The sequence below is a fragment of the Thermoflavimicrobium daqui genome, from assembly GCF_003313465.1.
In the GTDB taxonomy this organism is placed as follows: Bacteria; Bacillota; Bacilli; order Thermoactinomycetales; family Thermoactinomycetaceae; genus Thermoflavimicrobium; species Thermoflavimicrobium daqui.
The window spans coordinates 57,672-115,342 of the sequence record NZ_KZ845671.1 but is presented as its reverse complement, the minus strand read 5'-3'; the positions used below and the strand labels follow the sequence as shown (position 1 = coordinate 115,342).

The 57,671-nt window shown below is 37.0% G+C and carries 63 protein-coding genes (1 of these 63 only partly in view); 18 read left to right on the top strand and 45 right to left on the bottom strand.

What is annotated here, in order from left to right; all coding sequences use genetic code 11:
• Positions 1–108 precede the first annotated feature (108 nt).
• Positions 109–804 (bottom strand): thermonuclease family protein, encoded by a 696-nt coding sequence (locus DL897_RS14365; RefSeq protein WP_113659834.1) that lies wholly within the window; start codon positions 802–804, stop codon positions 109–111.
• 251 nt (positions 805–1,055) lie between these two features.
• Here DL897_RS14365 and hemE point away from each other — a divergent pair, with 251 nt between their 5' ends.
• The 4 genes from hemE to DL897_RS14345 all read left to right on the top strand — a co-directional run bounded on the left by hemE (position 1,056) and on the right by DL897_RS14345 (position 5,128).
• Entirely contained in the window at positions 1,056–2,105 is a 1,050-nt protein-coding gene (gene hemE, locus DL897_RS14360; RefSeq protein WP_113659833.1) for a uroporphyrinogen decarboxylase, read from the top strand.
• A complete protein-coding gene (gene hemH, locus DL897_RS14355) occupies positions 2,102–3,052 on the top strand; it encodes a ferrochelatase (RefSeq protein WP_240627458.1) in 951 nt (316 codons plus the stop codon). The genes hemE and hemH overlap by 4 nt, the downstream gene beginning before the upstream one ends.
• A 23-nt stretch (positions 3,053–3,075) precedes the next feature.
• Positions 3,076–4,500, top strand: a complete 1,425-nt coding sequence (gene hemY, locus DL897_RS14350; protein ID WP_113659832.1) for a protoporphyrinogen oxidase — start codon at positions 3,076–3,078, stop codon at positions 4,498–4,500.
• A gap of 160 nt (positions 4,501–4,660) precedes the next feature.
• The gene (locus DL897_RS14345; protein ID WP_113659831.1) at positions 4,661–5,128 is read left to right on the top strand and encodes a GNAT family N-acetyltransferase; all 468 of its coding nucleotides are present in this window, start codon (positions 4,661–4,663) and stop codon (positions 5,126–5,128) included.
• 231 nt (positions 5,129–5,359) lie between these two features.
• Here DL897_RS14345 and DL897_RS14340 read toward each other — a convergent pair whose 3' ends face one another.
• From DL897_RS14340 to DL897_RS14320, 5 genes are all read right to left on the bottom strand, one after another.
• Complete coding sequence (locus DL897_RS14340; RefSeq protein WP_113659830.1) at positions 5,360–6,322, bottom strand: trypsin-like serine peptidase; 963 nt, start codon at positions 6,320–6,322, stop codon at positions 5,360–5,362.
• Between the two features lie 204 nt (positions 6,323–6,526).
• Positions 6,527–6,895 carry a c-type cytochrome gene (locus DL897_RS14335; RefSeq protein WP_113659829.1) on the bottom strand — a complete coding sequence of 123 codons (369 nt, stop codon included), beginning with the start codon at positions 6,893–6,895 and terminating at the stop codon, positions 6,527–6,529.
• Between the two features lie 6 nt (positions 6,896–6,901).
• Positions 6,902–7,756 (bottom strand): cytochrome c oxidase assembly protein, encoded by an 855-nt coding sequence (locus tag DL897_RS14330; protein ID WP_113659828.1) that lies wholly within the window; start codon positions 7,754–7,756, stop codon positions 6,902–6,904.
• Positions 7,757–7,916: 160 nt separating this feature from the next.
• Entirely contained in the window at positions 7,917–8,135 is a 219-nt protein-coding gene (locus DL897_RS14325; RefSeq protein WP_113659827.1) for a hypothetical protein, read from the bottom strand.
• 107 nt (positions 8,136–8,242) lie between these two features.
• The gene (locus tag DL897_RS14320) at positions 8,243–8,935 is read right to left on the bottom strand and encodes an aspartate/glutamate racemase family protein (RefSeq protein ID WP_113659826.1); all 693 of its coding nucleotides are present in this window, start codon (positions 8,933–8,935) and stop codon (positions 8,243–8,245) included.
• Positions 8,936–9,048: 113 nt separating this feature from the next.
• Between DL897_RS14320 and pdxR the strand changes: the two genes are divergently transcribed.
• Both pdxR and coaA read left to right on the top strand, forming a co-directional pair.
• Complete coding sequence (gene pdxR, locus DL897_RS14315) at positions 9,049–10,449, top strand: MocR-like pyridoxine biosynthesis transcription factor PdxR (protein WP_113659825.1); 1,401 nt, start codon at positions 9,049–9,051, stop codon at positions 10,447–10,449.
• Positions 10,450–10,683: 234 nt separating this feature from the next.
• Positions 10,684–11,631: a type I pantothenate kinase gene (gene coaA, locus DL897_RS14310; RefSeq protein WP_113659824.1), complete on the top strand. Its 948-nt coding sequence runs from the start codon at positions 10,684–10,686 to the stop codon at positions 11,629–11,631.
• Between the two features lie 58 nt (positions 11,632–11,689).
• Here coaA and DL897_RS14305 read toward each other — a convergent pair whose 3' ends face one another.
• Positions 11,690–12,316, bottom strand: a complete 627-nt coding sequence (locus DL897_RS14305) for an FMN-dependent NADH-azoreductase (protein ID WP_113659823.1) — start codon at positions 12,314–12,316, stop codon at positions 11,690–11,692.
• A 165-nt stretch (positions 12,317–12,481) separates the two neighbouring features.
• Positions 12,482–12,940, bottom strand: coding sequence for a MarR family winged helix-turn-helix transcriptional regulator (locus DL897_RS14300; protein ID WP_113659822.1), 459 nt, complete (start codon positions 12,938–12,940; stop codon positions 12,482–12,484).
• A gap of 728 nt (positions 12,941–13,668) precedes the next feature.
• Between DL897_RS14300 and DL897_RS14295 the strand changes: the two genes are divergently transcribed.
• Positions 13,669–14,331 (top strand): thermonuclease family protein, encoded by a 663-nt coding sequence (locus DL897_RS14295; protein ID WP_113659821.1) that lies wholly within the window; start codon positions 13,669–13,671, stop codon positions 14,329–14,331.
• 236 nt (positions 14,332–14,567) lie between these two features.
• On the opposite strand, the gene DL897_RS14290 is transcribed toward DL897_RS14295, so the two are convergent.
• The 5 genes from DL897_RS14290 to DL897_RS14270 all read right to left on the bottom strand — a co-directional run bounded on the left by DL897_RS14290 (position 14,568) and on the right by DL897_RS14270 (position 18,888).
• The gene (locus DL897_RS14290; protein WP_113659820.1) at positions 14,568–15,425 is read right to left on the bottom strand and encodes an AraC family transcriptional regulator; all 858 of its coding nucleotides are present in this window, start codon (positions 15,423–15,425) and stop codon (positions 14,568–14,570) included.
• 674 nt (positions 15,426–16,099) lie between these two features.
• Positions 16,100–16,684: a DinB family protein gene (locus DL897_RS14285; protein ID WP_113659819.1), complete on the bottom strand. Its 585-nt coding sequence runs from the start codon at positions 16,682–16,684 to the stop codon at positions 16,100–16,102.
• Between the two features lie 181 nt (positions 16,685–16,865).
• Positions 16,866–17,057 (bottom strand): hypothetical protein, encoded by a 192-nt coding sequence (locus tag DL897_RS19085; protein ID WP_420824141.1) that lies wholly within the window; start codon positions 17,055–17,057, stop codon positions 16,866–16,868.
• A 146-nt stretch (positions 17,058–17,203) separates the two neighbouring features.
• Positions 17,204–17,848, bottom strand: coding sequence for an SDR family oxidoreductase (locus DL897_RS14275; RefSeq protein WP_113659817.1), 645 nt, complete (start codon positions 17,846–17,848; stop codon positions 17,204–17,206).
• 476 nt (positions 17,849–18,324) lie between these two features.
• Positions 18,325–18,888 carry a LysR family transcriptional regulator substrate-binding protein gene (locus DL897_RS14270; protein WP_240627456.1) on the bottom strand — a complete coding sequence of 188 codons (564 nt, stop codon included), beginning with the start codon at positions 18,886–18,888 and terminating at the stop codon, positions 18,325–18,327.
• Positions 18,889–18,960: 72 nt separating this feature from the next.
• Between DL897_RS14270 and DL897_RS14265 the strand changes: the two genes are divergently transcribed.
• Both DL897_RS14265 and DL897_RS14260 read left to right on the top strand, forming a co-directional pair.
• Positions 18,961–19,299, top strand: a complete 339-nt coding sequence (locus DL897_RS14265) for an alpha/beta fold hydrolase (protein WP_113659816.1) — start codon at positions 18,961–18,963, stop codon at positions 19,297–19,299.
• Positions 19,300–19,440: 141 nt separating this feature from the next.
• Entirely contained in the window at positions 19,441–19,971 is a 531-nt protein-coding gene (locus DL897_RS14260) for a DUF4269 domain-containing protein (RefSeq protein ID WP_113659815.1), read from the top strand.
• Positions 19,972–20,148: 177 nt separating this feature from the next.
• Here DL897_RS14260 and DL897_RS14255 read toward each other — a convergent pair whose 3' ends face one another.
• The gene (locus DL897_RS14255) at positions 20,149–20,487 is read right to left on the bottom strand and encodes a beta/gamma crystallin-related protein (RefSeq protein WP_113659814.1); all 339 of its coding nucleotides are present in this window, start codon (positions 20,485–20,487) and stop codon (positions 20,149–20,151) included.
• 269 nt (positions 20,488–20,756) lie between these two features.
• On the opposite strand from DL897_RS14255, the gene DL897_RS14250 reads away from it, so the two are divergent.
• From DL897_RS14250 to DL897_RS14240, 3 genes are all read left to right on the top strand, one after another.
• Positions 20,757–21,338 carry a TetR/AcrR family transcriptional regulator gene (locus DL897_RS14250; RefSeq protein WP_113659813.1) on the top strand — a complete coding sequence of 194 codons (582 nt, stop codon included), beginning with the start codon at positions 20,757–20,759 and terminating at the stop codon, positions 21,336–21,338.
• Between the two features lie 25 nt (positions 21,339–21,363).
• Positions 21,364–22,566, top strand: coding sequence for an MFS transporter (locus DL897_RS14245; protein ID WP_113659812.1), 1,203 nt, complete (start codon positions 21,364–21,366; stop codon positions 22,564–22,566).
• A gap of 830 nt (positions 22,567–23,396) precedes the next feature.
• Complete coding sequence (locus DL897_RS14240) at positions 23,397–23,840, top strand: Mur ligase family protein (protein ID WP_113659811.1); 444 nt, start codon at positions 23,397–23,399, stop codon at positions 23,838–23,840.
• 1,050 nt (positions 23,841–24,890) lie between these two features.
• On the opposite strand, the gene DL897_RS14235 is transcribed toward DL897_RS14240, so the two are convergent.
• From DL897_RS14235 to DL897_RS14225, 3 genes are read right to left on the bottom strand one after another with little or no spacing between them, the layout of a single operon-like run.
• On the bottom strand, positions 24,891–25,217 hold the full coding sequence (locus DL897_RS14235) for an MFS transporter (RefSeq protein ID WP_113659810.1): 327 nt from the start codon (positions 25,215–25,217) through the stop codon (positions 24,891–24,893).
• 30 nt (positions 25,218–25,247) lie between these two features.
• Positions 25,248–25,583 (bottom strand): lanthionine synthetase LanC family protein, encoded by a 336-nt coding sequence (locus DL897_RS14230; protein WP_240627462.1) that lies wholly within the window; start codon positions 25,581–25,583, stop codon positions 25,248–25,250.
• A gap of 19 nt (positions 25,584–25,602) precedes the next feature.
• Positions 25,603–25,971: a lanthionine synthetase LanC family protein gene (locus tag DL897_RS14225; RefSeq protein ID WP_276308593.1), complete on the bottom strand. Its 369-nt coding sequence runs from the start codon at positions 25,969–25,971 to the stop codon at positions 25,603–25,605.
• A gap of 16 nt (positions 25,972–25,987) precedes the next feature.
• Here DL897_RS14225 and DL897_RS14220 point away from each other — a divergent pair, with 16 nt between their 5' ends.
• Positions 25,988–26,464, top strand: a complete 477-nt coding sequence (locus DL897_RS14220) for a hypothetical protein (RefSeq protein ID WP_113659807.1) — start codon at positions 25,988–25,990, stop codon at positions 26,462–26,464.
• A gap of 199 nt (positions 26,465–26,663) precedes the next feature.
• On the opposite strand, the gene DL897_RS14215 is transcribed toward DL897_RS14220, so the two are convergent.
• The 4 genes from DL897_RS14215 to DL897_RS18915 form a co-directional block, all read right to left on the bottom strand.
• Positions 26,664–26,978: a hypothetical protein gene (locus DL897_RS14215; protein ID WP_113659806.1), complete on the bottom strand. Its 315-nt coding sequence runs from the start codon at positions 26,976–26,978 to the stop codon at positions 26,664–26,666.
• Positions 26,979–27,381: 403 nt separating this feature from the next.
• Positions 27,382–27,879 (bottom strand): hypothetical protein, encoded by a 498-nt coding sequence (locus DL897_RS14210; protein ID WP_113659805.1) that lies wholly within the window; start codon positions 27,877–27,879, stop codon positions 27,382–27,384.
• A 219-nt stretch (positions 27,880–28,098) separates the two neighbouring features.
• Positions 28,099–28,482 carry a hypothetical protein gene (locus tag DL897_RS14205; RefSeq protein ID WP_113659804.1) on the bottom strand — a complete coding sequence of 128 codons (384 nt, stop codon included), beginning with the start codon at positions 28,480–28,482 and terminating at the stop codon, positions 28,099–28,101.
• Between the two features lie 74 nt (positions 28,483–28,556).
• On the bottom strand, positions 28,557–28,685 hold the full coding sequence (locus DL897_RS18915; RefSeq protein ID WP_276308591.1) for a hypothetical protein: 129 nt from the start codon (positions 28,683–28,685) through the stop codon (positions 28,557–28,559).
• 144 nt (positions 28,686–28,829) lie between these two features.
• Here DL897_RS18915 and DL897_RS18300 point away from each other — a divergent pair, with 144 nt between their 5' ends.
• Positions 28,830–28,991: a hypothetical protein gene (locus tag DL897_RS18300; protein ID WP_168188803.1), complete on the top strand. Its 162-nt coding sequence runs from the start codon at positions 28,830–28,832 to the stop codon at positions 28,989–28,991.
• Between the two features lie 102 nt (positions 28,992–29,093).
• On the opposite strand, the gene DL897_RS14200 is transcribed toward DL897_RS18300, so the two are convergent.
• The 3 genes from DL897_RS14200 to DL897_RS14195 all read right to left on the bottom strand — a co-directional run bounded on the left by DL897_RS14200 (position 29,094) and on the right by DL897_RS14195 (position 30,930).
• Positions 29,094–29,678 carry a hypothetical protein gene (locus DL897_RS14200; RefSeq protein WP_113659803.1) on the bottom strand — a complete coding sequence of 195 codons (585 nt, stop codon included), beginning with the start codon at positions 29,676–29,678 and terminating at the stop codon, positions 29,094–29,096.
• Positions 29,679–29,757: 79 nt separating this feature from the next.
• Positions 29,758–29,889: a hypothetical protein gene (locus tag DL897_RS18910; RefSeq protein ID WP_276308590.1), complete on the bottom strand. Its 132-nt coding sequence runs from the start codon at positions 29,887–29,889 to the stop codon at positions 29,758–29,760.
• Positions 29,890–30,384: 495 nt separating this feature from the next.
• A complete protein-coding gene (locus DL897_RS14195; RefSeq protein ID WP_113659802.1) occupies positions 30,385–30,930 on the bottom strand; it encodes a hypothetical protein in 546 nt (181 codons plus the stop codon).
• Positions 30,931–31,233: 303 nt separating this feature from the next.
• Between DL897_RS14195 and DL897_RS14190 the strand changes: the two genes are divergently transcribed.
• Positions 31,234–32,769 (top strand): recombinase family protein, encoded by a 1,536-nt coding sequence (locus DL897_RS14190; RefSeq protein WP_113659801.1) that lies wholly within the window; start codon positions 31,234–31,236, stop codon positions 32,767–32,769.
• 46 nt (positions 32,770–32,815) lie between these two features.
• Positions 32,816–33,781: a UDP-N-acetylmuramoyl-tripeptide--D-alanyl-D-alanine ligase gene (locus DL897_RS14185; RefSeq protein ID WP_276308592.1), complete on the top strand. Its 966-nt coding sequence runs from the start codon at positions 32,816–32,818 to the stop codon at positions 33,779–33,781.
• A 375-nt stretch (positions 33,782–34,156) separates the two neighbouring features.
• Here DL897_RS14185 and DL897_RS14180 read toward each other — a convergent pair whose 3' ends face one another.
• From DL897_RS14180 to asnS, 14 genes are all read right to left on the bottom strand, one after another.
• A complete protein-coding gene (locus DL897_RS14180; RefSeq protein WP_240627454.1) occupies positions 34,157–35,041 on the bottom strand; it encodes a cupin domain-containing protein in 885 nt (294 codons plus the stop codon).
• A gap of 292 nt (positions 35,042–35,333) precedes the next feature.
• Positions 35,334–35,888, bottom strand: coding sequence for an HAD-IA family hydrolase (locus DL897_RS14175; RefSeq protein WP_113659799.1), 555 nt, complete (start codon positions 35,886–35,888; stop codon positions 35,334–35,336).
• Positions 35,864–36,004, bottom strand: a complete 141-nt coding sequence (locus tag DL897_RS18295; protein WP_168188802.1) for a hypothetical protein — start codon at positions 36,002–36,004, stop codon at positions 35,864–35,866. Before DL897_RS18295 ends, DL897_RS14175 begins: the two co-directional genes overlap by 25 nt.
• A 148-nt stretch (positions 36,005–36,152) precedes the next feature.
• Positions 36,153–37,202 (bottom strand): SAM-dependent methyltransferase, encoded by a 1,050-nt coding sequence (locus DL897_RS14170; RefSeq protein WP_113659798.1) that lies wholly within the window; start codon positions 37,200–37,202, stop codon positions 36,153–36,155.
• Positions 37,203–37,294: 92 nt separating this feature from the next.
• Positions 37,295–37,549 carry a hypothetical protein gene (locus DL897_RS14165; protein WP_113659797.1) on the bottom strand — a complete coding sequence of 85 codons (255 nt, stop codon included), beginning with the start codon at positions 37,547–37,549 and terminating at the stop codon, positions 37,295–37,297.
• 545 nt (positions 37,550–38,094) lie between these two features.
• A complete protein-coding gene (locus DL897_RS14160; protein WP_113659796.1) occupies positions 38,095–39,168 on the bottom strand; it encodes a sensor histidine kinase in 1,074 nt (357 codons plus the stop codon).
• Positions 39,165–39,857 carry a response regulator transcription factor gene (locus DL897_RS14155; protein ID WP_113659795.1) on the bottom strand — a complete coding sequence of 231 codons (693 nt, stop codon included), beginning with the start codon at positions 39,855–39,857 and terminating at the stop codon, positions 39,165–39,167. Before DL897_RS14155 ends, DL897_RS14160 begins: the two co-directional genes overlap by 4 nt.
• A gap of 196 nt (positions 39,858–40,053) precedes the next feature.
• Complete coding sequence (clpP, locus tag DL897_RS14150; RefSeq protein WP_113659794.1) at positions 40,054–40,629, bottom strand: ATP-dependent Clp endopeptidase proteolytic subunit ClpP; 576 nt, start codon at positions 40,627–40,629, stop codon at positions 40,054–40,056.
• Between the two features lie 28 nt (positions 40,630–40,657).
• Positions 40,658–40,867, bottom strand: a complete 210-nt coding sequence (locus tag DL897_RS14145; RefSeq protein ID WP_113659793.1) for a hypothetical protein — start codon at positions 40,865–40,867, stop codon at positions 40,658–40,660.
• The gene (locus tag DL897_RS14140) at positions 40,854–41,453 is read right to left on the bottom strand and encodes a winged helix-turn-helix domain-containing protein (protein ID WP_113659792.1); all 600 of its coding nucleotides are present in this window, start codon (positions 41,451–41,453) and stop codon (positions 40,854–40,856) included. Before DL897_RS14140 ends, DL897_RS14145 begins: the two co-directional genes overlap by 14 nt.
• 259 nt (positions 41,454–41,712) lie before the next feature.
• Positions 41,713–43,887 carry a DNA helicase RecQ gene (recQ, locus tag DL897_RS14135; RefSeq protein WP_206186531.1) on the bottom strand — a complete coding sequence of 725 codons (2,175 nt, stop codon included), beginning with the start codon at positions 43,885–43,887 and terminating at the stop codon, positions 41,713–41,715.
• A 148-nt stretch (positions 43,888–44,035) separates the two neighbouring features.
• Positions 44,036–44,233 (bottom strand): hypothetical protein, encoded by a 198-nt coding sequence (locus DL897_RS14130; RefSeq protein WP_113659790.1) that lies wholly within the window; start codon positions 44,231–44,233, stop codon positions 44,036–44,038.
• Between the two features lie 123 nt (positions 44,234–44,356).
• Positions 44,357–45,082: a DnaD domain-containing protein gene (locus DL897_RS14125; RefSeq protein ID WP_168188801.1), complete on the bottom strand. Its 726-nt coding sequence runs from the start codon at positions 45,080–45,082 to the stop codon at positions 44,357–44,359.
• A gap of 214 nt (positions 45,083–45,296) precedes the next feature.
• Entirely contained in the window at positions 45,297–46,604 is a 1,308-nt protein-coding gene (asnS, locus tag DL897_RS14120) for an asparagine--tRNA ligase (RefSeq protein WP_113659788.1), read from the bottom strand.
• 311 nt (positions 46,605–46,915) lie between these two features.
• On the opposite strand from asnS, the gene DL897_RS14115 reads away from it, so the two are divergent.
• Complete coding sequence (locus tag DL897_RS14115; protein WP_113659787.1) at positions 46,916–48,040, top strand: CapA family protein; 1,125 nt, start codon at positions 46,916–46,918, stop codon at positions 48,038–48,040.
• Positions 48,041–48,199: 159 nt separating this feature from the next.
• Here DL897_RS14115 and DL897_RS14110 read toward each other — a convergent pair whose 3' ends face one another.
• The 7 genes from DL897_RS14110 to spoVK form a co-directional block, all read right to left on the bottom strand.
• Positions 48,200–50,551, bottom strand: coding sequence for a DUF2339 domain-containing protein (locus DL897_RS14110; protein ID WP_113659786.1), 2,352 nt, complete (start codon positions 50,549–50,551; stop codon positions 48,200–48,202).
• A gap of 149 nt (positions 50,552–50,700) precedes the next feature.
• On the bottom strand, positions 50,701–52,038 hold the full coding sequence (gene glnA, locus DL897_RS14105; protein WP_113659785.1) for a type I glutamate--ammonia ligase: 1,338 nt from the start codon (positions 52,036–52,038) through the stop codon (positions 50,701–50,703).
• Positions 52,039–52,070: 32 nt separating this feature from the next.
• Entirely contained in the window at positions 52,071–52,469 is a 399-nt protein-coding gene (locus DL897_RS14100) for a MerR family transcriptional regulator (protein WP_113659784.1), read from the bottom strand.
• Between the two features lie 179 nt (positions 52,470–52,648).
• On the bottom strand, positions 52,649–53,125 hold the full coding sequence (locus DL897_RS14095) for a DUF456 domain-containing protein (protein WP_113659783.1): 477 nt from the start codon (positions 53,123–53,125) through the stop codon (positions 52,649–52,651).
• A gap of 289 nt (positions 53,126–53,414) precedes the next feature.
• Entirely contained in the window at positions 53,415–54,692 is a 1,278-nt protein-coding gene (locus tag DL897_RS14090) for a methionine gamma-lyase family protein (RefSeq protein ID WP_113659782.1), read from the bottom strand.
• A gap of 80 nt (positions 54,693–54,772) precedes the next feature.
• Positions 54,773–56,035, bottom strand: a complete 1,263-nt coding sequence (gene hflX / locus DL897_RS14085) for a GTPase HflX (RefSeq protein WP_113659781.1) — start codon at positions 56,033–56,035, stop codon at positions 54,773–54,775.
• Between the two features lie 36 nt (positions 56,036–56,071).
• A complete protein-coding gene (gene spoVK, locus DL897_RS14080; RefSeq protein ID WP_113659780.1) occupies positions 56,072–57,037 on the bottom strand; it encodes a stage V sporulation protein K in 966 nt (321 codons plus the stop codon).
• 413 nt (positions 57,038–57,450) lie between these two features.
• On the opposite strand from spoVK, the gene DL897_RS14075 reads away from it, so the two are divergent.
• A protein-coding gene (locus DL897_RS14075; RefSeq protein WP_113659779.1) for a hypothetical protein crosses the window boundary here: on the top strand, positions 57,451–57,671 show its 5' portion. 1,675 nt of this gene lie beyond the right edge of the window; the window shows 221 of its 1,896 coding nt (coding positions 1–221); it begins with the start codon at positions 57,451–57,453; its stop codon lies off the right edge, out of view.

Here is a 57,671-nt window from a genome sequence, read left to right as displayed (position 1 = left end):
GTAAATGTCACATCTCTAACTTGGAAGTTATCCGAAGCAGAAATGGACCTTAGAGCGTTAACTAAGAATCCCCGTCTTTAGCTATGAGGAGTGGTCAATCAACCTTCCTTATTTATTTCTTTTTTGATACCCGGCCTGGATAGCATCCTCTTCATTTAAAAAAAAGACTCGCTTTTCAACTTGTATTTGTTTATATTTTTCTGGGGATACATACTGCTTTTGCTCAAAGTCACCAACATATTTATCTTGGCTTTGTCCTGATACACGATCTCGAAACTCAAAGGGGAGCTCTGGAATAGGGTTAGTAGAATCCCACATTCCCTTTCCTTTTTCCTTCGCATCTAAATACGCAGCTTGATAGGATTTAAAATGCTTTAAATTGGGATAAATATAATAGGTTACAGCATGACCTTTTCTAAGCATTTCTTTATTAATATCGATTTTTCCTTTTCGGATATGTGCTAAAAGACGACCATAAGCATCCTTCGCATCTTGATCAGTTTGCAATTGTATTTGGGTTCCTGGTGGTATGAGATTTTCCAAAAAGTCTTTCGCTTGCTTAGCCCAAGGGTTTTGTGCTTGATTTTGATAATGTAATTCTGGAGCATCTATCGAAAGCAATCGAACTTTACGTGTACCTAATACATCTTGTTTTAGCCTGATGGTATCCCCATCGACTACACGATCAACTGTTGCGTTATATGATGGTGCTTGGGACTGTGTCTTTGGTTCACAACCAAGTAATAATAATATTCCTAAGGAACTTACCCAAAGATACTTAAGCCAACCACTTTTCACCAGCATAAACTAACCCCCATTGATTCATTTAAAAAAGACATTTTATTCTATGCATTTGCCAACAAAAAAGCAACTTGCGTTCATTCTTGTTATCTTTTATCGCTTTCTATATGAGAGAAAGAAAGAAAATTTGATGACATTTTATTAGAACCTCTATCTCCATTAGTTATAAAAGGATATGGTAATAATATAAAAAGAAAATGAAATATTTTTCGTGGATACAATGCCATGACAATGAGATTGAAAGGTGTGTCATAATGACCCAACAACCCATCAATGATACATTCCTCAAAGCTTGCCGACAGGAGCCGACAGACTACATACCTGTTTGGTATATGCGACAAGCTGGTCGTTATCAACCAGAATATCGTCAGATTCGTAAACAGTATTCTTTCTTTGAAATGAGTGAAACACCTGAAGTATGTGTAGAAGTAACCAGCTTACCTGTTACCCAACTAGGGGTAGATGCTGCTATTTTATTTGCTGATATCATGACACCTCTAAAACCAATTGGGGTAGATGTAGAAATTCGTTCAGGGGTTGGACCTGTCATTTCCAATCCGATTCGTACAAAACAAGATGTTAAGCGTCTAGGTGAACTTGATCCTGAGTCGGGTGTACCTTTTATTTTAAAAGCTATTCAAATGCTTACGCAAAGGCTGTCTGTTCCTTTGATCGGCTTTGCGGGTGCACCATTTACATTAGCTAGTTATATGATTGAAGGTGGCCCTTCCAAAAACTATCATAAAACAAAAGGACTCATGTATGCTGACCCGACATTATGGCATGCTTTGATGGAGAAACTCGGAGCCATGACCATTACATACCTCCAAGCACAAGTTCGTGCCGGTGCCCACGCCCTACAAGTATTTGACTCGTGGGTGGGTGCTTTAAGTGCAGAAGATTATCAGACATATGTCGCACCCATTATGCAGAAAATCTTTAACACGCTTAAACAAACTACAGATGTACCACTGATTTATTTTGGTATAGGTACAGGTCATTTATTAACCGAATGGGACAAACTACCCATTGATGTGATCGGGCTTGACTGGCGTACTTCAATCTCCTCAGCACGAAAGCTTGGTATTACCAAAACCCTACAAGGGAACTTAGATCCGTCTCTATTACTCGCACCATGGGAAGTCATTGAAAAGAAAGCCAAAGAAATCCTAGATCAAGGCATTTCCCAGCCTGGATACATTTTTAACCTAGGCCATGGTATCTTCCCTGATGTTCAAGTAGAGACCCTTCAACGTTTGACTGAATTTGTTCATCATTACACAAAAAAGGGAGGGAACAAATGATTATGTCGGAAAAGAAAAGAATGGGCTTATTGCTGATGGCTTACGGAACACCTCGTAAGCCGGAAGATCTGATTCCTTACTATACTCATATTCGTCATGGGAGAAAACCTTCCGATGAGCTAATCCAAGATTTACGAGAGCGGTATGAAGCTATCGGAGGAATCTCTCCACTTGCTCATATTACTGAAGAGCAAGTAGCAGCAATTGAAAAACGGCTCAATGAAGTACAATCTGAGATCGAGTTTAAAGCTTATCTGGGGCTAAAGCATATTCATCCCTTTATCGAAGAGGCTGTCGAACAGATGCATCTGGATGGAATAACAGAAGCAATCAGCCTTGTACTCGCTCCTCATTACTCTACCTTTAGTGTCAAATCATACAATGGACGAGCGAAGCAAAAAGCCGATGGATTAGGGAATCTAGTCATTCACTCCATTGATAGTTGGTATAAAGAGCCGAAATTTATCGGATATTGGGCGGATCAGCTTAAGCATACTACGCAACAGATTCCAGATGAAAAACGAGCCAAAACCGTTGTCATTTTTTCTGCACATAGTTTGCCAGAAAAAATTCTACAAATGAATGATCCTTATCCAGAACAGTTACAAGAAACAGCAGAACTCATCGCTAAGGAAGCCGATATTCAGCATTATGAGATTGGTTGGCAAAGCGCGGGAAATACTCCTGATCCATGGCTGGGGCCAGATGTACAGGATCTAACACGACAGCTTCATGACGAAAAGGGGTATACTTCTTTTATCTATTGTCCAGTTGGTTTTGTCGCTGATCACTTGGAAGTTTTATATGATAATGACATTGAATGTAAAGTGGTTTGTGATGAATTGGGAGCTGACTATTACCGTCCAGACATGCCCAATACGAAACCGATGTTTATTGATTCTCTAGTCACTGTCATTCGTAATCAATTAGCTCAACAAAAACATTGAATGTTAAAGGTACGTGTGTAAATATGAGTATGGAAAATACACAACATATTGTTATCATTGGTGGTGGAATTACTGGTTTATCCACTGCCTTCTATCTTTTTAAATCAGCTGAAGAACAACAATTACCTATTCGTATTACCCTTCTCGAAGCCAAATCGCGTATTGGTGGTAAAATTCGCACTGAACTCTTTCAAGGGTTTGTGATGGAAAAAGGGCCTGATTCTTTTTTAGAGCGAAAAATCAGTGCTAAACAATTAGCAATCGACTTGGGCATCGAAGATCAACTGGTACGAAATCAGACAGGACAAGCTTATATATTGCATCAAAGCCGACTCCACCCAATTCCTGAGGGATCGGTCATGGGAGTACCTACTCGGCTTTCTCCCTTTATTTCAACACGTCTCTTTTCACCCGTTGGAAAAATGCGTGCTGCACTTGATTTACTATTACCTAGACAAACCTTAGACAAAGACGTCTCTGTAGGTAGCTTTTTCCGTCATCGCCTAGGTAATGATGTTGTCGATCACTTGATTGAACCTTTATTATCTGGTATTTATGGTGGAAATCTAGATCAGCTAAGTCTAAAAGCCACCTTCCCTCAGTTTGCACAAATGGAGGAAAAGTACCGTAGCTTAATCTTAGCGATGAAGAAAAGTCGCTCAACCAATTTACCCGGAAAACCGAAAGGTCAATTTTTAACGCTCAAAAACGGGCTTTATGCTTTCGTCGAAGCCATCGAAAAAAAACTACCATCGAATACGATTCATCGAAATAGTGTAGTGAAAGCAATCGAAAAAACAGACAAAAACTACCAAATTCAATTGGAAAATGGAAAGCCGTTAACTGCTGATGCAGTCATCGTAACAACACCGTATCCAACATTAACCCAAATGTTACCTTCCATTGACCTGCCAAAGCCCCCCAACCATACTCCGGCAACAACCGTAGCCACCGTGATCTTGGGCTTTGATGATCAAACAGAGGTAGAAACACCTTATGAAGGAACAGGGTTCGTAGTTCCACGTACAGAAAATACCACAATTACTGCTTGTACATGGACACATAAAAAATGGCCACACACTACACCAGATGGAAAAGTCCTCCTACGCTTTTATATAGGACGACCAGGAAATGCAGCGATCGTCGCTGAGTCCGACTCATCTATTTTAGAGCATGTCCAAAAAGATATGGCCAAAGTGATGAACATTCGTAAACAACCGTCCTTCTATCGAATCACTCGTTGGCGTGAAGCCAATCCACAATATACCGTTGGACATACTGAATGGGTTAAACAGCTGGAAGTACACCTAAATAGTAATCTCCCTGGTCTTTTCCTTGCTGGTGCCCCCTATCGTGGAGTAGGTATCCCTGATTGCATCGATCAAGGTAAACGCGCTGTACAGGAAGTACTTCAATTTCTAAATCTCAAATCAACTATCCACACTTAAATAGTATAAAAGAAGTCCGTTACCTTTTATGAGTAACGGACTTAAAGGCCATATTACTGAAAAATACCCAATATTACTTATTATCGATCAGGGTTTTTGATTTTCCTCATATAGAAAAAAGAAAGCATGTTTTCATTTATCGCTAAAGGAGTCAAACGTGATGATAATTAAACTACAAGTAACCGATCCCCAAATCGCTAAGCAAATTTTAGCAGTTCAAATTCCTGCCTACCAAATCGAAGCAAAACTAATTGGATTTGATCAAATACCTCAATTACGTGAAACAGTAGATTCTCTAGTCAAAAGCCCTCTTACCTTTTATGGATATATCAAGGAAGAAAAAATAGTTGGTGTCATCGGCTATGAAGTATTAAATGGGATCCTTGAATTTGATCGTTTAGTGGTTCATCCAGACTATTTTCGACAAGGCATCGGACAAAGTCTTATGCAACATGTATTTGATGTTGAAACGAATGTGCATAAATATTTGCTAAGTACAGGTGCAGATAACACTCCTGCTCTTAGACTGTACAAAAAACTTGGTTTTATCGAAGTTAAACAGAAAGAAGTCGCTCCTTGTTTCTTTTTAACTTTTTTGGAAAAAGAGGTTAAATCTACTACAATTTAATAAGCGTGTTGTATCATTTGAGCTAAATCCTTTGTCAGACCAAGAACTATAGCTGATCGTTTTGTATAGGTGCAAATTCAAAAACGATCAGCGGCTTTTTAAAGGGTAGCCTCCCTCATATCTAAAAACTACTATTTTCAGTTAGGAAATGTTACTCTACTTATTTTTCAAGATTTCCTAATAGATATTCGCATAAATCAAACCCAATAAATAATTATCTCCTACAATTTCCTATTCAACAGTTTTATTTACCCACTCTTTAAATTTATTGAAACGCTCTTGATTTATACGGGTACCACCATTCATCTGCTGACTTCCATAACCATAGGCATGAACGCCAATTCCACACTCTCCACAATCTGAACGTGTTTGCCAAATAGGTGAACCACTTTGACCACCAAAGGTATCAATATCATAAAATAAGCGAGTATTGGTATCACTTAGAATTTTGCTGGTATGTTGCCACATTGTCTTTAAATACAGAGGCGTACCTTGATATTTATCTCCTGGATAACCTGCAATGGTTGCTTCTTGACCTTTGTAGGTTTCATCTTGCCAACGGAATCCAAACCAACCTGCATCATATCCGATATTCTCTTTCAAATGAATAACTCCATAGTCATATGCAGGATCTCCATCATTCACCCAACCTGATACACTCTCTAATTCAACCCCTTCTACTGATCCAAATGGAGCAGAACTACCATTTCGTCCTGGGTAAACACGAACGGATTTCATCCACGTATCAGTACTCGTATCATATATACAATGCCCCGCGGTTGCGACTGTATGTGGGCCGATTAACCAACCCGTACATCCACTTTTTCTACCATCGGCTAATGTGATTTCAAGAGAGGTAATAGCTGAATATGGGAAAATAGTTGTATCTGTTACTTGTTTGCGATCATCAGGGCCAATTACAATCGAAGGAGTAATATTTTTGGTTTTTGTGCCACTAAAACTGGCAAAATAAGATGCTTTTCCATCTTTTGAACGTACTTCTTTCGGAGCAGGTAAGCCTTTTTGTAAGCTAGGAGTATTCCCAATCTTCTTACTAATTGTTTTAGTGGGTGCCAATTTTTTAGCAGGCATCTTAGCTTTAACTTCTTCTTTTGCTAGAGATGGTAAAGCAGGTGTTAGAGCCAATGCTAATCCTGTACACACGGCTGTTATAACACTCAAATACTTCCTCATATTTTACCTCCTCAGAATATAAACTTAATTAAAATATAACACTATTCTATTTAATCTGTAAAGATATTATAAAATAAAATATATTATAAAACGTATTAAAATTAAATACATTATTTCTACTAAATGGGAGTATATAGAAAGCCCTAGTTTTAGCCCAAAAAAATACCGCCCATAGGACGGTACGTATTGTGAAGTAATCTAATACTATTTTCGTTTTACCAGCCATTTAGCCAACTGTTGCTGTTCAGATTTCGGAATATAATTCTGAGCTGGCATTTTTCCAATTCCTTTTTCCATTATGTTTATGATCTCTTCAGCTGTGTATTTTTGCCCGATTCTTCGTAAACTGGGACCATATTCTCCTTCTAACTTATCACCATGGCAGTTTAGACAGTAATTTTGATATAGCTTTTCTTCAGCAGATACCTGATCTACAGTAGCGTCAAGATTATTCTCTGGTAAAGAGTTGGAACCACAGCCTGACAATATCATCATACTCCATACAGATCCCCAGATCAAAAAATACTTTCTTTTTTGCTTTCCTTTGTTATATGCTTGAAGAATTCGTTTCATTTCAGCTCACTCTTGAGGTGAAGGTACACGATTTTGTTGAAACAGTTCTTCCATTTCCTTTTTATCTTGCGCTCTTTGTATACGGAGCCACTGTACAAATACAAAACCGATTGCTGTAATATAAACTACCTCTTGAATGATTTTCATGATGATACCACCAAGTTGCTCATCATCACGTAAACTTATCACAGATACATACTTTGACGCTGAAGCATAATAGTCAAACAACACCGTATCAGCGAACATAATAAGTGCACAAGCGGGAGTCAAGAGCACACCATTGGCAACAAGAAACCCAAGTTTTAAGAGAGGCTTCATCCGATCCAATTCAGGAACAGGGCAAACGACTGGCCACCACATACAAAGCGCAGTAAAAAGTAATATAGTATGTGAAACAATGTGCAATACCTGACTACTCATTATCAGATCAAAGATATAGGGAAAGTGATATAGGGAAAGCAGACCATTAAAGACAAATAGAATAACCAATGGTCGAGTGAAAAATTTACCAATCGCCCGAATCCAGTGAATCTTAATCAATGGACGTAACATCCAAGCTGGGATTCCAAGTAATAGCAACGGTGGAAGTACAATATACTGCAACGACATCTGTAACATGTGCATGCTAAATAATTCATGCGCTAACAAGTTCAAAGGACTTCCTGCCGAAAAGTAGTATACGATTAGCCCGGTCAGGAAAAAAAACTTGGTCTTCCCCGATACCGGTTCGGTTTCAGGAAAACGATGACGCAGTGGTCCTGTAACGAGTAAATACATGATAGCTACTGCAATAAATACAAGATTTAGGGTTAAGTCCCAGTTGCTTGTATAAGTAAATAAGTCAAAAAGTTCAGCTGACATGGAATATCCCTCCAGTCCATAATCCACTTTACATCCCCTATCATACCACAAGTGGGGAGCGCTTCCGCAAAGGGTAAATTAAAGGCTTGTGAAATATTTTTCAAATAAAAAACTGACATCTGAAGTAAAATACTCCTTGAATGTCAGTTTTTCACTGTCTTTAAAGCTCATAGTCACGTAGGGTGCGGATTTGCTTTGGTTGTTCTTCATCAATAACCCAACCGATTTTTTGTAAAGCACCTTCAATATTCTCTAACTGCTCTAGAGACTGTTCACTTTTGGCAAGAAAATAAGATTTTTTCAAAGCAGAAACGATTTGACCTAGTTCACGATCTGTAAATATCTGATCGAGTGTATCTTGAATTTGACCATGATCCATCTGATTTCCCTCCGAAAATCTCCTTACTCATTGTGAGCTAATCTTTGACCTATTTATTTTCGAGATCTATTTTCAGTATGGACATATGACCGTTATTTCATCCATTCTTATTTTAGAGAATATTCTACTGCATATGAAGCGTGAAGATCTGTCGTATCTAAAATCGGAACTTTTATATCCTCTTGTTTAATTAGCATGGGAATTTCTGTACATCCTAGGATGATTCCTTCTGCACCTTCATCAAGCAACTGTTGGATTACTTTTTTATACTTTTCTTTAGAAGCTATACTTATAATTCCAGCACATAATTCTTGATAAATTACTTGATGAACAATCTGGCGTCCTTCCTCATTAGGAATTACCGTCTGTATTCCATATTGATTTTGTAAGCGATTTGTATAAAAAGCTTGCTCCATCGTAAATTTTGTTCCAAGTAAACCCACTTTATTAAGACCTAGCTGTTGAATACGTTTAGCTGTAGCATCAACAATATGTAGTAAAGGCGAATTTATCTGAACTTGTATCTCATCTGCCATTTTATGCATGGTATTCGTACAAATTAGGATACATTCTGCTCCACTTGCTTCTAAATTTCTCGCAGCATGGATCATCATATCAGTTAGTTGATCCCATTTCCCAACATGTTGTAAATTCGTTATTTCTTGGAAATTAAATGAATGTAAAATACATTTTGCTGCATGCAGCTTACCCAACCGTTCGCGAATTTTCTCATTGATCAATCGATAATAAATCGCTGAAGATTCCCAACTAAGTCCACCAATTAAACCAATAGTTTTCATCTTATCTCTCCCTTCCAAATCCAACATATCATGAGTATATTGGTATGATGTAGATCCAACTTTCTGTTATATTTATAGTACCAGCAATAAAAAAAGGAAATGGAGAATTAAAAATGATCTGGATAACCATAGACCGTTCCTCTCATAAGCCTATGACACAGCAAATCTATGAACAAATTCGTGAAAGCATTCTCCATAACGAGCTTCAACCAGGTGAACGTATTCCCTCTACACGTGAATTAGCTAACAATATAGGAGTCTCACGAAATATCGTCTTAGAAGCTTATGACCAGCTCATCGCTGAAGGATTTATCTACAGTCAGCCTCGCTTGGGAACATTTGTAGCTGATGGATCGTCACTACGCTTAGGGCGTAGTTGGACTCCTGCATCAATGATAGAAACTTGCCCTAACCAAGACGACACATCCTATATCGACTTTCGTGCTGCAAATCCTGCCATTGACTACTTTCCTCGTAAAGTGTGGGGACAACTAGCAAAGCAAGTTTGTAACCAAGCTTCCGATATCATTTTTAGCTATAGCCATCCTCTCGGACTAACGGAACTTCGACAGACACTCTCCAAATATTTACATCGCTATCGCGGGGTTAAGTGCCACCCTGATCAAATACTGATCACATCAGGTGCTACGCAAGCATTCCATCTGATTTCTCAGTGCTTTAAAGAACAAAATGCTGAAATCATCATGGAAGATCCAATTACATATGAAATTCGCAATCTTTTTATCTCCGCTGGTTATTCGATTTATCCAATACCTGTTGATCAAAAAGGGATGCAAACCCATCTTCTCCCCCCAACCACTTCCTGTAAACTAATTTTTGTCATGCCTTCACATCAATTTCCGATGGGCGGAGTGCTCCCTATTCAGCGTCGAACCCAATTGATTCAATATGCTCGGGATACGCATTCGTTTATTATTGAGGACGACTATGATAGTGAGTTTACCTATGAAGGAAGCCCTGTACCCTCTTTGCAAGGGTTAGATCCAGAGAGAGTCATATATATAGGAACATTTAGTAAAATCCTTTCGCCTGGTCTACGGATTGGTTATGCTGTACTCCCTCCCATTCTCACTCATCATTTTCAGCGTCAAAAGTGGCTGATGGATCGCCATACATCTTCCTTAGAACAGAGAATCTTAGCTCGTTTTCTCGAAGAAGGTCACATGGAAAGACATATTCGTAAAATGAAAAAAATCTACCGTAAACGTCGGCAGACATTGATTTCTTCCTTGAAACAAGAATTTCCTTATATTTCTATTTTAGGTCAAGCAACAGGAATTCACCTAGTTGCAGATTTTGCTAATGTTGTCTTTACATCTCTACTTACGAAACAAATTTTACAGGAAGGAGTAAAGATCTATCCTGTTGAAGATTTTGCCTTACAAAAAGGAGGACATCTGAAACAAATTGTGATGGGATATGGTAGTTTATCCCCAGAAATCATCAAAGAAGGTGTATATCGACTAAAGCGAGCAATCCAGTCAGTAAGTTAGATAGAATTCGAATTGACAATCGTATTGATTTCTTTAGTTAATCGACACTACTGATAAACTTATGTATGATTAAAAACTATATTAGGTATTTTATCCGGATTAAGTTAAAATAAGAAGGATATAGACACATTCATATGAAACGATCATGATCGATCTAAGGTAACGGGAGTATATGCAAAAAAACGGCAAGCGACCGATTCGAGAGTTACAGTTAAATAATGAGGAAGGGATTTTATGACAGATAACGAACTTCTTTCACCTTATATCACTTTTACACATCCTGATTGGAAACAGTTACGTGCTTCAGTTTCACTTCCTTTAACCGAAGCAGAACTAGAAAAACTAAGGGGGATCAATGAAAAAATATCACTTGATGAAGTTAGTGACATTTATCTCCCTTTGACACGACTCCTAAATATTCATGTAGCAAATAATCAAGATACATATAAGGCAGTCAATCTTTTTTTAGGACATTTAACCCCTAAAGTCCCATATATCATCGGGATCGCAGGTAGTGTAGCTGTTGGAAAAAGCACCACAGCACGTATCTTACAAGCACTTTTAACCCGTTGGCCTAACCACCCTAAAGTAGACCTAGTTACTACTGATGGCTTTTTATATCCCAATCGAATTCTAGAACAAAGAGGGATCATGAAGCGAAAAGGCTTTCCAGAAAGCTATGACCTACAAAAACTAATTAAGTTTTTAATTGATGTAAAATCAGGTAAAGCGGAAGTAACCGCTCCTGTCTATTCCCATTTAGAGTATGATATTATACCTAATCAGTTTCAAACCATACGCCAGCCAGATATCTTGATTATAGAAGGTCTGAATATCTTGCAAACACCACGACATCAAAAAGCAAGTCGTCCCAGATTAACTGTTTCTGACTTTATCGACTTTTCGATTTATGTAGATGCAGATGAACAAGATATTATGCAGTGGTATATTGATCGCTTCCATGTTTTATGCCGAACAGCGTTTCAAAACCCTCACTCTTATTTCCATCGTTATGCTGATCTATCTGAAGATGAAGCGACAAAAATTGCTACACAAATATGGAACGATATTAATGGAATTAATTTAGAAAAAAATATTATACCTACACGTTATCGTTCTAGTCTCATCCTTAAAAAAGGTGCCTGTCATCGTATTAAAGAAATCAAGCTGCGAAAATTATAGGAAAACAATGATATTCATATAAAAAGCTGGACTCCCTACTGGAATCCAGCTTTTATCATTAGAATTTCTCTGCTGCTTTTCTTACATTGGCTAATCCATCTTCAATGATGGACTGGCTACGATCTGGGAATGCGTTATGACCTTCAATCACTTCTGTGTGTAAATCAGTAACTCCGAAGAAGCCCATAATTGTACTTACGTAGTTTAAAGCCATTTCTTTTGCAGCCATTGGACCTTCGGAATAGATACCACCTCTTGCGCACAGCAACATCACTTTTTTATCTGTTACCAGACCAACTGGTCCTTCTTGTGTGTACTTAAATGTTTTACCTGCTTGGCTTAAGTAATCGAGATACGTATGCAGTACTGCTGGTACTGTAAAATTCCATAGTGGGAATGCAAATACAACTTTGTCAGCACCTAGGAATTGGTCAAGATATTGATTGACAGTCGCAGTCGCCTTTTGTTCTTCAGAAGTTAACTCAAATCCTTGTGCGAGCTTATACATACCATTAATCATATCTATACTGTAATAAGGGAGATTCTCCGCAAATAAATCTAACTCAACTACTTGATCCTCAGGGTGAGCAGCTTTGTATGCTTCTAAAAAAGCATTGTACATTTGGACACTTACTGCTTGTTCCGCTGGACGTGAATTTGCTTTGACAAATAAAACTTTGTTCATAAAAAGATCCTCCTTTTAGTTATAAATCTTAAAGTTGTATATCTCAAATTCAAGATATACAATAAATAAAAAGAACATACATGATGGATGATATTTAAGAAAGCTTACAAATTAAACATCTCGATATTAAGATAATAGATTGTGAAAAAATTGTCAAGAACTATTTTATACATATGCTGAATAGCTTTTTTGTGCTTGATATCCTAACTTTTTAATCAGCTGAATAGCAACCTGCTTTTCATCTACATCCAGCCCCTTTAAAGCTTGATGAATCACTTCTTGGTGCTGTGAAAAAATCTCTGCAAAAAATTGCTCCCCCTGCTCTGTTAATTCCGCATAAGTAACACGACGATCCTTCGGACAAGGTTTGCGGATCAAGAGGTTTTTCTTCTCTAGTTTATCGATGACATAGGTAATATTTCCACTCGAAATAAGGATCTTTTCTCCAATCTGCTGAAGGGGTTGTGGGCCTTTATGGTATAACAAGTCAAGCACACCAAATTCAGTAGGATTTAAACCATATCGCCGAATATCACGATGAGCATGTGCGCTAATCCAATTATAAGCCCGTACTAAAACGACAAAGAGTTCAAGCGACTGATCCCTTCCATTCTCGACTGACATTTGGCTTCCTCCTTTCTTACTTTTAAAAGGTAATTATCTTAAATTTAAAATAATAATACTTAAGATAGCCAAGGTTGTCAACAATCGCTTCAAGATGATTCTTAATCTTGATCTATTCAATCTTTAAAGGATTGAATGTTGTTATTATCTAATTAAATCATAAAATGAAACAATAAAAATATAAACATATCATCAATAATTTAACTATAAAAAATAACTAACCATTCCCTTTCCATTTGTCCAAATAAAAATGATGTTCAAATTAAGCCCTATACCCCTTCATTTAATTTATCCATTTCTTTTTTGCGACATTCAAGATCAGCTAGATCCCTTTTCTGTTTCCCTTCAAACTTTTTCTAGCTCTTTCCAATTTCCTAAAATCTCCTTCCACATCTGTCAATCCCACCATTTGAACTAGTAACAGGCTATTATTGATATCGAAAGAAAACCCACCACCTAATGGTTGTGGGTATCTTGTAATCCTGATAGATATCAAATTGAGAGTATCTCTTGCTTTGCTTTGATAAGAACAGACGCATTATCCAATGAAGTTTCAATTCCTCATTATTGATCTACTTCTATTCTAGGTGAATACCCCATTTTACCTATTTAAAACTATTCTTATTAGATATAAAATGAATTATAAATATAATATTTATATTAATTTAATAAATGTAATAACGAAAAAGGGTATATAAGTTTTGAATCTCAAAAAGGGGGATATTTGAATGAAAAAACTCTTTGTTTCTCTTATCTTAGGGGCGTGTTTGGTTTTTCCTTTTTCTTCCCAGTCTTATGCTGCTAGCTATACGTCTTATGTAGATCGCGTTGTAGACGGTGATACCGTCTACTTAAAAAATGCAGTCCTTGGTACTACAAAGGTTCGCATGCTTTCCATCGATGCACCTGAAACGAATTATAATGGTCAATCACAAAGCCCTTGGGGAACTAACGCAAAAAATTATCTATCTCAACTTCTTCCCTCAGGTACCAAAGTAACCATCGAAACGGATACAGAGGCGAAAGATGCATATGGCCGTCTGTTGGCTCATGTTAAAAAAGGAACATTAAATGTAAACAAAGAAATGGTTCGTCAGGGTCATGCGGTTACATATTATATCTGGCCCAATATGAAATATTTCACTGACTACCAGTCTGCTTATTTAGAAGCAAAAAATAGTGGGAAAGGTATGTGGAGTCCATCCAATCCCATCAAAGAATTACCTTTTGAGTTCCGTGACCGAATCTCTGGTCAAGAGCCTGATAAGTACGTAGGAAATTACTATACCAAAAAATATGTAATTCCTTCTTTATACAAGCAAATTCCGATCGAAAAACGTGTTTTCTTCTTTAATGAACAGGATGCCCAAGAGGCTGGATATACCAAATAAAAACAAGCAAAATCACAGTAAGATGCTAATCGTTTCATATAAGATAGAAAAATATGATAGATATTGATTAGCTGTAATAAAAATCCCTATCAATAGTTGATAGGGATTTTTGGCCATCGTACATAACAACGGGCAGTCACCTTTATATTAGGGTTTGGGAAATAGACGATATGACCTAAAAGTGTTCATGAATTGTACCCTATTTCTGATCAAACATTAAAATTTCTATTATCCTTTTACTTTACCGGAATCCAAATTTCAGAGTATAAATCAGGACTTGATGGATCTTCATCACTATATACTTCTAAATCTGGTACAGCTGCATGCTGATAACCGCTTGATGGAAACCACTCTGAGAAAATCTGTTTCCACGCCTTTTGCATCGCATGGGGCATTGGACCATGCACTTCAAATACTGCCCATTTGGCTGCAGGTATTTCGAGTGTCGATAACCCATCTGGTGGATCACCATGATATTCCGTAGCTACCCAATAATCCATACTTTTATCGGAAACACTATAATCCACACACACACCTAATACTCCTTTAATTTCCCCATTATTCAATTGAAATAATAAATCGCTTGTTCCATCCTGATTCACTTTATCCCATAGTTTTGGAATTCCCTCATAATTCTCTCCATTATTCAGGGAGAATTTTCGCTTAATCCCTACCACTTGAAAACGATCTCTTTCTACAATTTTATAATGCATCGGTTCTGCTCCTTTCAGTTTCACCTGTATTACAAGGCGATTATAAGATTTTAGCTTTCCCATGTACTTTCGTACTTCACTTGGTGGAACTCCATGTTGTCTACGAAAAGCTTTGGAAAAAGCCTCAGGAGTTTCGTAACCATATTTATAGGCGATATCAACTACTTTACAATTTGTTCTCGATAATTCTTGAGCAGCTAATGTTAAGCGGCGGCGACGCAGATATTCACCGACTGACATATTCGTCAGTATCATGAATATACGTTGAAAATAAAATGGGGACACATTTGCCTGTTTCGCTATACTTTCAATCGTTATATTTTCTAGTAAATGCTCTTCCATATAATTGATAGCCTTTTGTAATGATTCGACCCATATCATGATCCTCACTCCTTAATTTGATATTAAAGATTTTTGTGATTAAAATCCTGTCCGTTTCTGCTTTGTTGTGACAGCCTTTGTAAATCACGTTATTTCTTACAACAAAAAAGCTTGTCGATCTATTATAAAATAGGCTTTATCGACAAGCTGAAGCCATCTAGCAAAGGTATCTTTTTCGATTTATTAGCTCAAATTGGAATCAAGTAGTTAGTTTCTTATCTTGCAGGATTTGCAAGGTATGATAAACCTTCACTTTTTTCACTTGAAAATCGCCTCATCATGTTAGATTTAAACACCAATCATATTTCATATATATAAAATTCTATATTGAGGTTGCTGCATTAATCAGCCGCTTAGCGCTTTCCCGCTCATTCCCGTACCCTTGATCGGTCCATAGACCTTCTTAGAGCTTTGCTCTTAAAAGCTCTTGTCCCTTTGGGGAAAAGTCGATCCTACACAAAGCGATTCGATCTAATTTATATAAAAAAATCCGCTACCCAATGATAGCAGATGAGAGCTATTCCTTATAGAATAAAAATATTCGTCATCATCGGAATTTTCAAATCCCGATTGATCTTATTGATTAAATCCTAATAAATGTGCTTTATTTTTGAAGCAGCTGGCTCAACTTCATATTTAGTTGGTTCGAAGTCGTTTTAATTCCTTATAGGAATTTACCAAGGGATTTCTACCCATGAGCCTTGTTTCTTTCGAATTAATACAATTTGCCCCGTATGATATGCATTATGTGTAAATACGTCGAAAAGCGCCTTCCACCAATAAATCTCTTTATCAAAAAATTGAATATGCTCATGAAGTCTTGATTCCGAGCAATCAACAAGAACACTATGCCACTTGTTTAAGATATCATCCAAGCGAATTAATGTCTCATGCCATTCCTTTTCAGAAAAATCTTGGATATCGAATGTCTCTTCATTCTTAAGACCCGTATCAGTAATGGAATTTTCCTTAAACCGCTGAAGCGAGATAGTATTCCAAAACACAAGGTGATTCACAATTTGCCAAATCGAATTCATGTTTGTATGATCACACCACTTAGCCTGCTCAGCGGTAAGCCCATCCAAAGCCCTACTTAGAGGTGGAAACCAGCTAATTTCTTTGTGTGTCGTTTTTAACAAGTCAAGAAGTAATTCTTTTTTACCTTCATTCGTCTGCTTGATATTTTTAAATGCATTTTGCTGACGATGATCCAGGTCAATACTCATTGACTTTCCCTTTTCGCTTGGTTTATTTTCCATTTTTACCCCCTGTATATCAATAATGAAGAATGGATATAGATTGGTCACTTTCTTTTCCAAATCTATTTATTAGTATTGATTCATATTTCATTATATATTAATAATTATAAATTAACAATATATAACAATAACATACTAGCTATCTATTCTGCTTTCTTCAAAGCATATAAAAGGAAGCTCTTTATGGAATCACTATTCTCTCATTCACTAATCTATACAAAAAGAAAATCCACCACCTAATGGTAGTAGATACTATAACATTGGAATTATTCAGAGCGGTGTCATGGTTAATACTGAACACGATCCCATGATAGATGACACCCCGGAACACGATTTCTTCAACAATCGGGGCAATAACAGCCACCATCAAAATTAAAAAAGAAAGAGACCCATGTTTTTTATTGTGTCAGCCTTAGAAGATTCTCCAGACCAGATAATAGATTATACTAACTAACCTACTTAAACTGTTGGACGAATAATCCAAGGAAGGCATCCCATTTCCTCGGGTGGAGTAGCATTTTATAATGTTTTTAGTGCATCTTCAATCGGCGTTTCTCCGCCAACCATATCAAAAGCTTTACCAATCGTATGGTTGTTTTCCAGTGAAGCAACAATTACCGACGCGACATCTTCACGAGGGATTTGCCCACGTTCAAGATCAACCGCTACTTTTATCTTCCCGGTTCTAGGATCGTTGGTCAGTCTCCCTGGACGGATAATTGTATAATCAAGACCACTCTTCTCTAACCAAACATCTGCGTAATGCTTGGCCGCACTATAGTACGGTGCACTTTTCATCCATTTGTCACGATGATGAACACCAATTGCACTAACAATGATGAAACGTTTAACCCCGGCTTGCTTTGCCGCTTCCATTGATTTGATAGCTCCGTCCAAATCAATCATCATTGTTTTATCGGCACCCGTATGACCACCTGAACCAGCTGTAAATACAATCGCATCCGCCTCCTTTGCCACACTGGCGATATCTTCAATGCTCCCTTCCAGATCAACAAGTGCTGTTTTGACTCCTTGTTCTTCAAATTTCGCTTTTTGCTCTTCCCTTCGAACCATAGCGATAGCGTTATGCTTACTTGATTCTTTTATTTGTCTCACAAGAATTTGACCTATTTGACCATTTGCCCCTATGATCAGTACATTCATGATTTCTCTTCCTTTCTTCTTCATTTTCCGTAGCGCTGATATATTTAAGAGAAATGAAAATGGATTGCATCCTTAACTTTCTTTAACATGCCATTATTTGTTTCTTCATTAGGATAACCAATGCTTCCAAAAAGTACGTGTTCTTCAAGTTTAATACCCTACAAAGTCAAAAATCCCAGTGTCAGATGTGATTTTTCAGGAATTGTTTCTTCATCCACGATTTTCAGGGTCATTAACTGGATAAACAATATGACCAGCAACGGAATCAGTTGCAATCAATGTCTATATTGTTGTTTTTAATGATTGAACTTCTGATCTTTTCGGCTTTTCTAGTATACAACTCCATTTTGACCAAAATGGAGTTTTTCAATTTGCTATCAAGAAGGGTTATACTTTGTACATTTCGTAGTTATCTTTAAAGTAAGAAATAATAAAGTCTCGAAAATTTCTTACTGCAGGAGATAACACTTTATCTTTTACCCAAGATAAGCCGACTGTAAAGATAGGATCAATATAGCATCTACGATTTTTATGTAATTCAAATAGTATTTTCTACATATAGAAATAGGAAGTAATGCCACTCCTTGATCGAGGTTTATTATTTCTGCCAGTAAATTCGAATCCACCTCAAAAATATTCTTAGGAGTGAATCCTGCTTTTTCACAGAGCTCGGTTGTAAAACTGCTATATTCTTTATGATTGGCAAGGGAAATAAACGATTCATTGGCAACTTTGCTTAATGAAATCTCAGATTTGGCTGCAAACTTGTGATTGGAAGGTAAAACCAGTACGATATCTACATTTATCAGCACACAGCTCTCTATCTCTTCATCAGTTATAGGTGGACCTGCTATTCCTAAATCAATTTCCCCCTTTTTCAAGCTTGTCAGTATTCCACTTTTCACTCCGATTCCCGGTTGTATTTTTGTATCAGGATACTGTTTAATAAATTTACTGATAAGTCCTGTGAGGAATCTTGGACTAGAAATCGATATTTTGACGGTACGAGCATTTTCTTGATCCTGCGACTGAATTTCCACCTTCTTCGAGGTTGGCTTGGTAGATCTCCATATTATATAAAATCGGTTGGAAAACCTGGGGAGCTGGCAGTGATGGCCAGCTTAGAAGCACAAAAAACCATAGAGAACATGATTAGTGAACATTGGCGAAATGAAGTCGCTCCTCGGGTATTTTTAGAAATGATGAAGTATAAGCCTAGTGAAAAGGCTTCCCAGATAAAGATGCCGTTGCTTGTATGTATCGGAGAATATGATCGTGAAACTGTTGGAGAATTGGCGAAGGAGATTGTAGAAGCTGCCCCAAATGCACAACTGCAAACCTATCCAGTTGGTCACTTCGATTTCTACTGCCCAGAAATACGTGAACAGGTGTCTTCTGATCAAGTCGATTTTTTGAGTAGACATCTTTTGGAGACTAAGAATGATACCTAAAGCAGTACCTTTCATCACTTATGGAAAATAATTTGAGACATATGTATTGATCTTCATGTACTTTTACCACTTCTATATTTTATTTCCGCTAAAAACGTGTACAATTTAAACTCATAAAATCAATCTTTTGGAGAATCATTCATGTTCAATACTATTGATTACTTACAATTTGGGAATGAAAAACAAAAGCTTGCTTATAAAGCAATTAGGAATTTAGGAATAATGGATAACTTATCTGAGTATAATCCCACACTGTGTGGTACATTTCCCATAGGAATTGATATAGTGGGTTCTGACTTAGATATGATTATGGAAGTTGATGATTTTCATCAATTTGAGGAAAAGGTAGAAACCTTGTACGGTGATAAAAAAGATTTCAAACTAAAAAGACTCTTGATTAGAGAAGTCCCAGTAGTTAAAGCGAATTTTATTTTTGATGGGTTCGAATTTGAGTTATTTGGTCAATCACAGCCTGTAAAAGAACAATATGCTTATCTTCATATGATCATTGAATATGCTTTAATGAAGCAGTTTCCTTCCTTAAGAGAAGAAGTAATAAAACTCAAAAAACAAGGACTTAAAACGGAGCCTGCTTTTTGCCGAGTTTTGGGATTAGAAGGAGACCCCTATGAGAAGCTTTTAGAATTCGGGGAATATATGGGAATTATTTAGCTCTTGTTCTTTATCAATTTAACTTAAAAATAGACTTCTACACTAGAATAGAGAGCATCTGATTGATTTCGGAATCACCAAGGAACTAAATGGAAATTTACCAACAAAAAAGAGCGGCGTTCAATGATGCCGCTCAACCCATTCTCACAACGAGTAATTCAATAGAAGGGATCTTTATCAATCAACATATATAGAAGAAATCTGATCATTGAAACCATATTTGCTTAAGTCATCAATATCTTGACAAACTCGAAGGGATTTCCCTTTAAAATTCTCATGTTCAAATACTCTTACACAATGACCTCTAACTTTAATCGAAGAAGTTTTATCATTCATCGAACCTAGACTACTTACACCCGGATTTGCAGCTACTCTCTTCTCCTCTCCTTGATAATAACCATGTTCATATAAAAAAACCACTGCTGCTGGTGATGCACTAGCTACTAAACTAAAGCTTAGCGAGGACATCAAAGCACTAATGAAGCAAACAGACACCCATTTACTGATCTGTTTCATGATAACTCCTCCTAATATGTAATTGGTGTTCCCTAGTTCATTATCTCATATAGATACACTATTTTGTACTATTGTAATATTTTAATATTTATGTATATTAAAGCAAAGGGGTAGAGGAGCTATCGCCTTTTGGACAATATTCATTTATTACTAAAACATTTTAGTTTATAAATTATTAGTTTATGCATATAAATATATTTTCTTCTTGCTTATATTTATTTAATTTGATAATATAACTGACGAACGTTCGTTAAATTGAGGTGATTTTATTGAAAAGCAATGAAATTAAGGAGGCAGCTCTAAAATATTTTACAATTCATGGTTATGAAGGAGCTTCCCTTTCTCTAATAGCTGAAGCGGTCGGCATGAAAAAGCAGTCCATTTACGCCCATTTTAAAGGAAAGGATGATCTTTTTCTGCAAGTTTTACGTGATGCGAAAGAGACGGAGCTATCTTCAAAACTCCAATATTTTAGTAAAATTGATTCGCAAAATCCCGAAAAAGACTTATACGGCTTTCTACAATTGGTAATCGATCTTTTCCAAAAAAATGAACAATTAAAGTTTTGGCTACGTGTGTCATTTTTTCCGCCAGCACATCTGGCGAAAGCAATCGACAAGGAAGTAATTGATATCGAAGAGAAGGTACAAGCGATACTGGAAAGTAAATTTCAGGGTTGGATCGATGCAAAAGCAATCGTCGGAGATGTAGCAAAAACACCGACCTTCGCCTTCTTAGGAGTAGTCGATTCCATTATGTTAGAGCTGGTATATGGCAATGATGAGAAACGACTAAAGGATAAATTAGAAGCCTCTTGGACCGTATTTTGGAGAGGTATTTCACATCGATGATTCTTACAGAAAGGGGTGTTGATACATGAAGAAAACAATAAAAGAACAAAAGTCGGTATTAATGATTCTTCTAAGCAATATATTCATTGCATTTCTAGGAATTGGTCTTGTCATCCCTGTTATGCCGTCTTTTATGAATATCATGCATTTATCAGGAAAAACAATGGGCTATCTTGTCGCCGTATTTGCAGTGGCACAACTACTTATATCACCCCTCGCAGGACGTTGGGTTGACCTTTATGGTAGAAAGAAGATCATCATAATCGGCTTATTCCTTTTTGGAGTTTCAGAACTTATCTTTGGTTTAGGCACGAGTGTATCCATACTTTATATATCAAGGATTCTAGGAGGAATTAGTGCCGCCTTTGTTATGCCAGGTGTTACTGCATATGTTGCAGATATTACATCCATTCAGGAACGACCAAAAGCGATGGGCTATATATCTGCCGCTATTAGTACGGGCTTTATTATAGGACCTGGGATCGGTGGATTTATTGCAGAATACGGTATACGCATGCCCTTCTTCTTTGCGGCAGGCATTGCCTTTTTAGCATGTATTTCTTCAATATTTATTTTAAAAGAGCCGCTAACAAAAGAGCAGCTTGCGGAAATTTCTGCTAATACACAGAAAACTAGCTTTATAAGCGATTTAAAAAAATCACTTAATCCGCTTTACTTTATTGCATTTATCATTGTATTTGTACTCGCTTTTGGTTTGTCAACATATGAAACTGTTTTTAGCCTATTTTCTGATCATAAATTCGGCTTCACGCCGAAGGATATTGCGGTCATTATTACAATAAGTTCAATATTTGGTGTTGTTGTGCAAGTATTTATGTTTGGGAAAATGGTAGATATACTTGGTGAAAAGAAACTGATCCAATTATGTTTAATTACAGGTGCCATATTGGCGGTAGTGTCCACCGTGATCTCTAGCTTTTTGGCAGTACTGGTGGTAACTTGCTTCATCTTCCTCGCATTTGACTTGCTTCGTCCCGCATTGACGACATTTTTATCAAAAGCTGCCGGGAAAGAGCAAGGATTTGTTGCTGGAATGAACTCAACCTATACGAGTTTAGGTAATATCGTCGGGCCAGCGACGGGTGGAATACTATTTGACGTAAACATTCACTATCCTTATCTTTTCGCATGTATCATTTTAATCATTGGCTTTAGTATTACAGTCATGTGGAAAGAAAAACAATTGGCCGAAAGCTTAGTGGAATAATTAGAAAACCATTGGAGCCCTTAGGAACAACCTAAGGCACAGATTGTTTCTACGATGATCAATAGCTTTTTTGTAGAGCTTGACAATTCTCTAACTCGAAAAGCTATACTTTCATCTTTGAGCAAAACGAGAATGCCCTTAAAGGGTAAATTCCTCTTTTAGAGAAAGCAATTTTTCAACAGAAAAAAGGAGAAAAAATCCCTACGATAGCTGGTCACGCTTCTAAAAAACCCTAGATTTTAAGCTACATTCTACCGCCTGTATTCTACAGGCGGTAATTAATTTAGTCTTTATTGAATACGCTTATAATCGATTTACAACTTTCGGAATTACCACTCATTTTCATATAAATGAATTCTCATACCAAACTTTCGTTGTACATGATAATAAATCATTTCGCATGGCAAATCTATCCCGCAAAAAGTCCAGTAAAATAAATTCTGGTTCCATTGTAATAATAAAACTACTATTCCAGATAAACAGCATTTCAATCCTCTTCAAGAGGTGTTTTCTATTTATATCTTGAGCAAAGATTAAAACTTTAGGAGTAATGAATCCTATTTTAAAGAAATTCCTTTCTATTTCTCTTCAATCCAGTATGTTTCTTTTGCTTTACCTATCAGATCAAACAAATTCCGAACCGCCAACTCGGATCGGGATATTGAGATGAAATCATATCCACCATTTTTCTCTCACAACAACCTACTCTCCACTTCCCACCTTAAAAATAGGCCTTCATCCAATCCCAAACAAGTGACTTGTGAATATGATAACAGAGACATTAACCTACACTTACCATTTGTTGATCCAGCTGTTGGGGAGGTTTATGCATGAAAACCATCACCCTTGGAAAACTAGCACATTTGATCGAGGGGCAAGTCCTCTCTGGACATCGTGCATTACCGATTCATTCTGTTAATTATGGCAGACCGAAAAGACTGAGTCGGCGTCAAGTCTATTTTTACTCGCAAAAGACCAATTGGACCAAACAGTTGAGAGCTATTCGTCGTGTTAAGCCACTTGCTGTTGTTCTCCCCCTTCAGGCTTCATCAGTAAGCATCCCGCGAAGCGTAGGAATTATTAAGGTCAGAGATCCATTTTCTGCTTATTGGAAACTAGCACGCTGGAATTGGAGACAGCACGCTACGAAAGTGATTGGGATTACAGGAAGTGCTGGAAAATCGACGACAACCGCCATGGTTGCTTCCATACTAAAATCCAGATGGCCAATGGTCAAAACAGAGGGGAACCTAAACACATTTATATTTAGATGATACCAGTAAAACCTCCGCTGATTATTTGGGCTTCAGTAGGCTTAATTAGATACAAGTTAAAACCCTAATGATTCATTTAGTAGGGATTCCTGTTTATAAAAAAGCTGCCGATTAGAAGGCAGCTTTAATTTTGACTAAAAGATATTTTTTGTTGTTATTAAGGCTTACTAGAAAAACAGCTCGGATATCTAAAGTTTCAATCCTCTTAATGAGGTGTTTTCTATTGATACTGGAGCAACGAACCTTTACCGCCACCACTCATGCGTTTCAATCCTCTTAATGAGGTGTTTTCTATTGATACAGCAGATGTTCGGAGACCTTGGTACTATTGGCTTTGTAGACCAGTTTCCGAACACCACGCCTTTTTCAGCTTTTTAAGGTGATTTTTCATTGCTAAGAGCTGTCTGACAATTCCCTTATCCCTTATATGTCAAGGGCTTTTGCATTTCCGAACACCCCTTGGGATTTTTCAGAAGCTCATGGTGTTCGCAAAGCAACATAATTTCTTACTAAAAGATTATACTATTGCTAATTAAATATCAAGGGTTGATAGTACTAAGAAGTACATTTACCGATCCCATTGCTTACCAATCAAATCAAACGTACATTCGGTTAATAATTTTACTGGGTGAATATATGGAAACATGCTCTTACAGATAAAGAGGCATTTTATTATGAAGAAAAATACCCTGATAAATACAGGATTGCAGTTTAGTATATATAAGAAAAAACCATCTAATTGATTTGATATGGTAGATGGTTTTGAATCTATCCAAACTTAATTACTATTACAATGCTGAATCAATTGACCTTTTACTTTAGATAATCTTTAAGATGTATACAAATCTGTTCCAAGAGAACCTTCGGATTCTCTAAACTGTTCAGTTTGATAAAACCTTCTTTTTCGGACATATTGGAATATTGTTCTGCCAATAACGCATGGTATTTCTTAAAAGCTTCATGAACTGGGTCATCACTCCAAATATCAATCCCAGAATTATACCCAAAAAAAGTCTTAGTTAATAAATCTAGAAGAATCTGTAAATGATATTAGCTTTCGGTTACTTGATTAATTAATGCCATCACACCTAACAAGGAAAACAAAATCCAGACATTTAAGTCTTCATAAAATGCAAACAAAAGAACAATCATAAGAAATCCTTGTAAAAGATCTGCAACCAACATAATTTTTTTTCGATCAAAACGATCTACCCAAACTCCTGCGATTGGGGATATAACAAATCGAGGTATCAATGTAATCAAACTCAAAACGGTTAGTAAAAAAATCAAATCTTTTTTTGGTGCTGTCTGGGTTAACCAAAATACTATCGTGAAATAGCTTATAGCATTTCCTAAAGCAGATAATCCCTGAGTCATCCATATAATCAGAAATGTTCTAAAATTTTTTCAAAACCCTTCCCCTTTTCTTTCGCTTTCAAAAAACTCTAAACCCAAAACGGAAGGAATATCTGGATAAGCAAATCGAAGGAGGTTGTATCCAATTCCCGAAAGACCTGTCATTAAACCTGGTATTTCGATATTAGATGGTGTTCCGCAAATCCAGCCGTGTTCCTTAATACTTTTAAAAACATTTGAGACAAAGTAATTGAAATCTTTTTGAAAACCATCCACAACTTCCATTGCTTTCAATAAGAAATCAAGGTTCCTTAAGTATCCATGACAAAGTGAATGATTATCGCTAAAAAGTTCTTGCTTTAGAGTAGTTTGAACAGCGGTTCGAATTTCTTCCTTTATAAAATCTTCATTTATATATTTGAGAAATGGATAAAGCCTTTTTATTCTTGCTTATCTGATTGTGTCCTAACATAACTAAAATACATCCAGCCGATCCTCCAATTAAATCCAAGTACTCATCTTTAGTTATCACCTTTTCTATTTGGATTAAAATCAGGTCAATCCAACTTAAAAGGGAATCATCCTTCCAGATCTTTGCCAGATTAGAAAGTACATAAACAACTCCGCTTAAACCATCATATGCTCCAATATTCATAGTTCCCTTAATTAAATCCTCTTTTAATAGGATTTTAATTTGCTCAACAGCTCCCCTAGATAATACCTCATATTTTTCCTCGCCAGACACTTTCGCTAACCAAGCTAGAAAAAGGAAAATACTACTCCAAGAAAAAATGTGGAATCAAGCTTTGCTTTATTTTTCAAAAGGGATTAAAGCAGTTGATAACCATCCTAATTCGATTCGGAGCAATATAAAATCTACTTACTACAATGAATTTAGTCATGTATCTTATTACCAGAATGATACCAATAGTGCATTAAGTTATTCAAAAGAAGGATTAAAAGCGTTTGATGCTGATGGTGATTGGACACATCTTAAATATCTATTGATGGTCAACCAAGTTAATTATCTAAAAAATCAAAGTCAAATAGAAGAAGCTTTAAATATCTTAGGAAGCATGTGGCAGGAATCTCATCAAATCGTTAACACAGAGGTTCTTTTAAATATGTATGAATTACAAGCTGAACTACTTAATAAAACAAAAAGATATCAAGAAGCTACTAAGTTTGCTATGACCGGGATTGAACTAGCCCTTATTGAAAAAAATGATGATAGATTATTTGATCTATGGATAAACCGAATAGTTTGATTTTATAGGGGTTAAATATGTAAAATATTCATACCAATAGGTTAAACTGATTGTGAGGGGATACCTCCGTAATATTTGGTAAAATGTATCCACTTGAGTATTTTTAGTGGCTCGCTTCTTTCGTCAGAGAAGCGAGCTTTTGCTCTAGGAGCTGGGCATACGCTACCAAACAACCTTACCATCAACATAAATCCAAACCTTAGGAACTCTCTTTTTTACAAAACCGCTGACCCAAACTTGCAATGCTATTACCTCCTTTTGTGGATTGAAACTCTCCTGAGGATTGAAAAGATTGAAATATCGCTCTTGAAATATTACGAAGAACAGGATTTCCTTTTTCCCATTCAGACTTAAACCAATTTCTCTGCTCTTCCTTGGTCATATGTGCTAACTTTGAATGAATGATAACAACCGTATTACCAAACTGATATTGTTTGGGTTTAACTTCCTGCTTCTCCATCTCGTCATCACCTACCTGATCTACTTTATGCAGATCGGACAGCTGTACAGGCATATTTTTCGTCTCTTTTTGTATAAAACATGAAGAATAAAAATTTTTCCTTGCACCTTAATGATGGCTTTTTACATCTATTATATTCTAAATATTTATACTTTACAAAATAGTGTGTATCCGATATAAATTAATTGCCCTGTTATTATCTCGTTTGTTTATCCAACTCAATTAAAATCTCAGCTATTGGTTCAGCTGAGCTAGGAACTTTCATTTTAATCTTGCGTATAGGTGAATTCTTCCGCGAAGGTAAACTGGGTTATTTTAGTGCAACATTAGCATTAGGGAAAATGATCCATAAAATATGTTAGATCCTTGAATTAACAACAAAGCCAATTCCCTAGCCATAGGGAACTCGGCTTTTTGTATGCAAACAAAAAAGCCCCGTTTCTAGGGACTCGTTGAGTTAAATATTAATTGAAGCTACCACTATATCTTTCCTGATTACCATTTCATTTTGTAAGAGAATCGATTTTACTGTCTTTTCTACATTATAAAGCTCTTGTCCATCTCTATAGGGTATTCGAAAATCAGCCCCCATATCGTATTTAAGCATATCTACAACAACCCAAATTGCTATAGGTTGCTCATATGTATCCCAAAACCACTTTATATTATCAGTAAAGTCTACAATGCTACTTGAGCAATTTATACCGCAATATTTTAATCCGACATGATGAGTTGCGTAGTTCACTCTTTCCTGATCTTGATCCTTTTGTAGATTAACCCAATGATTGACATAAAAAGAAACTGCTTTTGGAGGGTATCCCAAAGTTTCACCAAGTACAGTAATTTGACACTCCCACGGCTGAAGCCGATGGAATTCTTGGGTAGTTAGCGTTCGCAGTCCGTTTCCGTTTTGAACAACTCCCAAGTTCAGGGGTGTGTCATCACCCCGTCCCATGCAGTTAGAAATGTACCCACATAGGCGGAACGCCTATCACCAGCGTTCTAGTTCCTTTTCACTCACTCTCATGATTTTACCTAGTGGGAAAGACTTGTTCGCCACTAGAACCCCATACCATGACGTACTTAGGAACAAAACCTACTATAAGTAGGATGAGCACCGCTCATGTATTCGATTATACAGAAAATTGTTGCTCTAAGCAATCCCAAAAAGGGATTACCGAGCAACGCAGTCTTTCATCCCACGATTGAAACCGTGGGCTTTCAGCCCGCAATACCTGTAATCCGCTGAGAATGGAACCAAGTCGTTTAATTTCACAAGAAAGGCATTTTTTAAGGTATCAGACTGAAAGTAGATCATTGAGTCACTGTCTACTTCCACATGCGGATAGCTTTCCAATTGCTGGATTTCATCGAGAGATAGGTTTTTCAGGTTGTCATAATAGGCAGGCTTAATTCCTTTTTGAAAACCTTCAATAGATCGCCATCGCTCTTTACGTATTTCCGAAAAAGACATATTGTAGTTTGGTTTAAATTCCATCCCTACACACCTCATCCCATAAATTTCTGCCAGATTATTAAATGAAAAGGAGGCTGTCAATGCAGCCTCCCAGTCTCAAGAATAGTCTTACCAACTTTGTGAAAAGTCTTCCTTATCGCATCCATCACAATATGTTACACCATTCCATGTCCTTTTGAGTTTACCCCCATCTGACATTCTTTATCTCGGTCTTTGTCCTTATCATTATCTTTATCATCTGAACCCAAGAACATGGACAACCATCCGAAGGTTAGACTAGCCACGATATCCCCTCCTTCCCAATAATTTAGCGAAGACTATTACAAAGAATAGTGCTAAAATTATGGTTCAAAGGAGAATACGTATGATACGACTATATTTTTATTATATGCGTATCATGCGTATATGCTAAGGGAGGAATTAGAAAAATGAGAAAAAAGTTTACTACTACGATGGATGAAGAGAAACTAAAGGAACTGAAAAAATTAGCAGTTGACCACGATACTGATGCTGGTCGTATGATTGAAAAGCTAGTAAGCTGGTACAAAGATCAAGCTAATAAGAAGTCAAATGATAAAGACGAAGATTAATACTAACAAAAAGCCGAGCCATCCTAAATAAACTGGATGCCTCGGCTATTTTCATACACAAAAAAAGCCCTGTTTCCAAGACCAAATTTATTATGTATGTGCTCACTTAGGAGCGATTGGCTCCAATGCTACTCGATTATGATCTAGTATCCTCTGGACTTTTTCTTTTGCATCTACTAGATCAGCTAGATTTCGGAAGGCTACAGGAAATTCTTCTCTCTTGCGATCAGGCATCCTAACCACTTTAATATATGTATCTTCTTCAATCTGGTAAGTATCCCAAAGCCATTGGGCATTCTCTTTAAGATCATCAATATGACTGGTAAACATTATCCCGTGATACTTCATTCCGACTTTATGTGTGAAGTACCAGTGTTTAGCTTCTTCTCTTTCCCTCTGTTGCCATTCATAATAATATGTATAAAAGTCAACAGCTTTAGGAGGGTATCCTAAGGTAAGACCAAGAATCCTCTCTCGTTCTGGGTCATTATGGCTTAAATTGCTGTATTGATTTAAAAACTGCGTTTTCATTTCTTCATCTCTGAAAAACATCCAGAAGTTATCACTCTCATTAAAGTTTGCATACTCCATTAAATTAGGTATTAACTCAGGGCGAACGATAATATCTAAATTGACATACGTAGCTGGTTTAACTCCTTCTAAAAATGCCTCGTAGGATGATAACACATCATCACCTCTTTTTATAATTATTGAAGATTATAACAAAAAGTGCGACACTTTAATAGCTGCCGCACTTTTTATAATACTATTGTCCAGGACCGGATTCCTCGTCACAATCGGTACAAACCGTAAAGCCACGTTCATCCTTATAACAATAACCTGGACAACTTGCTCTGAAACAACATTCCAATACTGGTTGACCACCAACAAATTTCATGCCGTCATCCCCCTAGAATAATAGTGTTAGTTTGTCCACTATTACAACAGTTATCAGGGATGAACTTAGATTTGTTTAATGTTTTCTGTTGTTTCTGATATAAATATATATAAAACTGTGATAAGTTAACAAGTTTTTTTAGAAAAATATGATACTTATAGTTGTATAGAAAGAGAAAAGTAAATGAAAAAAGATAAAGACTTAAAAACAAGAACCCGCTTTGGAAATACAATTATTCCAGAGATCATGGAAGCATTTGAAGAGTTATCAAAGCTATCTCATACCCACAAAGCCGATTGATAGATGCAGCGTTTATTGATCTTATTAACAAGTACTATGAATGATCAAAGCTCTTACAGGAAGCTACAGAAAAACAACAAAAATATGCTGATCTTGTTGAAAAAGTAAGGAAATACCGCTAAAAAAAGCCGAGATCCTAAAGTCAAAATAGGATATCAGCTTTTTGCATGCAAACAAAAAAGCCCCTTTCTAGGGCTAGGCAGTAACTTTACCAGACATTATTTTTGAAACATCTTGAGCAACAGAATAAAGTTCTAAAACATCACCATAATTGATTACGTATCGATATTCATTATTTCCGATCTCAACTATGGTTGGATACTCTTCCGCTCTGGTATTTCTATACTTATTCCAGAGATATTCCACTTCTTCTATTAAAATATCAACATGAGTGGCAAACACTATTCCTGAACAGTTTACACCAATCTTGCCTTTTGGATAGTCGGATTCCCAATACTTTGCAAAGAAGTTAATAGACTTAGGCGGTATCCCTAGTACAGTACCTAGCTTTATTACATATTCAACTGAATATAGTTCAACACTTTTCATATCTTGAACAAATTGTTCTTTTTCTTCTTCGGTTCGAAAAAAAATATAAGCTTCAAGATCATTAAAGCGATAGTTTGGGTATTTTCCTTCTAGTAATCGGTCAAAATAAGGTTTCAAACGTAGATTTCCTTTTTGGCATGTACAAGCTGGCTTATAGCCTAACATGAATGCCTCTTCGGGTCTAAGATCCATTCCAATCCATCCTTTTAGTTGCTAAATCTTATTTGGTAACCTGAGCAATACCACCAGATATCTCTTTTGCTGTCTTGCGCTACAGTGCTAGTTTTACCGCAAGAAGGACAAGGTGGAACCCCACTCTCCTTTGAATATCTTTATTTTACTCTATTCTAAATAATCGGACAACCATAATATATAGAGCTTTTAAAGCAAAAAGCCATTTCATAAGTAGACATATTACAGGTGCTTTATCTTTCCTTGACGAAAAAAAATAGATCACTTTTAATAAAGGTAATTACATAATACAAGGTGATATTGATGGATCGTCCGATTGGATTAGATTGTTTCATTTATCTCAGGAAAAGCCGAAAAGATATTGAGGAAGAAAGAAAGGCACTTAATGAAGGAGGATCATACGATACACTAGAGAGGCATCGAAGACAGCTTTTAGAGCTAGCTAAGAAGGAGCATCATAATATTTTAGAAATATTTGAAGAAGTAGTATCAGGAGAGCATATTATCGATCGTCCTGAAATTCAGCGAATGTTGCGTAAAGTAGAAGCAAACGCAGTTGATGCTGTCCTTGTAATGGATCTTGATCGTTTAGGACGCGGAGACATGTTTGATATGGGTTATATATTTAGAACTTTACAATACTCTGAAACGATCATTGTCACACCAACCGAAATAATTAACCCTTTAGCAGAAGGTGCCGAACTTCTATTTGGTGTAAAAAGTATTATCTCCCGCGAGGAGCTAAAAGCCATTACAAAAAGGATGCAACGTGGTAGACGTGTCTCTGCACAAGAGGGAAAGTCGGTTACCAGAAAACCTCCTTTTGGATATATACGTGATGAAAATTTAAAGCTTCATCCTGATCCTGAAACAAGTTGGGTAGTTAAAAAAATATTCGAGATGATTGCAGATGGTCATGGTCGATCTTCTGTTATTCATGAGCTGCGAAAGCTAGGAATAAAGTCGCCTGATAAAGCCCGTGAATGGAATGCTGTACAGATCAGAAATATGTTAAACAACGAGGTGTACTTAGGGCATATTGTTTGGGGAAAAATGAAATGGGTAAAGCGAAGTGGAAAATATATATCGAAAGCTTTACCATCTGATCAATGGATACGAAGAGACAACGCACATGAACCGATTATTAGCCAAGAACTATGGGAAAGAGCTCATGCTTCATATGGAAAAAAGACTCCAAAAACTAGAAAAAAATCGAAGTTAGTCAATCCACTAGCCGGACTTTTATATTGTAGATACTGTGGCTACGCAATCGTTTACTCCTCAGATAAAAAAGGTTGCGATATGTACAAGTGTAAAAGTTCCCATTGTAAAGGAAAGCAAAGGAGTGCCCTAGTATCATTAGTAGAGCAAAGAGTTCTAAAGTCTTTAGAACAAATTGTGAGTGAGTTTGAAGCCAATGAAGAGCACCAAATAAAACAGCCTTCTACTATACCCATGAAGAAAAAAGCTTTGACCACAAAAAATAGCGAATTAGTCGTTCTAAATAAACAAAAAGACAATCTACACGATCTACTTGAACAAGGCATTTATGATGTCACCACATTTAAGGAACGCCAGAAAATTGTTGTAGATAAAATCAAAACAGTTCAACTTGAAATTGATGAATTGAAACAGGAAATTGAATATGAACAAGAAAAAGAAAAAAAACAAGTAAAGTTTATTCCTAAAATCAAAACAGTTATTGAAGCTTATCACTTCACTGATGATGTTCGGAAAAAAAATCAGCTACTTAAGTCCGTTTTAAAAAAAATATTGTATGAAAGAAAACCTAAAACCAAAAGAGATGGGTTTGCTTTAGAGATCTTCCCACATATATAAATCATACAATTTTGATAGTGATTAATACACTCTTTACTGGTATCATATAAATCTAAACACTCTGACCTTTTTACCCAACTATCTTGTTCAGCTAAAACCGAAACATAAATTGCTTTTACTGGAGATGGGAATGAAGTCTCTTTATAACATTAAGAGACAATGCTCCATTGTCAGGCCACATATTGGCGTTGTTACGAATGTAGGAGAAGCACATGTTGGCAGTTTGGGAAATTTAGATATCGTCGTTAAGGCCAAGCAAGAAATTATCGATGGAATGCGGCCTAGAGGAACTTTATTTTTAAATGCCGATGATGCACGTTCACGTAAGCTAAATACGCGAAATTTTATTGGGAAAATTAGAACATTTGGTATCAAAAATCCAGCCTACATTCGAGGGAGAAATGTTCACTACACCTCAAGAGGAATGAAATTTGAAGCGAAGATCAATGGAAAGATCTATCCTTTCTTTATACCGACTTTTGGAATCCACAATGTTTATAATGCTCTGGCTGCAATCGGTGTTAGTCTTAGTATGGGAGTTCCGATCAAAGCGATTCAAACAGGGCTTGCTCGTTTTCATGCTCCCCAAATGCGTCTACAACTGATTAGGGGGCAGGCGAGCCGCTTGTTAATCAATGATGCGTGGAATGCCAATCCCACCGCCATGGCAGCTGGTCTGCATGTATTAAAGAATATCGCAGGATCTCGACCGACCATTGCAGTGCTTGGTGATATGCTGGAGCTAGGTCGGCTAACCTATTCTTCGCACCAACGGATTGGTCGACTGATAGCTAGATTAAATATCGACCATTTAATTACGATTGGCAAAAATGCTCGGATTATAGCACAATCTGCTATTCAAAGTGGATTTGACCGCAGTAGAGTTACAGTTTGTCATAGTCGTGAAGAGGTTCTCTACCATCTTTCATACGCTCCGAGAAATGCCCTAATCTATTTCAAAGCTTCGCGAAAACTGCATTTAGAGAAAATTGTGAAACGGTTTAAAGCATAATGAACACATCGATTATCAACTAGTAATACAAAAAACATCCCTTTCCCACTATATACAAGTGGGAAAGGGATGTTTTTTTTGGATGATATTATTCATGAACTTTTTTGCGGTCAGCAGGATAGGTTCCTTTATAATCTTTATAGTTTACATCGGTAACCATTGCTAATTTTTGATAGGAGCTGTATTTTTGAATCACATTACCATCAGTGGACAATACAATCTGTTAAATGTGATTGGTTTGCTCATTTTACAAGCACCCTCCATCCACACATATAGAACATGACAGATTGAATACAGTCTCGAAGGGAGTGAAAAGCAATTTTGCAATAAATGAAAAAAAGACTTGAGTTCCTATACGGATACTCAAGTCTTTTTTTAGACCAATGCGTCTGCTTTCGTTTTATGAACAGTACCAAAAGGATGCTCAGGCGGTGCATAAATAGTGTAAAGCTTTAATGGTTTATCTCCTGTATTGATTAAATTGTGCCATTTACCAGCAGGTACCATGATGGCATAATCATCATAAACTTTAGCTTTAAAGTCCAATTGATCTTTCCTATCTCCCATTTGAACCAAACCTTGCCCCTCTTCAATGCGTAAGAATTGATCAACGGTAGGATGAACTTCTAATCCAATGTCATCTCCAACATTGATACTCATCACGGTCACTTGCAAATGATCTCCTGTCCATATTGCGGTACGGAAAGTATTATTTTGCTTAGCAGCCTTATTTATATTTACCACAAACGGTTTTTTTCCATAATCCTTCAATTTGATACTACCTTCTTGGTATGATGATAATGAACTAAATCGGTTAGCATGATTTGCCTTGTTATTACAAGCTCTCCAAAATACATCTTGAAATGGTGAACGCTGAGTAAGTAAATAACTATTTCGATATTCTTCGTAATCCTTCACTGCTATTTCATATGCTTTTTGTAATCCTTCTCTATAGCTGTTGAATGTAACTTTATCGATTTCATACATAGGCCGTCTTCCAGTAAGCTTGATATACAGTTCAGTAAATAGGTTTAAATGGAATTTTTCATCTTCTAAAGCTTGAAGGATATAATTTTTATGCTTTTGCTTAGGTGCAGACTTAAGTAACCGGTTATAAAAATCAATAGCTGTAGCTCCTCTTTTTATTCCAGCAAGTATGGCTTCTAATACTTGTTGAATATTTCCTTGATTTTTTTTCACCGTAACGTTTGAGTAATACATCGGGTCGTAATAAGGAAATGGATTAGGCGAATAGTACAAATCTGCTCACTCCCTCACAGGTTTAACCCTATTCATCATGTAGGCATAGGACTGATATATACATATGATAAGAGACTAAAAAAGTGCCAATTAAAATGTGATGTATCCCTATTCGCTAGTTGGTGTCTCAAACATCCTTCTCCGTAATAGTAATCCATCTTAACACTCCCATAGTTTTATTCGATATCAGAAATTAATCATGATTTTCTAAATGACTCCTAGTCAACTATCAAGTCTATTCTGAACTACCTATATAGAAACTAACAATATAGACTGTTCATTCTATTTGGAATTAAACAATTCCAACTTTATCAATAATCTCTTTCAGTCGAGTTATTCTCTTACAGTCAAAAATTGTATGCAATCCCCCAAGATGATCTAGGAGAATAGCATCAATCCCTGCACCCTCAGCACCTACGATGTCTGTATAATAAAGATCGCCAACATGCATTACCTCTTCAGGATTCATATTCATTAATGTAATCTGAAAAATTTCCTTATCTGGTTTTTCATAACCCTCTAGTTGGGAATCTGCAATGTAATCAAAATAATGCATAATACCAAAGTCTTTTAAAACAGCTTCTAAAGTTCCGTTCCAATTAGATACTACAAATTGTGTCAGAGTCTCTATACAATCAGGATCAAGAGATGGTGTTCTTTTTTCTTTTCTGCCTCTTGTTATCACTTCTTTAGCAATTTGACCCGCTTTTATATGCTTCATCCCAGATGCTAGTAGACCAACGGTATAATTTTCAATCCAGAACCTTTCGGTAAATACATAATCTCTATCTTTTACGGATTGCTGCAGATGCTTTTCAGCTGCTAATTGTCCTCTCTTCCAATCCATTTTTGAAAAATTGAAGCTAGAAAACCTTTCACAATGGTATTGAAGTAAATTAGGCTACTAGCTTCAAACAGATTAATCAATGTACAACCAGCATCAAAAAATATTGCCTTCTTCATAAGGATAACCTCCTTCAATTTGAGAAAAAGACTTACAAGCTGATTGTTTAATAGTAAGTTGAGAAGAGAAAACATTGCTATATATGTATAGTCGATCTCTCAAAAATCTGAACTAATTCCCAAATTCCAATATTTCCTATATAATTTATCATTTCTTTTTCATAAAAACAGTTACTTCCGACCTGTTATAAAATAACTGCCTAGCACCCAATATTTGATACCATCTTTCTAATTGAGCAATGGCTTGATTTACTGTTTTCTGGATATGTTTTTTTTGCAACTTCAAAGTCATGATTGCAAAACCACCGTTTTTTAAACTGCTTTGAACTATCCCCATAAGGGATACAGATTCCTTAACATCCATTCTCATGTCATTCACAATTAGATCAAATTTTAAATCGCTATGCCTTTTCACAAAAACTTGAGCTGTTTCCTTGAAATGTACGACTCGTGGATGCCTCTTTAATGATTTATCTAATTCTGCAGGATCTACTGCATATACTTTTAGGTTATGATTAAGTAAAACTCGAGTCCAACCTCCAGGGGCTGCTCCTAAGTCAATTGCCATACCTTTTTTGGGAATAGGAACATTAAATACATCAATTGCTTCAACCAACTTAAATTCTGCCCTTGAAATCTGATCTTCTTGTTTAGCAAGTCTGTACTTTCCTCCAGCCCAATTACTTAAATTCTGTTTGGCTAATGATATTCCTAAGTAACCATTTTCATCTGACAAAACAATGGATATCACTTGTTCTGGTTTAGTTATATTTAATTTAAATCCCATAGCTTCAATAGCATTTGAAACGGTCTCATTAACTTCAAATCTTTTGTAGGATTTACCTTTGGAGCCTTCAAACCTTGTTTGTACAGAGAACGATTTATCCTTATCCAGCAAATATGAAATTTCCTGAATATGTTTCAAAATAGTCTCAAGATCATCTCTATCATTACTAAGCTTTATAGATAAATGAACGGGACAAATATGCTGTATAAAAATAGGCTTCTTCACACTAAACTGTTCAGCCACACTTTTAAAGCTTTGATCTAAAGTAACAAGTCCAACTCCCTCACCTAACCATTTTTCTAGATGTCCATTTTTATCAACAGCAAAAAGTTCGTTTAATCCAACTTGTAATGATTCATGTTTCACAGTAATAATCAATGCGAATGCGTCTGTCACTATTTCAGATTTCATCTTATTACCATTCCTTTTCAATAATAAATACTAAAAGACAGCTGTGGTTAGCATCATTTTTGACTATTTACAGCAATTCATCCCTAAACTTATCACATTTTTTCTCTAAATGTAATTCTCCTCATATCGAAAAAATATTTACTTATTCTATCAAATCTTCCGTTTATAAAATTCCCCATAAACGTATTCTCACTAGTAATATCTACCCTCTTTACTTCATTAAGCCCTAACTGCCTTCTTTTATCAAAACTTTCTCTGTTCATTTTATAAATTTGATTTTCAAACCTCTTTTTATGCTCAAAGTGCATCACTGAGTTTTCTAATATAAGATCATCTATTGATTGCACACCTACACTCCCATTGAGTTTCCATTGAATATCGGTAGCTCCATTCCCCAGTCATCATACTCTTCACAAAAACCTCCTATCTCACAAAAAGTGTATCTCCAACCAATTTATTTTCCAAAGTAAGTCCCTTTCCATTTCATTCATAACTTAAGATCTTTTAAATTAGTATAATTATGATTTTCTTTTATCTCCAAACTTTTTTTAGCATCTCTTATTGAAGATAACGATCTTTTATACTCATTTACTAAATCTTTCATGTTTTTCACCTCTGTCATATAATAGAGATGAGAAGCCTCATTCCCTGCTATTTTCAGCAGGGATTTTTTATAAATTAAATTGGTTAATTTTGAATATCAGTAGCCTGAATTGCTTGACGTGACATTTCTTGAAAAGCCTTAGCTGATTGCCATCATTCCTCTACGCCTTTGAAAAAGGTGAGTCTCCTGTCGGCAATTATCATGAAGAGCTTATGAGGAGAATACCTCTTTAGATTAGAAGATGTGTTTTAGAACGCTTTAATACTTAGAAGCATGACTGCTCTGTATCTATTTAGGAAATTGTATCCTAATTGTCGTTCCCTGATTCACTTCACTTTCGACCTCGATTTTACCCTGATGGGCTTCAACCAATTTCTTGACAATGGTTAAACCGATACCTGCACCACCTAATCGGCGATTTCTTGACTTTTCAACCCGATAAAAACGTTCAAATATCTTTTCGATATCGGATTTAGGAATACCCATTCCTGTATCTATCACTACTAATTGGATTGAGGAATTGGCCTCTTCAGTTTTCACAGTGACTGTTCCGAATGCTGGGGTAAACTTTAAAGCATTAGAAAGGAGATTGATGATCACTTGGGTCATTCTTTCAGGATCGACTTCCATCCATATGGGATGATCCGCTTTAACCACGAGTTGCACACCTTTTTGTATATAGGCGGGTAGGATTGCCTTGGCACTTCTCCCTACAATGGATGATAAATCTTCATAAATAGGATTAAGTTGAAATTCTGGAGATTCTAAACGGGTAAGCTGATGCAGATCATCGACCAGACGGATTAGTCGTTCAATTTCTTCATAACAAGAATGGATTCGCTCAAAGGTTGGTTCCCATATCCCATCTGCAAATGCTTCCATATAGCTTTTTAGTGTTGTAAGTGGAGTACGTAATTCATGAGCTACATCTGCCGTTAAGTTTTTTCGTAGTAGCTCTTGTTGCTCCAGCCGCTTGGTCAGATGATTAAATGCTTTTCCTAAGTCTGCAATCTCATCATTCCCTTTAACATGGACACGTTTTTGTAAATTGCCTCGGATCATCTCTTCTGTCGCTTTTCTCATTTCAACTAAGGGAGCCGTAATCCGCTTTGCCATATAAAAACTAACACTAATCGCTAAAATGACAGAGCCAAGAGCTGTCCATAAAATAGCTTGAATTAAAGCCATCTCAAAATGTTGATTTAAGCCTTCCATTTGTGAATCCATGACCGAAACTTGTTCTTTATATAGTAAAAAATGATAATGGGTCTCTAGCATAAGTACAAGGGTAGCTAGTAAAATCACCCCTGTTACAATCCCAATTAAAATAAGAGAAAGTCGAAAATGCAGGCCTTTCATCATTTACCAGCTCCATGAAAGCGATAGCCAAATCCATAGACGGTTTGAATATACTTAGGATGCTTTGGATCTGACTCAATTTTGGCACGTAAATTTTTCATGTGCTGATCAATGGTTCGAATATCACCTGTAAAATCAAAGCCAAACCCCTTTTCGATCAACTCTTCGCGTGAGAAGGCACGCTTGGGATGACGAGCTAAAATGGATAATAAGCGAAATTCCATCGGGGTTAGGTTAACTTCTTGGCCTTGCTTCCAAACTTGGCGTCTTACTGTATCGATCACCAGATCTTCATCATTAAAAGAGAGATAGTCTGCTAGAAGATCACTTTCATTCGAGCGACGAATCACAGCCTTCACACGAGCCATTAACTCCCTTGGACTAAATGGTTTAACTACATAATCATCAGCACCCATCGTTAGGCCTTGTACTCGATCTTTCTCATCGACTTTCGCCGTAAGCATAATGATGGGTACGGAAGAGATTTGCCTTGCTCTCTTACAAATTTCTTCCCCTGGTAAATCAGGTAACATCAAATCGAGGATCACTAAATCAAGTGGATGCCGCCCAATCACCTCCATTGCTTCCTCCCCTGAAGCTGCTTCAACCACTTGATAACCTTCATTATCTAAATAAGAAACGACCACTTCTCGAATTTTTTCTTCATCATCTACAACTAAAACTCGCTTCATTCTCCTTGCCTCCGATCCTTCACATTTCTTTTATTCAAAAGAAAAAGGCGGATACCCTTTTTTTAGCAGGGGTAATCGCCTATAGTCTTAGATAAATATAACAAAAACTTGTGAAGAAAATATGAAGTTTATTTTACTATGACAACGATTAGGAACTAGAGCACCATCGCCTTTTATCTGATCGATTTTACAACACTTACAATACACTATCAATCAAGCCATATTCTTTGGCTTCTTCTGCTGACATAAAGAAATCGCGTTCCATGTCTTGGGCTACTTTTTCAAGGGGTTGCCCTGTGTGTTTAGCCGTTAATTGCTGGAGCAACTCTTTTGTTTGTAACATCCGTTTTGTTTGAATCTCAATATCCGTAGCCTGCCCTTTACATCCTCCCCAAGGCTGATGTATCATCACTTCTGAATGTCTAAGAGATAATCTTTTCCCTTTAGCCCCTCCCATTAGCAAAATAGAGGCTGCCGATGCTGCCATCCCCACACAAATCGTTGATACATCAGGTGAAATATGTTGCATTGTATCATAAATGGCCATTCCTGCTGTGGTAGACCCTCCTGGAGAATTAATATACATAGAGATATCCTTCTTTGGATCTTCAGCAGCTAAAAAAAGGAGCTGAGCCACGATCATACTTGCCATTTGATCTTCAATCTCGCCATTGACAAAAATAATCCGATCTTTAAGCATGCGTGAATACAAATCATATGCACGTTCGCCACGATCTGTACTTTCCAATACTGTTGGTACTAATCCCTTCATGAGCGATGTCCTCCCTGTTATCTATAATTTAAGCAGCACAAGCTTGAGGTCTATCGAACATCATCACTGTTCTTGACTTACCAAATCCAGACGAAACTTGTGTAATTTTTAGCGGTGGTTGGTTTGGTTTAACACCAACGGTCCAAGTTGTACGAAGCGGCTCTTGGGTTGTCTCGCTTTTCGCTGGAAAAGGAACTACTTTCTGATTCTTAGACTGATCCTGTTTACTTTGACTCATTTTCCTCTTCCTTTCTTGGCTCGGGGTATACCGCCAAAACGACTTGATAAGGATGATTGACTTCTTTTGACTGATATTTGCTGGCGAGTTCCTTTAACATGGACACATATTCTTGTACAAATGCTTCTCTTTCACCTTCACTTGCCAAATAAATTTGGGTCGATAAAGTAGCACTGGAAATTACTTCGCCTTCATCTGTTTGGTCCATCAAAAGTAGCGCATCTTTTTTAATTTGTTCGCTAGTATAGATTAAATGAGCTAAAGAATGTTGATCTTGTAGACGTTGTAACATTTCTGGTTGAACGCCAAGGGAGTCAGCCAATATAAACGATCGTGCCACTGCTTGGTAAAGCACTTCAACCAGGTTTTTCACTTGTCTCGTTCCCACACGTCTTACCAGTCCAACTTTCTCTAAAATCTTTAGATGGTAGTTTACTCGCTGCGGCTTCTCTCCGATCTTTCTCGCAACTTCAGTAGCTGACGCGGGCTCACTTAGTTGGGCTAAGATCTCTCCCCGCAAGGGATGGAGCACAGCTGTTGCTTGTTCGGGCAATTGAACCAAGTACGCTTCCTGCATCTCTGCCATCCTCAATCACTCCATAAAAAAATTACCTTTCGTACAAATATATTATTACGATATGTTTTTTTTGTCAATGTTTTTTCTGAACTATTTGAACCAGAGAAATATAATAACTAATGATTGTAAAAAACGACCACTTCGAAACACCATTCTTATTTAATAAAAAAAGCGACAGCTATTCCGTCGCCAAATAAGGTAGTTTCTTTCCACTTTTATTTTGGACATAGTTTTATCGAAGACGAAAAATGATTTCGGCTTAAAAATTTTATGATGAAACAACTTGCTCTCCTTTCATTTTCTGCTGTTGAGCGCGTGCAATGAAAGCTTTGATCATAAAATAACTCACTTCTTCGGGTAGTTCATCTTTTAGCGGTCTTAATTTATGAGCACCAAGCTTAGCAATCGCCTCGGCAATCGTTTTTTCATACTCCTTTGGAATATAGTCATCCCATCGAATAGGATATCCTTCTACTTCACAGCGAAAAAGATGATCTTGAATGGTATTTAAGTTTAACTTCCTCTCTTCGGCGATATCTTCTAATGTTTTTCCTTGTTGAATCATCTGGTAGGTAAGCAGATGACTAGCAACTGATGAAGGTTTGTCTATCTGTGCTGGAGATAACTGATACTTATCGACAAACTCCTTAACCATCTTTAAGAAAGCTTCTCCATACTTTTCATATTTATGAACCCCCATTCCTTTGATTCGAAGCATCGCTGATTGCTCTATCGGTAAATGCACACACATCTCTTTAAGTGTACTATCATGAAAAATCATATAAGGTGGGATCTGTTCTTGGATAGAGAATTCCTGTCTTAGCTTACGCAATGCTTCAAATAGCTCATCACGTAGTAGCTGAGCACTTGAACTAACTGGTTTTTCTTCCGGTCTTAATTGACGATGGATCACTTTTTTTGTCCCTTTTAATACAGCAAGTGCATTTTCTGTTAGCTTGGCAACCGGAAAAGAGTTAGATGAAAGCTCAATCTGAATATAACCATCTGCCGCTAATTCTTGACATAAACGGTAAATTTCTTTTTCGGTATGTTGACTTAAAATCCCATAAGTGGACAATTGATCAAAGCCAAACTGCTTGACTTTTTGTGATTTTGAGCCTTTAAGCACCTTGGAGACCAAGGACAGACCAAATTTTTCTCTCATTCGCTTGATACATGAAAAAACCTTTTGTGCATCAACGGTTCGATCGATTAGTTCAACTTGAGCATCGGGATCATACTTATAACAGTTGCTACATTTTCCACATTTTTCATCACTTTGATCATCAAAGTATCGAACAATCGTTTGTTGCAAGCAGGTTTGTGTCAAGCAATAATTTTTCATATCAAATAGCTTTCTCAGCTCAACCTGTTTCCGTTCCACTGATAAATCTGACTGCTCGATAAGATAACGCTGTGTATGAATATCTTGAGCATGATAAAGGAGCAGACATTCACTGTCCTCGCCATCTCGCCCTGCTCGCCCTGCTTCTTGATAATAGTTCTCCAAGTTTTTAGGCATGTGATAATGAATGACAAAACGAACATTTGATTTGTCAATCCCCATACCAAAAGCATTGGTTGCAACCATTATAGGTAGTTGATCAAAGGAGAATTGCTCTTGCATCTGATCTCGCTCGTTTTCCTCCATCCCCGCATGGTATCTTCCAACAGGAAAGTGCTTGTCCTTTAGATAAAGATAGAGTTGATCCACTTCCTTTCGGGTCGCACAATAAATAATTCCAGAATGATGAGGATGAGAACGTAAATATTCCACAACATATTCTCTTTTATCCACCCCATGTAATACAACGAACCGTAGGTTAGGTCGCTTAAAACTAGTGATCAGAACATGAGCGGGTGGAATGGATAGATTGTCCAAAATATCATGACGTACGATCTGTGTGGCTGTTGCCGTCAAAGCTACTACAGTCGGACGCTTCGGAAGTGACTCAATCATGCGACCAATATGTAAATAACTGGGTCGAAAATCATGTCCCCACTGGGAAATACAATGTGCTTCATCCACGGCTACTAAGGAAATATCGATCGCTTGAAGTAGTTCTAAAAATGATTCAGACTCCAGCCGTTCTGGAGCAATATATAAAATTTTATACCTCTGTTTTTTGGTCTCATCAATCCGTTGTTGTAGTTCACCCCAACTAATCGAGCTATTTAAATACGTTGCCGAAATACCGAGCTGTTTGAGTGCATCAACTTGGTCTTTCATTAATGAAATTAAGGGTGAAATAACCAGTGTAACTCCTTCTAACATCAGTGCTGGAATTTGATAGCAGATGGATTTCCCTCCACCTGTTGGCATAATCCCAAGCATATCTTTTCCTTGTAATAGACTCTCGATGATTTGTCGTTGTCCATGGCGAAAGGAAGAGTATCCATATGTCTTTTGTAATAGCTGTTCAGCCTCGACAATCGTAGGCAAACTATTCACCTCTCTCGACCCAAACCTCTCTTTTCTATCATAGGGTATCCAATCCTATTTTTCGAGAGGAAAAATAGATCAGGGGTGATTTTGGAACAAAAAATAGACACACCAAAGTATGTCTAATCCAAAATATATCCCATCTATCTTAATCCATCCGTCCGCAACAAGCACAGGGTCGAGGTGCTCCAAACAAATAAAAATGGGGCTGATGCCGTTCACATCGAGACGTCTCTTTAATTTGTGCCCAACCGAACCCTATTTTTTCATCTACACGAACTTGAAACCAACCGCTACTTTTTTCTTCAGCATGAACATCGGACCATCCAAAGCCAAATAAACTCACTTGATCACCTCAGTCTTATCATAGATAAAGAATTTATATGTATGAATAAATCAAAATATGCCCAAGAAAAAAGCAAATCCTAGCATCCATGAAAAGATGCTAGGATCATTATTCTTCCTTAGATTAGGATTCTTGATTTACCCAATTATAAAAAGAAAAAGCAGGCTTTGGTGAGCTATTTCTTTCTGATGATTGATATAAAGTTCCTTTTTGCCGAAACTTCCTAGAATATTCGATCGCTTGTTCAACTGTTTCAATTTTGTGTTGTTGCCATTCCAATAGAATACGATCGATGTAGCGTATATTCATTTTCCCACAATAAATCGCTTCTCTGAGTGCTGCTTCAATTAGCTCTTCTTGATAACCATCTGTATCGATCCATTGTGCTAGTGTTTCACATTCCCATGGCGATAATGGACGTCCAAATTCTTGTTCAAATAGATGAAAAATCGAATCGTATGTGGTTTCCTCCAAAGCGATTTTGTCATTTTTCTCTTCTGTGTAAGAAGAAATTAACCGTTCAAACAAAGGAACTAACGAATAGCGTTCTGAATGAAGCCCTTCTTCATCCAATTCTTCTTCAATTTTCAACAAACCACTTTTCACTAGACGCTCAATCAATTGAAGTAATTCATCGGTAGTCCCATTCATACGCTCCTTTAATTCACCGATCGAAGGAAAAAGTTTTTGCTCCTTCTCTCGAAATAAGATCAGATGAATCAGTAGCATGACTTCTTTTTCTGATAGCCCTAATCGTTTATATTCTTTTAACAGCACAACAGGTAAGGCGATAGAACCTTCCTGAAGGAGATGAACCAGTCCAGTCTGAACCATCCCATTCTGTTCCATGTTCATCCTCCTCTCTCCTCAATCTATAACTATATCATTCTTTCTAGCTTTAGAAACAGACTTGAAAAATAAAAAAGCATCGGTATATATAAACCGATATACCGATGCTTTTTTTGCTATCCAAATCAACTCGTCGATTATTTCTATCCCATAGTGATGTCATTTTCCAGTCTAGTTCATACCGGATTTCACCATTGATTAATTCCATACTTGATTATGGATATAAGCGATATAGCATCCGTGGGAACGGAATGGTTTCCCGTACATGTTCTAAGCCACAGATCCAAGCAACAGTTCTTTCTAAGCCCAGTCCAAATCCGGAATGGGGTACAGATCCATATTTTCTCAGATCCAAATACCAAGCATAGGCTTCTTTGGGTAGATTATGCGCTTCAAAGCGCTCTGCTAATAACGTTGGATCATCAATCCGCTGACTTCCTCCTATGATTTCCCCATATCCTTCTGGAGCAATTAAGTCTGCACATAGTACAACTTCAGGACGTGCTGGGTCAGGTTTCATATAAAAAGCTTTAATTTCGGTTGGATAATGCGTGATAAAAACGGGTCTCTCAAAGCTTTCAGCAATTTTGGTCTCATGGGGTGCACCAAAGTCTTCGCCCCACTTAAAATCAGTGAAGCCTTCTTTGTGTAATAGTTCAACAGCTTCATCGTAGGTGATGCGTGGAAATGGTGCTTTAATTTTTTCAAGTTTTTCTATATCCCGTCCCAGTGTCTTTAACTCAGACTTACAATGATTTAAGACATGGGTAACAATATGGGCAATCAATTGTTCTTGAATTTCCAAGTTTCGTTCATGATCGACAAAAGCCATCTCCGGCTCAATCATCCAAAATTCGATTAAATGGCGACGTGTTTTCGACTTTTCTGCTCGAAACGTGGGTCCAAATGAATAAACCTTATTTAAAGCGATCGCCGCTGCTTCCATATATAATTGTCCGCTTTGGGTTAAATAAGCATCTTCATCAAAATACTTAGTATGGAACAAGTTTGTAGTTCCTTCACAAGAAGACGGTGTTAAAATAGGTGGGTCAACCAAAGTAAAACCATGTTGATCCAAGTAATCTTGGATCGCACGAATAATTTCAGCACGAATCTTTAACACAGCGCGCTGTTTAGGTGAACGAATCCACAGATGACGGTGATCCATCAGAAAATCAACGCCATGCTCTTTCTTTTGAATTGGATAATCCTCGGCAATTTGAATCACTTCTATTTTATGGACATCCAACTCAAAGCCACTTGGAGCACGTTCATCTGCTCGAACAGTTCCCCAAATATACAAAGAGCTTTCTTGAGTAAGCTGTTTAGCTGTTTCCCATACTTCTGGTTCCACTTGTTTCTTCACTAAAACACCTTGGATAAATCCAGTTCCATCACGAAACTGCAAAAACTGGATTTTTCCACTTGAGCGTTTGTTATGTAACCAGCCACCCATCTTCACTTCTTGTCCTACATATTTAGCAATTTGATCAATTGTCACCAACACGTATGTAACCTCCATCCAAAAATAACACTAATTTTAATTATACCTTCCCTCTTCTAAATGAGTCAATTCTCGTAACACGTCCATCGAGAAATAGAAATCTTGTAGAAAATGATTTAATATATTCTTGTAAGAGATAAATTAGAGGTGTTGCTTAAACCCTATCCAATACAAAAAATATCTAGAGGTAAATTCAGAATTTATAGAATAGGGTGTCCCGTGTTATTTTTCAGTCTACTAGTCTCTGCTGGGGTTCAAGCAATAAACTCTATATAAAAAATAGACAAATGAATAATAGGAGATGATTCATTCTGAAGAAGGTCCTTATTGTGATCCTAGTTATTATCATTTTGAGTCTAGGAGCTTGGTTTTTTGACTTTGGATTATTAAGCGATAATGAATCTACAGACATTAAAGCGAAAGATCAACCCATACAAGCCACACCTACTAAAGCAACCATTGCTGCTACTGGAGATATCATGATGCATGATTGGCAAATCAAAGGGGGAAAAAAGAAAGATGGAACCTATAATTTTGACCATTTCTTCAAGAGTATAAAACCTTATCTGACTGAACCCGATATTGCGATTGGAAACTTTGAATTTACCCTTCTGGGGAAAGAACCCTATATGGGCTATCCCCATTTTAATTCACCAGATGAAATTGCTGATGCCATCAAAGCAAGTGGGTTTGATGTAGTTAGTACAGCAAACAATCATTCAATAGATACAGGTGTACCTGGTGTGAAACGTACCTATCGCGTGTTAAATGAAAAAGGGATTAAAACAGCAGGTACTGCACCATCTCCTGGTAAAAGAAAACCTGCTTTTGTAGAAAAAAATGGCATTAAATTTGCCTTTTTATCTTACACTGAAATGACCAATGGCATCCCCGTCCCTAAAAATTATTTAGTAAATCGAATTAAACTAGAGCAGATCAAAAAAGATATTGAAGATGCCAAAAAGCAAGGGGCTGATTTTGTAGCCGTCTCGCTTCATTTCGGAGAAGAATATCAAAAACAGCCTAATGAATATCAAAAGAAAGTAGCAAAGCAAGTTTTAAAAGACGGAGCGGATGCTATATTAGGTAATCATCCCCATGTGCTCCAACGTGTTGAGAAAGTAAACGTAGATGGAAAAGAAAAACTAATCATATACTCCATGGGGAACTTCATGTCCTATCAAGTACAACCTCATACAGATGAGAGTGCCATTATCTACTTTGATGTCGTGAAAGATCCTGTTAAGAACCAAGTTAAAATAGAAAATGTGTCTTTCCTTCCTATTTTAACTTATAAAAAGGGATACTATGTTGAAGTTGTCCCACTTCCTTCGGATCAGCCAGAGTCTTTAGAGAACTGGCCAGGAATAACCAAGACAAAATGGAAAACATCTTATCAAAATATCGTAGATGTCATCACCAGTAAACAAAAATTTCCGATCTATACCAAATAATTGGACAAGCTGATAAACTATCTAATAACTTCGTTTTCCTTTTTTAAAGAAAACGGTTATATGAAACGAACAAAAGCTTAGTCCCCTCTATCCAGAAGGGACTAAGCTTTTTTTAATCAAACATATTTCAGCCATTTCCTAACAAACTAAAATAAGAATCTACCACTGACGAAACCAATGTTTATATTTTTGATAAATAAAAGAGATTCCAAGTAGGATCAATCCAAGCCCAATAAAAGAGATAATCCGATATAGGGTATCCAAAAATTGAAGGTCGAATACAAAGATTTTTAAAATCGCAATACCAAACAATCCGATTGATAGAAAACGAACGCTTTGTATTTTCCTCCAAATACCTATCGTCATTAATATACTCGAATAAATAAGCCACGTAATGGATAACGACCATTGTTGTAAATGGATAAAATGATCCGAATATTGTTGATGAAGTAAGAGACGATTAAAATAATCAAGTACTTCTACTGAAACTAATTCAAACATTAGCCCAGCGATCCCTAAAGTAAAAGTTAATGGAATCCACTTATTGTCAACGATTTTCTGGCTTTGCCACCATTTTAAATGAATCCATAATATGAAAACAGCGATTAGAAAAACCAAAAGACGAAGATTCAATACAGGTATAAAGCTATGGATTGGCTCATAAGAAAAACCAACTGTAACTACTCCAAATATGCTTACAGCCATAATAATCCACGATAGATAAATCATACATTCCAGTTTAAACCTTATCCCAAACCAATGAATCACCAAACTATAGAACATCCATGAAGCAAATAAAACCATTAATAATATAAACTGCGGATCATTTGGGAATAACCATTTTTCCAAACCATTTATCCATTCCACGGACAAAATTCCTATCCAAATGAAGATAGCCCAAGTGAGATGGTAGATTTGTGAAATTCTCTTTGCATATCGAAGCTTAGCTGTTCCATAGAAGAAAGCGAGAACTCCAAAAGCAAAGGCTAGTAATAAACAAGCCAAAGCGCGTTGATTCCAAAGTGGAATACTTACCACTTCATTCGAAGATAAGAAGAGTAGATACCAACTCGTAAGAGACAGTAATCCAACTCCAAACCAATGACTTGCCTGTTTTTTCCAATGGATACCTATTATAGAAATCAGAAAAGCTTCAATCGTCCACAGATATACGAGTGGAAACTTCATCCATTCCCAGGTTGTGGCCATGATCAGTAAGCTGTAGAAAGTCAAACTAAAGCGATCTTCTTGCCATGGAGAAAGTTTATGTAATGATGAAAAGCGTCCTTGTAATAGAATTGGTATAAGATAAAGGATACCTACACTCAAGGTAATAAGCCCCATCCATTTCCGATGATCTGGTAAAAAGAGAATGATTAATGTTACATAGTAAAGGAGCGTATTTCCCACATGGCAAATAAGGAAGGAAAAACGTTTTCTCCTCGGACGAATAAGCAAATAATTTTCAAACAGATAAAAAATAGCCCAAAACAAAGTGGTAAAGAAAAATAACCATCCAAACTCCGACTGCCGATTTGATAAATGAATTATCCAAATAAGAGAAATAAGATAAATACCCACAAAAGTTAAAAAATAAAGAACTCGCCATTTCTCTTTTTTTACTGTTATCCACACCATGCCGACCGCTAAGAAAGCCAAATAGCTTAATAATCCGATGGTACTAACTTCGCCCGAATTTAATAAGAAAGGAGTTAAAAAACCACCGATCCAGCCAAGAATACTAATTGCCAGCGAGTTATATCGCATAGCTTGCTGAAAAGCAAGGATAGTAACACTTGTCATCAAAAGTAAAGCGATTTCATAGGAAACGAGTTGATAAAAATTATAAGTTGCATAAGCAGATAAATAAAAAATCGCAATCCCGCCCACTATACCTTGACCAAAAATAGGTATGTTCTTCTTATAAGAGCGTGCTCCACCCCATAACAATAATCCTCCGATCACTGCCCCAATTAATACTCGAGCCGTTTCATTAATCCATTCATGATCAAAAGCATATTTAATAAAGAAACCAATCCCAAGAATTAAAGCAATCGCACCAATCCGATTCAGCCATTTGCCGCCAATCAGCATCTCCCATTCGGTCTTTGTTCTGGCATCTTGAACTTCCATTGAACCTAAATCTGGCACTTCTGCTTGTAGTGATTGGTTTTCTGGTTTAACTTGTATTGGCTCTGACACCTCGGAAGTAAACTCATCACCCGCTTTTTCTACTTGGAATTCTGTTTCTATCTTCTCGTATGGCTGTGTAGATATCCTACCTGCTTCTTCTTGTACGACAGGTATCTGTTCTTTAATTGCGTTATTCTTTTTATCTAAGGGAACTAGTGACTCTTTAATCCAATCTGTTTGGTACCCGTTCTGCCTCAAGTGTTGCAATGATTCATCCACACTTTTAATTCGCTGCTCTAATTGCTTTAATTTTGTATAAAAATGAATGACAATAAATGCTAACACAATGACACTCAGGAGTAATAAACCTGTCAACATCCAATCCCTTCTTCCTCTTCGTCAGATTGAACATACGGTACATTTTCAGAGCACTCTTTCGACTAACCAATAACTTCCTATTTTTATTATATAAAATAATCCCCTACCTATAAATCCGCAAGGTAGAGGATTAAGTATAACAAGCTTACTTAGTACAAAGACATATATTGTTCACGTTCCCATTCGTGTACATGTGTGCGGAACATATCCCATTCGATTTCTTTTGCTTCGATAAAATGGCTTAATGCATGTTCTCCAAGCGCATCGATGATAACTGGATTATTTTTCAACTCTTCTAAAGCTTCTACTAAGCTAGCTGGTAAGCTTTCTATACCAGCGTCTCTGCGCTCTGCTTCATCCATAATATAAATATTTCGATCTACCTGTGATGGCAATTCTAATTTATTTTTTATACCATCCAAACCTGCCTTAAGCATAACAGCAAGAGCAAGGTATGGATTAGCAGATGGGTCTGGACTCCGTAACTCAACACGTGTACTAAGTCCACGAGATGCCGGAATTCGTACTAATGGACTGCGATTTTTCGCCGACCATGCGACATAACACGGAGCTTCATATCCAGGTACTAAACGCTTATATGAATTAACGGTTGGATTGGTGATTGCTGTAAAAGCACGAGCATGTTTTAAAATACCTGCTAAGAAATAACGAGCCGTTTCACTTAGACCTAATTCATCCTTCTCATCAAAGAAAACATTTACATGATCTTTGAAAAGAGATAAATGACAGTGCATACCTGAACCACTTACCCCAAACAGAGGCTTTGGCATAAAAGTTGCGTGTAATCCATAATTACGAGCAATATTTTTAACCACTAATTTAAAGATTTGAATATTATCTGCTGTTGTCACAGCATCTGCATATTTAAAATCGATCTCATGTTGTCCAGGAGCTACTTCATGGTGAGAAGCTTCTACTTCAAAGCCCATCTTATCAAGAGTAAGTACGATATCACGACGACAATTTTCACCCAAATCCAATGGTGCTAAATCAAAATATCCACCTTTATCGTTTAGATTCATCGTAGGTTCGCCATTTTCATCTGCTTTAAAGAGAAAGAACTCCGGCTCCGTTCCTACATTTAAGTCAGTGAAGCCCATTTCTTGTGCTTCTTTTAATACTTTCTTCAAGATTCCACGTGGATCTCCTTCAAAAGGAGTTCCATCTGGATTATAAATATCACATGTAAGTCCTGCTACTTTCCCAAGGTCATTGTCCCAAGGATAAATAAACCAAGTATCTAAATCTGGAAATAAGTACATATCTGATTCTTCAATGCGAACAAATCCTTCAATCGAAGAGCCATCAAACATCATTTTATTATCAAGTGCTTTTTGTAATTGACTACGAGGGATTTCTACATTTTTAATAGTTCCAAGCAAATCGGTAAATTGCAAACGAATATATTGAACGTTTTCTTGCTCAGCAATCTTTAAAATATCTTCTTTGGTGAATTTTTTAGGCATGTATTGGCCTTCCCTTCATTTAGTTTCATCGATCAGTGCCTAAAGAAACGAGTCATTTCCCCTTGATTTAATAGGGTTTGCCCAGGACGTAAAGGATGTGTTAGTTGCTGTTTAAGCATTTTACGTAATTCTTTTTCGGATAACTCTTTTTTCACTTTTTCTACTTCTTGTTTAGCTATGAGCACCTGCTGCGATTTCACCAATACCTCTTTTACTCCAGCAGTATTCACACCTTTTTCAATCAATGCTTTAATTTCTAAAAGTCGTTCTACATCATTAAAAGAAAAGAGTCGTTGATTCCCACTGGTTCGAGCTGGATGAATCAATTGTTGTTGCTCATAGTAGCGAATTTGACGCGGTGTAAGTTCGGTTAGCGTCGTGACAATGCGCATTGGAAGTAAAGGCATATTCCGCCGGATATGGTCCCTCATCGCAGCATTCCCCTTTCTTTTAAAGAATGTCTTTCCTGTTGTCATTATATACCTATGTCAGCTTTCATGTCAAATAAATGTTAAAAAAGTTGACATGAAGTAATCTAATTATATTTTAGTATAACAAAAACAGAAAAAAGCTTATTCCTTAGGCAGATAAAAGGAATAAGCTTTTCCATTTAAACCACTTTCCAGATAAACCAAACCAATAATCCAGTAACAGAAATGAGTTTGAAAATTGTTCCAAAGATAAAGGTAAACACACTACTTAAACTAACTTTAAACGCATCGCTTGCATTTTTCTGGAGTACCAGCTCAATGATAAAGATTAACACCATAGGACCTACGATAATAGCAATGGGACCGAAAGGAATACAAACGATCATTCCTATAATCGAGGCCCATACAGACCAACTAGATCCGCCATACTTTTTGGCCAAATACCCCTGTATCACAAAATCGCCTATTAAAAATACTAAGGTCATACTATGAACCACTATCCAAAAACCCCAACCCAAATCGACATCATTAATAAAGAAACGATAAATGAGGAAGGCTCCCCAAATCAAGGGCATATCAGGAAGTACTGGTAAAATTATTCCTGCATACCCCAATACCAATAGTACAATGATAAGTATCCACCAAAGTGTATCCACTCAGATCCTTCTGCTACTCCATATCTCCAAATCAGACAGATAGTAAAAGATAGCGATCGACTTGGTTGTGCATTTCAAGAATAGATCATTCATATGTACACAACCACTTACAAATGACAAAAAATCAGCATTCAATCGATATGTAGTAGCAGATCCTCCTCTCCTTTTATTAAGGGCTTTTAAAAACATTGTATCTATAAAAGTAGGTTTTTTTGTACTTATTTTGTTAAAAATACGGCACATTTTCCAAGCGATTCGTTATCGATAACGAATCGCTTGGATCAAAATTCTATTTTATCAATGACACTTGAAGCCCAGACTCAATCATCCGATCAATCGCTTGGATCATGGCAATTTTCACATGTGAATAAGTAAGCCCACCTTGCAAATAGGCTATATAAGGGGGACGCAGCGGTCCATCTGCTGATAACTCAATACTTGATCCTTGTACAAAAGTACCTGCAGCCATGATTACTGGATCTTCATAACCGGGCATCGGAGCAGGAACAGGTGAAATGTGCGCATCCACTGGGGACCCTGCTTGAATCCCTTGACAAAAAGCAACTAAAAGCTCTGGGTTTCCTAAATGGACTTGTTGAATAATATCTGTACGAGGCTCATTCCATTTTGGTGTCGTATTAAAGCCTATCTCTTCTAACAATGCAGAAGTAAATACAGCACCTTTTAGAGCTTCACCCACGACATGTGGAGCTAAAAATAGTCCTTGATAATAGTCGCGTAAATAAGCATAGGTCGCGCCACCTTCCAAACCAATTCCTGGAGCCACCAAGCGTGCAGCTGCTTTCCTAACCCATTTTTCTTTACCAGCAATATAGCCACCTGACTTAGCTAATCCACCACCAGGATTTTTTATAAGCGAACCCGCGATAAGATCGGCTCCTATATGGGTTGGTTCCTCTAACTCTACAAACTCACCATAGCAATTATCTACAAAAATAACCAAATCAGACCTAATCTGGCGAAGTTGCTGGATCATCTTCTTTATTTGAGCTATGGTAAATGAAGGGCGATCAGCATATCCACGAGAACGTTGAATACCAATAACTTTGGTGTTCTCTGTCAAAGCTTGCTGAAACGCATCGAAATCGATCTGTCCATCAGAGAGTAATGGAATTTCACGATACCTTATTCCATAATCAGCAAGAGAGCCTGATCCGTCCTGTTCCTTGCCAATTACTTGTTGTAATGTATCATAAGGCTGTCCAGTTAGATAAATTAGCTCATCTCCAGGACGTAAAGTCCCATATAAACAAGCGGCAATTGCATGCGTTCCGGAAATAATCGAAGGACGAACAATAGCTATTTCAGCTCCAAATAAATCGGCAAAAATTTTCTCGAACGTTTCACGCCCAATATCATCATATCCATATCCAGTAGAAGCTTGTAGATGATATTCACTAACACCATGTTGGCGAAAGTAATGAAGCACTTTCCATTGTTGTTCATCTACAGTTTGTTCAATCTGTTTAATTTGAGAGGAAATCAGTTTTTCTACGTTTTGTACTTTTGCTTGAATCCAAGCTGAATGTTTTAATTGCTTGTACACTTTTCACACCATTTCTACAGGTCATAGTCAATCATATTTCTCACTGATTTAATGGAAACATACTTCAACATAACAATATATTAATACATCTGAATACATGCTCTTAACTCGGGAGCCAATTTTTTATAGCTTTCAACAGAAAGACGAAGTTGAAATTGCATGGTTAAGCCAGTAACTTTAGAGCTTATTACTTCGGCAGAGCGATAAAGAATGGAAATCCAGTCTCCTTTATCTACTGGAATTTCAGCTTGAGCCCATAAATTTTCTCTGGTTAACATTTGGTCAATTTTATCTTTCAGTAAAAGCAGATCTTGATCATCTTGCGCAGAAATCATAATCATCTCTTGCTCAGGTTGAGCCTCAATTTGAACAGAAGAACTGATTTTATCCTTCTTATTCAAAATGGTTAACATGGGGAGATGGGCCGCCCCTAATTCTGTCAAAACTTTTTCGACCGTGTCCATCTGCTCTCTTGCTTCCGGATGGCTTGCATCAACTACATGTAACAATAAGTCGGCTTCCTTAACTTCTTCTAAGGTAGACCGGAAAGCAGCGATCAAGTCATGTGGTAGGTTACGAATAAAACCAACTGTATCTGTAAGTAATACTTTTTTCCCATGTGACAGTTCCAACATGCGTGAGATCGGATCTAAAGTAGCAAATAGCTGATCTTCAACAAGTACATTGGATCCTGTTAAACGGTTGAGCAAGGTAGATTTCCCTACATTGGTATATCCGACAAGGGCGATTTGAGTCAAGTTATTTTTCTTTCTTCTCGTTCGAAACAGGTTTTGGTGCCCCTTCATTTCGGATAAATCCTTTTTTAATGCCCGAATCTGCCGACGAATATGACGCCGATCCGTCTCTAGCTTTTTCTCTCCAGGGCCCCGGGTTCCAATCCCTCCACCTAAACGCGAAAGCTCTTTACCTCGTCCTGTTAAACGTGGAAGGAGATATTGTAGCTGTGCTAATTCTACCTGAACACGCCCTTCTCTCGTGTGAGCGCGCTGAGCAAAAATATCTAAAATTAATTGTGTTCGATCTATTACTTTACAAGGAAGTATCTTTTCCAAATGATTCACTTGAGCTGGTGATAACTCCTGATCAAAAATCACCAGATCTACCTGATTCGCTGCTGCCAGCTGGGCTACTTCTTCAACTTTTCCTTTCCCAATAAACCAAGCTGGATCTTTGCGCTCTCGAAACTGAATCACTGTTTCGATGACCATACACCTTGAAGTTTCAGCCAAGCTTTTTAGTTCAGCTAAAGATGACTTAATTTCCCACAAATCTCTTTTTGATCCACATCCCACAAGTATCGCTTTCTCTTGCATTCGATTCATTTCGATGCTGGATCATCCTTTCAACTTTTGTCCATTTTAATTATACCATGAATGCACTTTTTGTTCCTTCCGATGAGATGAAAACACAAGGTCTTCACTATGAATCGTCATCAATTCATCCTTACTCGGATAACGCATACGTAGTAATCGGACGGCATGATGTCGAATCGCTTGTTCGATCACATTCCGTATATAGCGTGCATTCCCAAATGGTTGATCTGATTTAGATACCATGTTTATTAAATGATTTTTAAACTTTTCTGCTGCTGCTAATGATAAACGATACTGCCGTTCCCTAAGCATCTTTTCTGTTATTTGCATTAATTGCTCTTTGGAGAAGTCAGGAAAATGAAGATGGATCGGAAACCTCGAAGGTAATCCGGGATTCATCCGTAAAAAATATTCCATTTCCTCAGAATAACCTGCCAAGATTAAGATAAAGTGATTTCGATAATCCTCCATTGATTTAACAAGCGTATCAATTGCTTCCTTACCAAAATCTTTTTCTCCTCCACGAGCCAATGAGTAAGCCTCATCAATAAATAAAATACCACCTAATGCTTTTTTTACATGCTCTCTTGTTTTTTGTGCCGTATGTCCAATATATTCACCTACTAAATCAGCCCGCTCTACTTCGATTAGATGTCCTTTTGATAAAATGCCAATCTCTTTAAATAGCTGTGCCAAAATACGAGCCACTGTCGTTTTTCCCGTTCCAGGATTACCCGTAAACACCATATGTAAAACTTGTTGCTCCGTCATAAGCCCTACTGCTCGCCGTCGTTTGTTAATCTCTAACCAAGCATAAATTTCTTTTACAAACTCTCGTATTTGTGTAAGCCCTACTAAACGATTTAACTGAGCTAAACAATTTTCTAAAGGGCTTTCTTCTTCTAAATGAGATTCCATTTGTGGGTAATGCATTTGCATCCCCTTTGATTCTCGATCAAACACAACATGAATGCGATGCTTAACTTCTTGTTTCAGCATCCGATGGGTCATTTCTTTATCACCTCTATACTGGGTGTGCTTCAATATATATACGCATTCGCCCAATCATTGGTTACCCAGAAAAAATAACTAACTATTACGAAAGCAGAAAGAGTATGTTGCACAATCAAAAATCAGATTTCTAAACAAAAGTATCCAATCTCTTATGTGGAGGAGATTTTCTTCTAAAGGAACTAGATAGCTTTAAAAGGTAATCTCGGTAAAACGGTCCTCTACATAGCAATTAGCTTGTACAGAATAAATTCTTGCATTATAATAGTTATAGTATTTAGTTAATACTAATTTATTGATATAATTATTTAGTATCACTATTTTCTCTCTATGTAGGATTTACTATTTTTCACCCATTTCTTGTGGTCTTTTTTAACTCTCTTCTTATATAAAAGAAGAGAAAGGAGGAGCTTATGAAAAATAAACAACCCCATGAACTACTGGAATACTTCCGTACCGAAGATGGTCAACCTATTGAAACAACATCGACTCATGGCTCGCCCATTGATTATAAAAAAATCGCAACAAAAGTCGGTGCAACCATTATGGTATCCGCATTATCAGCTGGTGCACTTGCTGGATGCATTAATGGTGTAGACAGTGCCAAAGGAATTAAGCACTTTAATGAGATGGC

Coding starts and splice junctions, on each gene's coding strand:
- DL897_RS14365 (WP_113659834.1), bottom strand. CDS start 804: ATGCTGGTGAAAAGTGGTTGGCTTAAGTATCTTTGGGTAAGTTCCTTA.
- hemE (WP_113659833.1), top strand. CDS start 1,056: ATGACCCAACAACCCATCAATGATACATTCCTCAAAGCTTGCCGACAG.
- hemH (WP_240627458.1), top strand. CDS start 2,102: ATGATTATGTCGGAAAAGAAAAGAATGGGCTTATTGCTGATGGCTTAC.
- hemY (WP_113659832.1), top strand. CDS start 3,076: ATGAGTATGGAAAATACACAACATATTGTTATCATTGGTGGTGGAATT.
- DL897_RS14345 (WP_113659831.1), top strand. CDS start 4,661: ATGATAATTAAACTACAAGTAACCGATCCCCAAATCGCTAAGCAAATT.
- DL897_RS14340 (WP_113659830.1), bottom strand. CDS start 6,322: ATGAGGAAGTATTTGAGTGTTATAACAGCCGTGTGTACAGGATTAGCA.
- DL897_RS14335 (WP_113659829.1), bottom strand. CDS start 6,895: ATGAAACGAATTCTTCAAGCATATAACAAAGGAAAGCAAAAAAGAAAG.
- DL897_RS14330 (WP_113659828.1), bottom strand. CDS start 7,756: ATGTCAGCTGAACTTTTTGACTTATTTACTTATACAAGCAACTGGGAC.
- DL897_RS14325 (WP_113659827.1), bottom strand. CDS start 8,135: ATGGATCATGGTCAAATTCAAGATACACTCGATCAGATATTTACAGAT.
- DL897_RS14320 (WP_113659826.1), bottom strand. CDS start 8,935: ATGAAAACTATTGGTTTAATTGGTGGACTTAGTTGGGAATCTTCAGCG.
- pdxR (WP_113659825.1), top strand. CDS start 9,049: ATGATCTGGATAACCATAGACCGTTCCTCTCATAAGCCTATGACACAG.
- coaA (WP_113659824.1), top strand. CDS start 10,684: ATGACAGATAACGAACTTCTTTCACCTTATATCACTTTTACACATCCT.
- DL897_RS14305 (WP_113659823.1), bottom strand. CDS start 12,316: ATGAACAAAGTTTTATTTGTCAAAGCAAATTCACGTCCAGCGGAACAA.
- DL897_RS14300 (WP_113659822.1), bottom strand. CDS start 12,940: ATGTCAGTCGAGAATGGAAGGGATCAGTCGCTTGAACTCTTTGTCGTT.
- DL897_RS14295 (WP_113659821.1), top strand. CDS start 13,669: ATGAAAAAACTCTTTGTTTCTCTTATCTTAGGGGCGTGTTTGGTTTTT.
- DL897_RS14290 (WP_113659820.1), bottom strand. CDS start 15,425: ATGATATGGGTCGAATCATTACAAAAGGCTATCAATTATATGGAAGAG.
- DL897_RS14285 (WP_113659819.1), bottom strand. CDS start 16,684: ATGGAAAATAAACCAAGCGAAAAGGGAAAGTCAATGAGTATTGACCTG.
- DL897_RS14275 (WP_113659817.1), bottom strand. CDS start 17,848: ATGAATGTACTGATCATAGGGGCAAATGGTCAAATAGGTCAAATTCTT.
- DL897_RS14265 (WP_113659816.1), top strand. CDS start 18,961: ATGGCCAGCTTAGAAGCACAAAAAACCATAGAGAACATGATTAGTGAA.
- DL897_RS14260 (WP_113659815.1), top strand. CDS start 19,441: ATGTTCAATACTATTGATTACTTACAATTTGGGAATGAAAAACAAAAG.
- DL897_RS14255 (WP_113659814.1), bottom strand. CDS start 20,487: ATGAAACAGATCAGTAAATGGGTGTCTGTTTGCTTCATTAGTGCTTTG.
- DL897_RS14245 (WP_113659812.1), top strand. CDS start 21,364: ATGAAGAAAACAATAAAAGAACAAAAGTCGGTATTAATGATTCTTCTA.
- DL897_RS14240 (WP_113659811.1), top strand. CDS start 23,397: ATGAAAACCATCACCCTTGGAAAACTAGCACATTTGATCGAGGGGCAA.
- DL897_RS14235 (WP_113659810.1), bottom strand. CDS start 25,217: ATGACTCAGGGATTATCTGCTTTAGGAAATGCTATAAGCTATTTCACG.
- DL897_RS14220 (WP_113659807.1), top strand. CDS start 25,988: ATGTGGAATCAAGCTTTGCTTTATTTTTCAAAAGGGATTAAAGCAGTT.
- DL897_RS14215 (WP_113659806.1), bottom strand. CDS start 26,978: ATGCCTGTACAGCTGTCCGATCTGCATAAAGTAGATCAGGTAGGTGAT.
- DL897_RS14210 (WP_113659805.1), bottom strand. CDS start 27,879: ATGGGACGGGGTGATGACACACCCCTGAACTTGGGAGTTGTTCAAAAC.
- DL897_RS18300 (WP_168188803.1), top strand. CDS start 28,830: ATGAGAAAAAAGTTTACTACTACGATGGATGAAGAGAAACTAAAGGAA.
- DL897_RS18910 (WP_276308590.1), bottom strand. CDS start 29,889: ATGAAATTTGTTGGTGGTCAACCAGTATTGGAATGTTGTTTCAGAGCA.
- DL897_RS14195 (WP_113659802.1), bottom strand. CDS start 30,930: ATGGATCTTAGACCCGAAGAGGCATTCATGTTAGGCTATAAGCCAGCT.
- DL897_RS14190 (WP_113659801.1), top strand. CDS start 31,234: ATGGATCGTCCGATTGGATTAGATTGTTTCATTTATCTCAGGAAAAGC.
- DL897_RS14175 (WP_113659799.1), bottom strand. CDS start 35,888: ATGGATTGGAAGAGAGGACAATTAGCAGCTGAAAAGCATCTGCAGCAA.
- DL897_RS18295 (WP_168188802.1), bottom strand. CDS start 36,004: ATGAAGAAGGCAATATTTTTTGATGCTGGTTGTACATTGATTAATCTG.
- DL897_RS14170 (WP_113659798.1), bottom strand. CDS start 37,202: ATGAAATCTGAAATAGTGACAGACGCATTCGCATTGATTATTACTGTG.
- DL897_RS14160 (WP_113659796.1), bottom strand. CDS start 39,168: ATGATGAAAGGCCTGCATTTTCGACTTTCTCTTATTTTAATTGGGATT.
- DL897_RS14155 (WP_113659795.1), bottom strand. CDS start 39,857: ATGAAGCGAGTTTTAGTTGTAGATGATGAAGAAAAAATTCGAGAAGTG.
- clpP (WP_113659794.1), bottom strand. CDS start 40,629: ATGAAGGGATTAGTACCAACAGTATTGGAAAGTACAGATCGTGGCGAA.
- DL897_RS14145 (WP_113659793.1), bottom strand. CDS start 40,867: ATGAGTCAAAGTAAACAGGATCAGTCTAAGAATCAGAAAGTAGTTCCT.
- DL897_RS14140 (WP_113659792.1), bottom strand. CDS start 41,453: ATGGCAGAGATGCAGGAAGCGTACTTGGTTCAATTGCCCGAACAAGCA.
- DL897_RS14125 (WP_168188801.1), bottom strand. CDS start 45,082: ATGGAACAGAATGGGATGGTTCAGACTGGACTGGTTCATCTCCTTCAG.
- asnS (WP_113659788.1), bottom strand. CDS start 46,604: ATGGAGGTTACATACGTGTTGGTGACAATTGATCAAATTGCTAAATAT.
- DL897_RS14110 (WP_113659786.1), bottom strand. CDS start 50,551: ATGTTGACAGGTTTATTACTCCTGAGTGTCATTGTGTTAGCATTTATT.
- glnA (WP_113659785.1), bottom strand. CDS start 52,038: ATGCCTAAAAAATTCACCAAAGAAGATATTTTAAAGATTGCTGAGCAA.
- DL897_RS14100 (WP_113659784.1), bottom strand. CDS start 52,469: ATGAGGGACCATATCCGGCGGAATATGCCTTTACTTCCAATGCGCATT.
- hflX (WP_113659781.1), bottom strand. CDS start 56,035: ATGAATCGAATGCAAGAGAAAGCGATACTTGTGGGATGTGGATCAAAA.
- spoVK (WP_113659780.1), bottom strand. CDS start 57,037: ATGACCCATCGGATGCTGAAACAAGAAGTTAAGCATCGCATTCATGTT.